This is a genomic window from Burkholderia arboris, assembly GCF_038723655.1.
GTDB lineage: Bacteria > Pseudomonadota > Gammaproteobacteria > Burkholderiales > Burkholderiaceae > Burkholderia > Burkholderia arboris.
Genome location: NZ_CP109822.1, coordinates 454242 through 510367, shown reverse-complemented (window position 1 = coordinate 510367; position 56126 = coordinate 454242). Strand labels below are relative to the sequence as shown.

The following is a 56126-nucleotide window of genomic DNA, read 5'->3' as shown; positions in this document are numbered from 1 at the left end:
CGTCGTGCCCGACATCGTGACCGACCAGACGGCCGCGCACGATCTCGTGTACGGCTACGTGCCGTCGGGCTACACGCTCGACGAAGCGCGCGCGCTGCGCGACAGCGACCGCACGAAGCTGATGGACGCGAGCCGCGCGTCGATCGTGCGGCACGTCGAGGCGATGCTCGGTTTCAAGGATCGCGGCGCGATCGTGTTCGACAACGGCAACCTGATCCGCACGCATGCGAAGGACGGCGGGGTCACGCGCGCGTTCGAGATCCCGGTGTTCACCGAGGCGTTCCTGCGCCCGCTGTTCTGCCGTGCGATCGGCCCGTTCCGCTGGATCGCGCTGTCGAACGACCCGAACGACATCCGCATCATCGACGACTACCTGCTCGAGCACTTCCCGGACAACCGGATCGTCACGAACTGGATTCAACGCGCCCGCGAATGCGTGCCGTTCGAAGGGCTGCCGGCGCGCATCGCGTGGCTCGGCCACGGCGAGCGCACGCGCCTCGCGCTCGCGGTCAACGCGATGGTGCGCGACGGCGTGCTGGCCGGGCCGGTCGCGTTCACGCGCGATCACCTCGACGCCGGCGCGATGGCGCACCCGAACATCATGACCGAGAACCTGCGCGACGGTTCCGACGCGGTAGCCGACTGGCCGCTGCTGAACGCGATGATGAGCTGCTCGTCGATGGCCGATCTCGTCGCGATCCATTCGGGCGGCGGCGGCTACAGCGGCTACATGACCAGCGCAGGCATCACCGTCGTGGCCGACGGCAGCGCGGCGGCGAACCAGCGTCTCACGCTGTCGATGACCAACGACACGGCGCTCGGCGTGATCCGCTATGCGGACGCCGGCTACGAAGAAGCGCTCGACGAAGCGGAACGCAAGCAGATTCCGCACATCCGGCTGTAAGGCCGTCCGCACGACGACAGGAGATCGAAGTGAAGCAAACCGCGGTTCCCCTCGACACGGCCACGGCCGTGTCGCCCCCCGCCTCGAGTGCCGGGCGCGCGATCGCCGCGGCGTCGATCGGCAACGCGCTGGAGTGGTACGACTTTTCCGTCTACGCGTTCTTTGCCGTGTACATCGCGCAGAACTTCTTCCATCGCGGTGACACGGGCACCGAGCTGGTCGAGGCGTTCATGGCGTTCGGGATCGGCTTCATCGCGCGGCCGCTCGGCGCGCTCGCGATCGGTGTGTACGGCGATCGCGCAGGCCGCAAGGCCGCGCTGACGCTGACCATCCTCGTGATGGCGGCCGGCACCGGCATCATCGCGTTCGCGCCGCCGTTCACCGCGATCGGCATCGGCGCGCCGCTGCTGATCCTGTGCGGCCGGCTGCTGCAGGGCTTCTCGGCCGGCGGCGAAGTGGGCGGTGCCGCGGCGTTCCTGATCGAGCACGCGCCGGCGGACCAGAAGGGCCGCTACGCATCGTGGCTGCAGGCGAGCATGGCTGCGTCGAACATCCTCGGCGCGCTGGTCGCCACCGCCGTGACGCTCACGCTGTCGCGCGAACAGATCGGCGACTGGGGCTGGCGGATTCCGTTCATCCTCGGCCTCGCGATCGCGCCGGTCGGCCTGTGGCTGCGCAAGACACTCGACGAAACGCCGCATTTCCGCGCGGAAATGGCACGCGCCGCGCACGCGCCGGCCGAACGCAAGACGCCGCTGCTGCAGGTCGTGCGCGACTATCCGCGTGCGCTCGTGGTCGGTACCGGGTTCTCGGTGTTGTGGGCCGTGTGCGTGTATGCGCTGGTGATCTACATGCCGACGCACGTACAGCGCGCGCTGCATTTCGACGGACGCGACGCGTTCATCGCGTCGCTGATCGGCAACTGCCTGATGGCCGTCACCTGCGTGTGCGCCGGGAGCTGGTCGGATCGCTTCGGGCGGCGCACGGTGCTGACGGTCGGCGCGGTGCTGATGCTCGTGTCGGTGTATCCGCTGCTGCACTGGCTCGCCGACGTGCACACGCTCGCCGCGCTGATCGTCGTCCAGAGCGCGTTCTGCGTGATGGTCGCGATCTTCACCGGTGTCGCGCCCGCCGCGTTGTCGGAGCTGTTCCCGACCCGCGTGCGCGCCACCGGCATGTCGCTGTCCTACAACATCGCCACGACGATCTTCGGCGGCTTTGCCCCGGCGATCCTCGCGTGGCTCACGCAGCGATCGGGCAACCCGTTCGCGCCTGCCTGGTACGTGATGGTCGCAAGCGCCATCGCGCTCGTATCGATCGCCGCCCTGTCTTCCACGTCACGTCACGCCTGAATTCGGAGAACTGCTTCATGCAACGCTTCCTCATGCGGAGCGCGGTCGCGCTCGCGCTTTTCGCCGCCGTCCCGGCCTTCGCGGACGTCACGCTCGACGGCCGGTCCGCCACACCCGAATCGATCGCGCGCATTGCCGACGGCGAAGCCGTGTCGATCGCGCCGTCCGCCCGCCAGCGCGTGGTCGCCGCGCACGACGTGCTGCTGAAGGCCGCCGCGGCCGGCCAGCAGATCTACGGGCTGACGGTCGGCGTCGGCCTCAACAAGGACCGCGAGATGGTCGATGCGCACGGCAAGCTGTCGCAGGAAGTCATCGACGCGTCGACGCGCTTCAACATCGGGCTGATCCATGCGCACTCGGGCAGCGTCGGCCCCGACATGAGCGTGCGCGTGGCCCGCGCCGCGATGGCCGCACGCCTGAACGCGATGCTCGACGGCGGCGCCGGCGTGCAGCCGGCGATCGTCGACGCGTACGCGCAGTTCCTCAATCGCGGCGTCACACCGGCCATGCCGGCGGACGGCTCGATCGGCGAGGCCGACATCACGATCCTGAGCCACGTCGGTCTCGCGATGCTCGGCGAAGGCGACGTGTACTACCAGGGCCGCAAGGTCGCGGCCGCCGACGCGCTGAAGTCGGCCGGCATCGCGACGATCCGCCCGTACGGCAAGGACGCGCTCGCGATCCTCAGTTCCAACGCGTATTCGGTCGGCATGGGCGCGCTGGCGCTCGCCGACATGGCACGGCTCGCGCAGGTGTCGAAGGTCGTGTTCGCGCTGAGCCTGCAGGGGCTGAACGGCAACGTATCGCCGTTCCGCGAGGACACGCTCGCGCTGCGGCCGTTCCCGGCGACGCTGCGCGCGGGCGCCACGCTGCGCACGCTGCTCGCGGGCAGCAGCCTGTGGAACCGCGATCCGGACCGGCCGCTGCAAGATCCGCTCAGCTTCCGCTCCGGCGTCTACCTGCTCGGCGAAGAAGATCGCACTTACGATGAAGCGCGCGCGCTGCTGCAGGTGCAGCTCAATTCGAGCGACGACAACCCGGGCGTCGCGGTCGGCGTCACGCCGAAGTCGAGCCGGGCGCAGGACGCGGCCGGCTATGTCGACGGCGGCGGCGCCGTGCTGCCGAGCGCGAACTTCGAGCCGCTGCCGTGGGTGCTCGCGTTCGAACAGCTCGGGCTCGCGCTCGGCCACAACGCACTCGCATCCGCCCAGCGCATCGTCAAGCTGAACGACCCGCACCTCACCGGCCTCTCGCGCTTCCTCGGCACCGAGGACACCGTGCATGCGTTCGGCGCGATGGAGAAGCCGCCGACCGCGCTCGCGATGACGGTGAAGTCGCTCGCGATGCCCGTGTCGCTCGACTACCTGCCGGTTGCCGGCGGCATCGAGGACATCGCAACGAACGCGCCCGACGTCGTACAGCGCGTGCAGAAGCAGATCGACGCGAGCTACACGCTGCTCGGCCTCGAACTCGTCGAAGCCGGCCAGGCGATCGACCTGCGCCAGCGCAAGCAGCCGTCGTTCACGCTCGCGCCGGCCACGCAGCCGCTGTACCGCGCTCTGCGCACGAAGGTCGCGTTCCTCCAGCGCGACCGCCCGCTCACGCCCGACTTCCGCGCTGCCGATGCGCTGCTGCGCGCGTATCGCAACTGAGCGGCGCGCCGCCCTTCCTTCGTTTCACCCGTCGGTTGTCACACCCGCCGCCGCGATCGCCGTTCGATCGCGGCGCGGGGCCCGAATGTCCGTCCATATCGCACGCCGCTCGCCGTCTTTCAACCACCCCGCACCGGAACATCCTCATGAAAAAAATCCTGTTCGCGCTGCCGCTCGCCGCGGCCGCCACCGCCCACGCGCAAAGCAGCGTCACGCTGTACGGCATCGTCGAAGACGGCGTCGACTACGTGTCGAACGTGCAGGGCAAGCATCTCGTGCAGCTCGCGTCGGGCGTGACGGCCGGCAGCCGCTGGGGCGTGCGCGGCACCGAGGATCTCGGCGGCGGCCTGAGCGCGATCTTCCGGCTCGAAAGCGGCTTCGACCTCAACTCCGGCCGCCTCGGCAGCGGCCTGGCGTTCTCGCGCAACGCGTACGTCGGCCTGAACGACACGAAGCTCGGCACGCTGACGCTCGGCCGCCAGTGGGATTCGATCGTCGACTACGTCGAGCCGTTCACGCTGAACGGCAACATCGGCGGCTACTACTTCGCGCACCCGAACGACATGGACAACACCGACAACGGCTTCCCGATCTCGAACGCGGTCAAGTATCGCAGCCCGACGATCGCGGGCATCACGTTCGGCGGCCTCTATGCGTTCGGCGGGCAGCCGGGCCGCTTCTCCGACAACGCAACGTTCAGCGTCGGCGCGAGCTATGCGGCCGGCCCGGTCGGCTTCGGCGTCGGCTATCTGCGGATCAACAACCCGGGCGTGTCGACACAGGGCTACCAGAACTATCCGGGTTTCACGAACGCGATCTACGGCAACTACCTCGACGCGGCGCGCGCGCAGAAGGTGTTCGGCGTCGGTGCGTCGTACCAGGTCGTACAGTGGCTCAAGCTGCTCGCCGACTTCACGAACACGAACTTCCAGCAGGGCAGCGCGGGGCACGATGCGACGTTCCAGAACTACGAGCTGTCGACGCTCGTCACCCCGACGCCGGCCGTGACGATCGGCGCCGGCTATACGTACACGACGGGCCGCGACCACGCGACGAACGCGGAGCCGAAGTATCGCCAGTTCAACCTGAGCGTCGAATATGCACTGTCCAAGCGCACCAGCGTCTATGTGATGGGTGCGTTCCAGAAGGCCGCCGGCGACGCGCCGGTCGCGCAGATCGCGGGCTTCAATCCGTCGAGTAACCAGAAGCAGGCCGTCGGGCGCGCGGGTATCCGCCACGCGTTCTGACGTTCCGTTCGACGGGTGCCGTCGCGCACCCGTCCGTTCTCTTCCTCTATGTGATTCAATCAGTATGCCTATCCATTCAACCCGGATTGCCGGCCGGCGCCGTCGACTGCTGTCGGCCGTCGGCGCATCGCTGATCGCGTGCTCGATCGCCGACGACGCCACGGCCCAGTCGTCCGTCTCGCTGTACGGGCTGGCCGACGTCTATGCCGGCACGCAAAAGAGCCTCGGCAAGCCGCGCGCGCATGCGATGAACTCGGGTGGCTTCACGACGAGCTTCTGGGGGATCGGCGGCCGCGAGGCGCTCGGCGGCGGCTACGCGCTGCAGTTCGCGCTCGAAGCATTCATGCGCCCGTCGAACGGCGGCGCCGGCCGCTTCGGCGGCGATACGTTCTTCGGGCGCAACGCGTATGTCGGCATCGCGACGCCGTACGGCGTGCTGCGCGCGGGACGCAACACGACGCCGTACTACATCGCCGTCGTGCGCTTCAATCCGTTCTCGACGTCGTTCGGCTTTTCACCTGCATTGAACCAGATGTACAAGGGCGTCGCGGGGCAAGGCCTCGTCGGCGACAACGGGTGGAGCAATTCGGTGCTGGTTTCGACACCCGGCGAGCACGCTCTGCAGGCGAGCCTGATCTATGCGACGGGCAACGCGCCGGGCCATACCGGCGCGAACCAGTGGGGCGGCAGCGTCACCTACGACGCACACCGCGCGTTCAGCGCGACGCTCGCGTTCCAGCAGGCGAAATTCGACCGGACGCCCGGCGACCTGAACGCATCCATCGCCGGCTTCACGCAGCAGGACGCCGTGCTGGCCGGCGTCGGCTACGACCTGAAGGTCGTGAAGTTCACCGCTTTCTATCAGTACGTGCACGACGCGATCGACGGCGGCGGGCTCGGCACGCACAGCGGGCAGGTGGGCGCGGCGGTGCCGATCGGCTTCGGAACGGTGCTCGCATCGGTGATGGCCGCGAAGAGCCACGGCCGCGACCGCCCGTCAAGAACGACGTGGGCGCTCGGCTACGACTACCGGCTGTCGAAACGGACCGATGTTTACGTGGCCTACCTGCGCGACCGCGCGAGCGGCTACGGAAACGGCGATTCGGCCGGGCTCGGGCTGCGCACGGCGTTCTGAACCCGCACGCGGAACGCGGCTACGCGTCGACTTCCGCGTGCAGCAGCAACACCGCGTCGCGCTTCTCCAGCAAGTGCCGCCGCAGGATCGCCGCGAGCGCCTTGCCGTCGCGCGCCTCGAGCGCCTTGATCATCTCCTCGTGATCGTGCACCGCGCGATTCCACTTCTCGACGTGCTGGTTCGAGCGGAACCGCATCGACATGATCCGGCGGTTGATCGCCTGGTACGTGCCGCGCAGCGCCGAATTGCGCGCGGCCTCGTTGATGCGGTCGTGGATTTCCTGGTTGCGGCTGTAGTAGCCGGGCAGGTCGTTCTGCATCCGGCACGCGAGCATCGAGTAATGCAGCGCCTTGATCTCCGCCAGTTCGGCGGGCGTGATGCGCTCGCACGCCAGCTCGCCGGAAAACGCCTCCAGCCCCGACATCAGCTCGAACGTCTCGCGGATCTCCGATTCGGTCATCCGGTACACGCTCGCGCCGCGGTTCGGCGACAGCACCAGCAGCCCCTCGGACGCCAGCACCTTGAACGCCTCGCGCAGCGGCGTGCGCGAGATGCCGAGCGTCTCGCACAGCTCGCGCTCGTTCAGCCGCATGCCCGGTGTCAGCACACCTTCGACGATGAACTTGCGCAGGTGCTCGACGACCGTGTCGTGCAGCCGTTGCCGCTCCAGTTTCGGCAGTGCCGGCGCGCTGCCGGCATGCTCCAGATCATTCAAATCTTGCATGCAAAGTCCTTCCCTCTTGCTTCCCGCGATTCTACTGCAACTCGCCCGACCCGAATATCACCCCGCCAATGTCGGGTAAACACCGGCATTTTCGGTGAAATCAGCGCTTGGTTCTGCCGTGGTCGCTCTGCTAAAGTATTTTGCATGCAAAATTCAAAATGCAACCAAGGAGACAGAACGACCATGCTGCAACTCGACTTTCACCCGTCCGGCCGCCACTTCCTGCAGATTCCGGGGCCGAGCCCGGTGCCCGACCGCATCCTGCGGGCAATGAGCTACCCGACCATCGACCACCGTGGCCCCGAATTCGGCGCGCTCGGCCTCAAGGTGCTGGCCGGCATCAAGAAGATCTTCAAGACCACGCAGCCGGTAGTCATCTATCCGGCGTCCGGCACCGGCGCATGGGAAGCCGCGCTGACCAACACGCTGAGCGCCGGCGACACCGTGCTGATGTTCGAGACCGGCCACTTCGCGACGCTGTGGAAGAAGATGGCCGAGGCGCTCGGCCTGAAGCCCGAATTCCTCGGCCTGCCGGGCATCGAAGGCTGGCGCCGCGGCGTGCAGCCGGACCTGATCGAAGCGCGCCTGCGCGCCGACACCGCGCACGACATCAAGGCCGTGTGCGTGGTGCACAACGAGACCTCCACCGGTGTCACGTCCGACATCGCGGCGGTGCGCCGCGCGATCGACGCGGCCGGCCACCCGGCGCTGCTGATGGTCGACACGATCTCGGGGCTCGCGTCCGCCGACTACCGCCATGACGAATGGGGCGTCGACGTGACGGTGTCGGGCTCGCAGAAGGGGCTGATGCTGCCGCCGGGCATCAGCTTCAACGCGGTGTCGCCGAAGGCACTCGCGGCGAGCGAGCACGCCAAACTGCCGCGCGCATTCTGGGGCTGGCACGAGATCATCGAGGCGAACAAGAACGGCTACTGGCCGTACACGCCGAACACCAACCTGCTGTACGGGCTCGCCGAAGCGCTCGACATGATCCTCGGCGAAGGGCTCGACAACGTGTTCGCGCGCCACCAGCGGCTCGCGGAAGCGACGCGCCGCGCGGTGCGCGCATGGGGCCTCGAGATCCAGTGCGCGGACCCGGCCGTCTACAGCCCCGTGCTGACCGGCGTGATGATGCCGGACGGCGTCGACGCGGACGCCGTGCGCAAGCTGATCTACGAACGCTTCGACATGTCGCTCGGGCAGGCGCTCGGCAAGATGCGCGGCCGGATGTTCCGCATCGGCCATCTCGGCGACTGCAACGACCTCACGCTGATGGCCACGCTCGCCGGCTGCGAGATGGGGCTGAAGCTCGCCGGCGTGCCGGTTGCCGCGAGCGGGGTCGTCGCGGCGATGGACTATCTCGCGTCGAACACCCACACGCCCGCGCTGCGCGCGGCGGCCTGACCGCGTGTGCCTGCGGCGTGCCGCGGGCACATCGCTCGTTCCCCTTTGCGGCCCGCACGACGCGCGGCCGCGCTGCATCGGCACAAAACCGGCCTCAGAGCCGGCGCGGTTGCAGCGGCAAGCCAGACAACATCTAGGAGACGCAACATGAAGCTGTTCCGGGCGACCAGCATCGTGCTGGTGATGCTGTGCGTGATGTACTTCATCACGTACCTCGACCGCGTGAACGTGAGCACGGCTGCCGCCGGGTTCGGCCGGGAGTTCGGGCTGAACAAGACGGAGATCGGCCTGGTGTTCTCCGCATTCGCGTATCCGTACCTCGTATTCCAGATCATCGGCGGCTGGGTCAGCGACCGCTTCGGCGCGCGCCGCACGCTGCTCGCGTGCGGGCTGCTGTGGGCCGTCGCAACGCTGCTCACCGGGATGGCCGGCGGCCTCGCGTCGCTGCTCGCCGCGCGCCTGCTGCTCGGGCTCGGCGAAGGCGCGACGTTCCCGGCGGCCACGTCGGCGATGTCGCGCTGGGTGCCGCGCGAGAAACGCGGCTTCGCACAGGGCATCACGCATGCGTTCTCGCGCGTCGGCAACGCGGTCGCACCGGCCGCCGTCGTCGCGGTGATGGCCGTGTACGGGTGGCGCGAATCGTTCTACATCTGCGGCGTGATCAGCATCGTGTGGGTCGCGGTCTGGGCGCTCGTCTACACCGAACATCCGAAGGACCACCCGCGCATCACACAGGCCGAACTCGATGCGCTGCCGCCGCCGAAACAGAAGCCCGCCACCGTGCCGTGGGGCCCGCTGTTCCGCCGGATGATGCCCGTCACGATCGTCTACTTCTGTTACGGCTGGACGCTGTGGCTGTTCCTGAGCTGGATTCCGCAGTACTTCCTGCACAGCTACGACCTCGACCTGAAGAAATCGGCGGTGTTCGCGTCCGCGGTGTTCTTCGCGGGCGTGATCGGCGACACGCTCGGCGGCATCGTCACCGACCGCGTCTATGCACGCACCGGCAGCCTCAAGCGTGCGCGCAGCTGGATGGTGTCGATCTGCATGCTGTTCACGCTGTTGTCGCTGCTGCCGCTGCTGTTCACGCACCACCTGTACGTGTCGATGGCGTGCCTCGCGGCCGGTTTCTTCTTCGCCGAGATGACGATCGGCCCGATGTGGGCCGTGCCGATGGACATCGCACCGGAATACTCGGGCACCGCGAGCGGGATGATGAATTCCGGCTCCGCGCTCGCGGCGATCCTGTCGCCGGTGATCTCCGGCTTCGTGATCGACCGCTTCGGCAGCTGGGAGCTGCCGTTCATCGGCAGCATGGTGCTGATGGGCGTGGGCGTGCTGCTCGCGTTCCGCATGCAGCCGGACAGCCGCTTCGCCGATGCACCCGCCGAACAGCCCGCCGCCAACCGCTCGCCGGCCTGATGCCAACCGGGGCGCTGCCGCCGGCGGCGCCCGCCTTCTTCTTCAAGACGCACGATGACCCAAGCTACCCAGGATCTCGCCGCCCGGCTCGCCGCCGGCTGGCAACACGGCATCGCGTTCGCCGCGCTGCCGCCCGAACTCGTCCCCGTCAGCGCCGATGCTGCCTATGCCGTGCAGGCGCAGGTGCTCGCCGAACGCAGCGCCGCGATCGGCGCGTGGAAGGTCGGCGCGAAACAGCCCGACGGCCCGATCCAGGGCGCGCCGCTGCCCGACGACTGCCGGCATGCGAGCGGCGTCACGCTGCCGCGCGGCGCGTTCCGGCCTCTCGGCCTCGAACTGGAAATCGCGTTCCGCTTCGGCCGCGACTTCGCGCCGCGCGCCACCGCGTATGCCGACGAAGAAGTGTTCGAAGGCATCGCACAGATGGGCGCGTCGATCGAGATCGTCGCGAGCCGCTTCCGCGAATGGCCGGACGTCGCGCCCGTTGCGCAGCTCGCCGACCTGCAGAACCACGGCGCACTCGTGCTCGGCGAAATGACCGGCTATCGCGAGGATTTTCCGTTCCTCACGCCCAACCCGGCCTTCACGTTCGACGGGAAGGACATCGCCGGCGCCGCACCCGGCACGAATCCCGCAGGCGACCCGCGCCGCCTGCTGCCGTGGCTCGTGAATCATGCGTCGCAGCGCGGCATCGTGCTGCCGGCCGGCACCGTCGTCACGACCGGCTCGTACACGGGGATGTTTTTCCCGAACGCGGCAGGCACGGCCGTCGGCCGCATCGCCGGGCTGCCGCCCGTCAGCGTCACGCTCGCCTGATCCACGCCTGATCCGTTTTCACCCGATACCGACCGCCGCCATGAAATCCGCCGTCACGCCTTCGCTGGTTCGCCCTGTCCATCTCGTGCCGTCGCAAGGCGCCGCGCTGTCGCCGCTGTTCGAGCGGCTGCGCGCGGAAATGCGCGGCGACGTCCACGCCGATCGCGCGAGCCGCGGCCGCTACGCAACCGACGCGTCGATCTACCAGATCATGCCGCTCGGCGTGGTCGTGCCGCGCGACCAGGACGACCTGCGCATCGCGCTCGACGTCGCGCGCGACCGCAAGATCCCCGTGCTCGCGCGCGGCGCCGGCACGAGCCAGTGCGGGCAGACGGTCGGCGAGGCGCTCGTCGTCGACAACAGCAAGTGGCTGAACCGGATCGTCGAATTCGATGCGCAGGCGCGCACCGTCACCGTCGAGCCGGGCATCGTGCTCGATCACCTGAACGCGTGGCTGAAGCCGCACGGGCTGTGGTTTCCGGTCGACGTGTCGACCGGCGCGCAATGCACGATCGGCGGGATGGCCGGCAACAACTCGTGCGGGTCGCGCTCGATCGAGTACGGCAACATGGTGCACAACGTGCTCGCGATCGACGCGATCCTCGCGGACGGCAGCGAGTGCCGGTTCGGCTCGCTCGCGCAGCCCGTCACCGATCGTCGCACGCTCGCGCTGCTGCACGGCGTCGAACGGATCGCACGGCGCGAGCGCGACGAAATTGTCGAGCGCGTGCCGAAGGTGCTGCGCCGCGTGGCCGGCTACAACCTCGACCTGTTCGACTGCCAGAACCCGCGCGCGTACACCGACGACGGCCACGCGAATCTCGCGCACCTGCTCGTCGGCTCCGAAGGCACGCTCGCGTACAGCCGGCAGATCACGCTGAAGCTCGCGCCGCTGCCCGCGCACAAGACGCTCGGCGTCGTGAACTTCCCGACCTTCTACCAGGCGATGGATACCGCGCAGCACATCGTGAAGCTGAAGCCGGTGGCCGTCGAACTGGTCGATCGCACGATGATCGACCTGTCGATGGAGAACCCGGCGTTCCGGCCCGTGATCGAACAGGCGCTGGCCGGGCAGCCGCAGGCGATCCTGCTCGTCGAGTTCGCGGGCGAATCGCGCGATGCGCAGCTGACGCAGCTCGACCGGCTCGCCGAACTGATGGCCGATCTCGGGCTGCCCGGCAGCGTCGTGAAGATGACCGATGCCGGCGCGCAGAAGGCGCTGTGGGACGTGCGCAAGGCCGGGCTCAACATCATGATGAGCATGAAGGGCGACGGCAAGCCGGTGTCGTTCATCGAGGATTGCGCGGTGCCGCTCGAACATCTCGCCGAATATACGCGCCGCCTGACCGACGTGTTCCACAAGCATGAGACCGAAGGCACGTGGTACGCGCATGCGAGCGTCGGCACGCTGCATGTGCGGCCGATTCTCGACATGCGGCGCGACGGTGCGACGCGCATGCGCGAGATCGCCGGCGAAGCGGCGGCGCTCGTGCGCGAGTACAAGGGTGCGTATTCGGGTGAGCACGGCGACGGGTTGTGCCGCGGCGAATGGGTCGCGTGGCAGTATGGCCCACGCCTGAACGCGGCGTTCACGGAAATCAAGGCGCTGTTCGATCCCGACAACCGCTTCAACCCGGACAAGATCGTCAATCCGCCGCGCATGGACGTGCGGGAGAACTTCCGCTTCGCGCCGGGCTATGCGGCGCTGCCGTCGCAGCCCGCGCTCGACTGGTCTGCGTGGAACGTCACGCGCAACCCGCTGACCGGCGACGAAACCGCACCCGGCACGGGCACCGACATCACGCACGGGCTCGCATCGGCCGTCGAGATGTGCAACAACAACGGCCACTGCCGCAAGTTCGACGCGGGCACGATGTGCCCGAGCTACCGCGTGACACGCGACGAACAGCACGTGACGCGCGGCCGTGCGAACACGCTGCGGCTCGCGGTGACGGGGCAGCTCGGCGACGACGGGCTCGCCGGCGACGACGTGAAGGCCGCGCTCGACCTGTGCGTATCGTGCAAGGGCTGCAAGCGCGACTGCCCGACGGGCGTCGACATGGCGCGCTTCAAGATCGAGGCGCGGCATGCGTGGAACCGCAAGCACGGCACGACGCTGCGCGAACGGCTCGTCGCGTATCTGCCGCGTTACGCGCCGTGGGCGTCCAGGTTGCGCGGGGCGATCGCGTTTGCAAACGGCGTGCCGGTCGTCGCGGCGGCGATGAAGCAATGGATCGGCCTCGCGCCGCAGCGTGCGCTGCCCGCGTTTGCGCGGCCGTTTCTGGCGGATGTCGGTGCAGGTGCAGGTGCAGGCACAGCTGCGCCTACGTCTTCGCAGGAGACCGGTTCCGCAACCCGCGAAGTGCTGCTCTTCGTCGATACGTTCAGCAACTACCAGGAACCGGACAACGCGCGCGCCGCGCAGGCCGTGCTCGAAGCGGCCGGCTACACCGTGCATTTCAACGTGCGCGAAGGCGAACGGCCGCTGTGCTGCGGCCGCACGTTCCTCGCGGCGGGGCTCGTCGACGAAGCGAAGGCCGAGGCGAAGCGCACGCTCGATACGTTGCGGCCCTACCTCGAACGCGGCGTCGCAATCGTCGGGCTGGAGCCTTCGTGCCTGCTGTCGATGCGCGACGAGTTTCTTGCCTATGGCTATGGCGATGAAGCCGCACGACTCGCCAGTCACGCGTTCCTGTTCGAAGAGTTTCTCGTGCGCGAGCAGGAAGCCGGCCGGCTGTCACTACGGCTACGCGAAATCGACGGAACCGCCGAGGCACTGGTGCACGGCCATTGCCACCAAAAGGCATTCGGCGCATTCACACCGGTGCAGACCGTGCTGCGCTGGATCCCGGGGCTCAAGGTGTCGCCGGTCGAATCGTCGTGCTGCGGGATGGCCGGCAGTTTCGGCTATGAAGCCGAGCACTACGACGCATCGCAGGCGATGGCCGAGTTGTCGCTGCTGCCGGCCGTGCGGGCGCGGGCCGAAGGCGCGATCGTCGTCGCGGACGGCACGAGCTGCCGGCATCAGATTCACGATGGTGCGCAGACGCAGGCGGTGCATGTGGCGAAGGTACTGGCGCTGGCACTCGGCGACACGCCGTTACGTTAGCCGCACACCGGCCGCCCGGTGTGCGTGCCGGGTTCGCCCGGCCGCAACCGATCGCAGGATGAACGGGCCGCGTCCGATCGTTCCGCATCGGAGCCGCCCGCGCCGGTCACGGCATCTGTTCGCCCAGACGAAGCTGGTTCGTCACCTGCGTCACGCCGTCGACTTGCCGTGCCGCTGCCACGGCCATCGCGGCCTGCTGACCGTCGCTCACGCCGCCGCGCAGCGTCACGACGCCGCTCCGGGCGCGCACCACGATGCGCGTCGCGTTCAGCCCGCGGGTGCGGGCGAGTGCGGTGCTGACACGACGCGTCAGACGCCGGTCGTCAGCCCGTCTCGCCTTGTCCGCCGATGCCCCACTGGCAGCGGTTGTCGACACCGGTTCCGATGCGGCTCGCGCGGTGCCGGCTGCGACCACGACACCGAGTGTCACGACGGTCGCGATCAATCCACGTTGCAGTGCTTTCATTCGGTTCCCCTTCACACACGGAATATGACGTCGGTCAACGCTCAGAACTTCGTCATCAGGCCGATCGATACCCCCGTCACGCCGCTGCCGCCGGGCCGCAAGCCGATGGCCGCGATATTGGTCGGATCGGTGCGGTACGCGCCGGAGAAGCCGTTGCGATCGAACTCCGCGTAGAGCTCGGTGCGCTTCGACAGGAAGTATTCGACGACCGCGTACGTCGTGAGCTTGTGCCCGTCCGCGCCGTGCTGGTTGCCGAGATTGCTGCCGATGTCGTCGTACATGCCGGCCGTGAACTGCAGGAACGGCGTTGCCTGATACACGACACCCAGCGCGGGAATCTTGTCGCGGCGATGCGGCCGGTTCGCGTTCGCGCTCGACACGTCGAGCGCCGAGTAACTCGCATAGAGCCGGCCGGCGCCGATCTGCCAGGTCCCGCCCGCCATCCACGTCTGTGCGGACTGCGTCGCATCCGCACTGTAGGTTTTCGAGTAGGAGGCGCCGCCGAGCACCGTCTGATACTGATACATCGCGGCCGCCGAGAAATTGGTTCCGGCGCGTGTATTGCCCGCGACGCCGCCGGGCGAATAGCTCGCCGCGACGCGCAGGCCGCCCAGTTCGCCGATATATTTAATCGTGTTGTTGAAGCGGGAATCGAGCGTGAACGGATTGCCGCTCCACAGCACGCCCGGCTCGATGGCAAGCGACTGGCCGCGCCCGCCCGCCGGGTCCACGACGATCCCGAAGTCGGTCGCCGCGTTGAACTGGCGCCCGAGCGTCAGGCGCCCGAAGCCGCCCGTCACGCCCACGTAGGCCGCCTGGGAAAACAGCGTGCCGGACGATTTCAGTGCGCCGGTTCCGCTGTTGAACGAGCCATCGAGCACGAACAGCGCCTTGAACCCGCCGCCCAGGTCTTCCCGTCCCCGGATGCCGAAATCGTTGCCCGAGATCAGGTTGTTGTTGAACCCGACGGCGCTTCCACCTTGCATACCGTTGGTCCATCGGATCCCGCCGCCGATCTGCCCGTAGAGGGTCACGCTCGACTGCGCGACGCTGATGCCCGGCAACGCGCCGAGCAACGCCATCCATGCGAATCTCCTCATCAGTCTCCTCCTGCCAGTTCCTGGCTTTATGTGTTCGTCACGGCCTCACTTCATGATTCGCACACCAAAACAATGGTTCAATGCCGGCATCGAGTGTGTGCCCATCGATGCCGGTTGTTGCCGGAATCGACGCTCCGCGTCCGCGTTCGCCGATCCCCTTCCGCCGCGATTACCCGGCCGAACGCCCGACGTTCTGCACGAGCGAGCTGACGTAGCCCGGCTCGCCGGCGCCGTTGTGCTCGACCTCGACGTACCACGCGAGGTTGTGCCCCGCCGGGTGCGTCAACTCGGCGTGCCATTCGCCGTCGCGCGCCGCCATCGGCGTCGATTGCCACGTTGCGCTGCGCCAGTCCTGCGAGACCGGGTGAAACGCGTGGAACAGCCTGACACCCGTCACGTGCTCCGGCTCGACGCGCGCGGCCACGGCCAGCCGGTCGCCGGCCGTCTCGTGCCGAACCGCCGGCATGCGCGGCACGCGGCGGTCGGCAAAGGTGCGGGCGAGCCACATCCGCCAAGCCGCCAGATGCTTCGCGGAGACCCAGGAATGACGCACGTTGTCGATGGCGAGATAGGCCTTGTCGCCCGGCATGTCGGTCATCATGCTGTTGGGCGCGCCGAGCGCGAAGAACTCGTCGTTGGTGCCGAGCGCGACGAGATAGGCGGCCTTGATCCGGTCGCGCCACAGATACGGATCGAAGTGCATCAGTATCCGAAAGCCGACCGGATTGTTGATCGCGCGCAGCATCGTCTCCGCGCCCTGAAACCCGGGGCCGGCGTGCGACTCCGCCGGCCCGGCGACGTGCGGCCCGAACTCGGCGAATTTCGTCGCCAGGTGATACAGGTTGTTCCCGCCGTGGTAGCCGCACACCATCACGCCCGCCACCCGCTCCGGGTCCGCGCCCGCCGCGATGGCCACGCCGACTCCACGCTTCGAATGGCCGAGCAGGACGGCCCGCTTCGTGCCGATGCCCGTGAGCGAATGCAGCAGCGTGATGGCGCGCAGATACGCCTTCGCGATCGGGTAGTACCCGTTCCAGGTCAGGTCGCCGGTTTCCAGCGTCTTCTTCAGCGCATAGCCGGTGAAATCCGATTCGTCGAGGCCGAACGGGCAATCGGCCGGGTTCGCGAAGATCATGACCGGCATCCCGAGGTCGAGCGCGGTACCTTCCGCGTATTCGCCTTCGGTATCGAGCGTCGTGCCCGGAATGACGCGCCGGGCCCATTCGCCGGGCTCGAAGGCCTGCCGCTCCGTGCCGATGATGCCGGCCGCGCCGTCGCCGTCATAGCCGTCGGGCACGTAGATGCGGGCGGGATGCCGCCAGACGAGCCCGTGCCATCGCTGGCTGGTGAAGGTCAGCTCGACGACGCGCACGCGGCGCCCCGCACGATGGCGACTCTCGCGCACGCAATCGGAGACGATCTCCGGCGCCAGCGTCGACTCGTCGAGCAGTTCCGCCATGTCGAAGAAGGGTGCCGGGCCCAGCACCGGCTGCGTGTCCGTGAACGGGTGATTCATGAGCGGTGTTCCTTGTTGACGAGTGCCGCGTCGGCGGCCTTCAGACGATTGACGCACGCGAACAGCAGCACCACGGCGACGAGCACGAGCGCGACGAGATAGAGCGCCGGGTCGAGGCTGCCCGTCCGTACGCGAATCGCACCGAACAGCGCGGAGCTCACGCCGGCCGCCGCACCCATGCTCGAGATCAGCGCGATGCCGGCGGCGGCCGCGTCGCGCGGCAACAGGCGTGTCGCGATCGCCCACAGCACCGGGTAGGCGGACGCGATGCCGCAGGTCGCGACGATGGCGCCGGCCATGACGCCGGGCAACGCGCCGTGCGAAACGGCCATCGTGCACAGTCCGGCAATACCCGCGCCGACCGCAACGATGAAATGCATGTGACGCTCGCGGCGCCGGTCCGACCGGCGGCCGTACCAGACCATCGCGATCGTGCCGATCAGGTTCGGAATCACGACATACAGGCCGACGTGTTGCAGGTTCGTGACACCGGTCGCCTCGATGATGGACGGCAGCCAGAAAATCAGCAGGTTGGTCGCGCAGCCGAGCGAGAACGTCGTCAAGCCCAGCAGATAGACACACGGTTCCCGCAGCGCCGCGCGCAACGGATGACGGGTGGTCTGCCGCTCGTCGTGCGCGCCAAGCGCCAGCTGCACGATGCGTTGCTCGTCGGGCGACAGCCAGCGTGCGTGCCCGGGCGCTTCTGGCAGCACGCGGAACGCGATCACGCCGAGCACGATGCTCGGCACGCCTTCCAGCAGCATCAACCATTGCCAGCCGCCGAGCCCCGCCACGCCACCCATCGAGTTCAGTACCCAGCCCGACACCGGCCCGGTGACGAGGCCGGCTGCCGCGGCGGCGGTCATGAACAGCGCAATGACCTTCGCGCGGCGCTCGGGCGGAAACCAGAACGTGAGATACACGACGACGGCAGGAAAGAACCCCGCCTCGAATGTGCCGAGCAGGAAGCGCAGCGTGTAGAACTGGCCCGGCGTCCTGACGAACATCGTCGCGGCCGCGACCATGCCCCACAACACCATGATCCGCAGCAGCGTGCGGCGCACGCCGACCCGCCGCAGCATCAGGTTGCTCGGCAGTTCGAACAGGAGGATCCCGACGAAGAACGCCGAGGCCGCCACGCCGTACACCGCGTCGGTGAATCCGAGCGCGCTCTGCATCTGCAGCTTCGCGAGGCCGATGTTGTTGCGATTGACGAACGCGGCCAGGTAACACAGGAACAGCAGCGGCACGAGCCGTCTCGTGATGCGCGCGAACACCCGGTCCGCTTCGACACGCGTGGTCAGATCGCCGCTGTCCGTCGCGTATTGCATGCCCGTGTTCATGTCTGCGTTCCTCCCTCGGCACGCGACGCGCGCACGCGATAGCCCAGGCCCGGCGACAGTACGCTGCAGTCGCCGTCGGTCAGCATGACGGATTCGAGCGCGTCGTGGTTCATCGCGTCGTCCACGAACTCGACGATCGTGCGCACCTTCGCGCAGGCCACGCCGGCGCCGGCGCACGCATCCTCGAGGTCAGCCGCGCGCCATTCGCGAATCGCATCGGCCAGCGCGGCGCGCAACGCCGCCGGGTCGCCGGCGCGCAGGAACGCGGCCGGCCCGCCGGCATCGAGCGGGGGATCGAAATAGCGGGGATCGCGCGCGATGTCCGCGCGCCCGAGTACGCCGAGCACGGCCGCCAGTTGCCTCGGCGTGTTGGCTCCGAGCGCGACCCAGCCGTCCTGCGTGGCGAACAGGTCCGCCGCCGGACTGCCCGAGTATCCCTGGTTGCCGACCCGTGGCGGCGCCACGCGGGCCGTGAGCGCCTGGCATGCGAACGGGTACATCAGCTGCAACGCGGCGCCGGTCATCGACACGTCGAGATATCGCCCCGTACCGGATGCATCGCGCTCGCGCAGCGCGGCCAGGATCGCCATCGCGGCGACGAGCCCGGTGCCGGCATCGACCACCGGGAAGCCCGTCTTGACCGGCGGCTCGCCTTCACGGCCGGCCATCAGCGTCATCCCCGTCGCCGCCTGGACCACGTGATCGTAGGCCGGCCGGTCCTGCCACGCCCCGGCATTGCCCCAGCCGCTGATCGAGCAGTAGACGAGCCCCGGATTCAGCGCCCGCAGCGGGCCGTCGCCGAGCCCGAACCGGTCGAGCACGCCTGGCCGCAGGCTGTCGACCAGCACGTCGGCTTCGCGGGCCAGTTCGAGTGCCTGGCCGAGATCATCGGCGTCGGACAGGTCGAGTTCGATGCAGCGCTTGCCGGCGTTCAGCGAAACGAAGCCCATTCGGCCGTTGCCGCGGCGCATCACGTCGCCGCCGTTGCGGTTCTCGATCTTGACGACCTCGGCGCCGAGTTGCGCCAGATGAAACGTTGCCAGCGGACCCGCGATGACGTGCGTGAAATCCAACACGCGAATCCCGGCGAGCGGTTTGAATGCCGTCATGCCCGCGCTCCTTTCGCTGCCGCCCGACACCGCGGCGACCCGGCCAGCTGCCGGTGCCGGTCCCCCGCTTGTCTCCACCAGTCGTACATGTCTCTCTCCATTAGGTCGAGTCGCTATTGTGGGCAGGTTGCGCTTTCATGAAAATTGAAGATTCATGAACCAGCCTTCCGAAAATATGAATCCCGACCTGATTTCCGGGCGCCGCAATGCGGGCAATTTTCTGCGGCTGCGGCACTTGCGTATGCTCGAACTGGTCGCGGACGGCGGCTCGCTCGCCGCGGCCGCCCGCACGCTGCACTTGTCGCAGCCGGCGATCACGAAGATGCTGCAGGAAATGGAAGCGGTGTTCGGCATGATGCTCGTGACGCGCGGCGCGCGCGGCGGGCGGCTGACCGCCGACGGCGAAGCCGTCCTACAGCGCCTGCGGATCGCACTCGCGCAATTCGACGTCGCACTGGCCGGCGACGGCAACGACGAAGGCCGGCCGCTGCTGCGCATCGGCATGCTGCCCGTGGTCAGCGTCGCGCTGTTGCCGCAGATCATGCGGCACCTGACACGCGACGCGCCCGCGCCGCGGCTCACGGTGATGGAATCGAACGTCTCCGGGCTGCTGGACGCGCTGTCGACCGGACGGATCGACTGCATCATCAGCCGCCCCGACGCGGAAGCGCTATCGAAGCTCGACGGGCTCGACGTGACGATCCTGCCCGTGTACGAAGAACCGCTGGCAATCGCGTGCCCGCTCGCGCATCCGTTCGCCGATGCGCGACGCATCTCGACGGAACAGTTGCAGCGCGAAGACTGGATCATCCCGCATGCCGGCACCGACACCCGCCGCGCGTTCGACGCGCTGTTCGTCGATAACGGCCTGATGCCGCCGCGCCCGCTCGTCGAATCGATGTCGTTTCACACGAACCTGCAGATGGCCGATGCGCTCGGCGCGCTGACCGTCGCGCCGCAGTCGGCCGTACTGCACTATGCGCGCATGGGCGTGATCCGTAGGGTCGGGGGGGTTCCGGTGATGCCGGTGGGCGAAATCGCACTGATCCACCTCGCGACGATGGCCGGCCTGCCTGCGCTGAAGCGGTTTCGCGATGCGGTCGAAGCGGTCGCGCATGCGCGTCGTTGATGCGCGGCCGTCGCGGGGGCGGCCGGCATTCGCTTCATCACGACATCCCCACCCGGCGTGCAGTGCAGCTCACGTCGCCGTAGCCGACGGCCGCCGCGTGCGCGTCACGCCGCCTCGCCGATCCCGCCCATCAGCGTCATCAGTTGCTCGCGCAACCATCGACTGCCCTGATCCTGATCGGCGCTGCGATGCCAGTAGCAGAAGTAGTCGAGCCCCGGCATCTCGAACGGCAGTTCGAGAATCCGCGCCGGATAGCGCTGCAGCAGCCGCAGCGGCGCCGTCAGCGCGAGATCGCCGCGCATTGCGATCAGCGGCGCGACCATGTAATGCTGCACGCGCATCTGGATATTGCGGCGCAGCCCGAGCCGCGTCAGCTCGGCGTCGACGTGCCCGCTGCCCTTGCGGCGGCTCGACACGTGGATGTGCCCCATCGACAGGTAGTCGTCCATGGTGAGCGTGTTGCCCTTGAACGGGTGATCGTCGCGGATCATGCACGCGTAGCGGTCCCGCACGAGCAAGGCCTGGTGCAGATGCGGATCGCCGATCAGCGGCGCGTCGATCGCGATGTCGACCGAGCCGTTCGCGAGCGCGGTCGCGACTTCGCGGCGGTCCATCGTGTAGCTGCGCACGTGCATGCCGGGCGCATGCGTCTGCAGCAGTTCGCCGAGCGCCGGCAGCAGCAGCGCTTCGGTCAGGTCGCTCATGCTGAGCCGGAACACGCGCTCGGACGACGCCGGATCGAACACGTCGCCTTCGTGCGCGCTCGAATCGAGCAGTTGCAGCGCCTCGCGCACGCGGCCGACGATGTTCTCGGCCATCGGGGTCGGCATCATCCCGGCCGGCGTGCTGACGAACAGCGGATCGTTCAGCGACTTGCGCAGCCGCGCCAGCGCGTTGCTGACGGCCGGCTGCGTGAGGTTCAGCACCTCGGCCGCGCGCGTCAGGTTGCGCTTGTTGTAGATCGCCTCGAATACGACGAACAGGTTCAGATCAATCTTCGCAAGGCGCATCGCCGGATCTCCTTGCCGGCATCTTACGGCGCGCGCCTCCCGTTCGTCCATGTTCGCCAGGCGAAGACCGGCCGGTCAGCCGCGCAGCGGCGGCGTCAGGTACGGCGCGGTCGAACCGGGCTCGCCGTCCTTGATCTCCATCCGCGCGATCGCCTGCAGGTGCACCTCGTCCGGACCGTCGGCGAAGCGCAGCGCGCGGCCCCACGTCCACAGGTCGGCGAGCGGCGTATCGGGGCTCAACCCCGCCGCGCCGAACACCTGCATCGCGCGGTCGCACACATCGGTATAGACGGTCGGCACGAGCGCCTTGATCATCGAGATTTCCTTGCGCGCGGCCTTCGCGCCGACCTTGTCGATCATCCACGCGGCCTTCAGCACCAGCAGGCGCGCCTGGTCGATCTCGATGCGCGAACGCGCGATCCATTCGCCGACGGTGCCGTGACGGTTCAGCGGCTTGCCGAACGCGACGCGCGACTGCGCGCGGTCGACCATCAACTCCAGCGCCAGCTCGGCCGCACCGATCGAACGCATGCAGTGGTGGATGCGGCCCGGCCCGAGGCGCGCCTGCGCGAGCGCGAAACCGCTGCCTTCCTCGCCGAGCAGGTTGCGCGCCGGCACGCGCACGTTGTCGAACGTGATCTCGCAGTGCCCTTCCGGCGCGTAGTGATTGACGACCGTGATGTTGCGCACGACCGTCACGCCCGGCGTATCGCGCGGCACGAGGATCATGCTCTGCTGCTGGTGCGACTCGGCATCGGGATCGGTCTTGCCCATCACGATGAAGATCTTGCAGTTCGGATGCGCGGCGTTCGTGATGAACCACTTGCGGCCGTTGATCACGTATTCGTCGCCCATGCGCTCGATGCGCGTCGTGATGTTCGTCGCATCCGACGACGCGACGTCGGGCTCCGTCATCGCGAACGCCGAGCGGATCTCGCCGCGCAGCAGCGGCAGCAGCCACTGTTCACGCTGCTCGGGCGTGGCGAACATGTGCAGCAGCTCCATGTTGCCGGTGTCCGGCGCGTTGCAGTTGAACACTTCCGACGCCCAGCCCACGCGCCCCATGATCTCGGCGAGCGGCGCGTATTCGAGGTTCGTCAGGCCCGTGCCGGGCTCGTCGTCCTTCAGGTGCGGCAGGAACAGGTTCCACAGCCCTTCCGCCTTCGCGCGCGCCTTCAGTTCCTCCATGAACGACACCGGGTACTGGCCCGCATGCACTTCCTCGTTCCACTGGCGGATGCGCGGCACGATGTGCGCGTCCATGAATGCGCGCACGCGTTCGCGCAATGCTTCCACTTTCGGGGTGTAGCCAAATTCCATGATCGACTCCTCGAGATTCCGTCTTCCGTTCGGTCAGAAGGCCGAGACACCGCCGTCGACGGCGACGGCCTGCCCGGTCAGATAAGTGTTTTCCTTCGCGCACAGCGTCAGCATCGTCGCGACGATTTCGTCGGGGCGGCCGAGCCGCTTCATCGGCGAGCCCTGCGCGAGAAAGTCCTGGCGGTCGCCGATATCGCTGTCGGTGACCATCGGCGTCGTGCTGTAGAACGGGCACACCGCGTTCACGCGGATGCCGTGGCGCGCGTATTCCAGCGCGGCCGTCTTCGTGAGCCCGACCACCGCATGTTTCGACGCCGCATACGCGGCGAGCTTCGGCGCGCCGCCGAGCCCGGCCATCGACGCGACGTTCAGGATCACGCCTTCGCGTTGCGCGAGCATCTGGCGGATCTGGTGCTTCATCCCGAAGAACACGCCCTTCGCGTTCACCGCGAAGCTCAGGTCGAGATCCGCTTCGTCGGTATCGATCAGCGCCTTCATCGGCGGCGCGATGCCCGCGTTGTTGATGCCGACGTCGAGCCGTCCGAAGCGCTCGGCCGCCGCGTGCACCAGCGCCGCCACCTCAGCCTCGACGCGCACGTCGCAGCGCTGCGCGATCACGTCGGCGCCGGCCGCGCGCAGCGGCGCGGCCACGCGTTCGAGCGCTTCGCCGTTCAGGTCGCCGAGCGCGAGCCGTGCGCCCATCGCGGCCAGTTCGCTCGCGAGCAGCGCGCCGAAGCCGCTGGCGGCGCCGGTGATCATCACGGCCTGCCCGGCGTAGCTGTCGATTTTCATCGCGCGCTCAGATCGTCAGGCCGCCGTCGACGACGATGCATTCGCCGTTCGTATAGCTCGCCGCGTCCGACACGAGATACAGCACGGTGCCGGCCATTTCGCGCGGCTCCGCATGGCGCTTCAGCGGGATCTTCGCCTTCCATGTCTCGTAGATGTCCTTGTCGGCGAACAGCGCGCCCGCGAACTTCGTTTTCGTGAGCCCCGGCAGCAGCGCGTTCACGCGAATGCCGAGCGGCCCGCACTCCTTCGCGAACGCCTTCGTCATGTTGACGACGGCCGCCTTCGTGATCGAGTAGATGCCCTGCCGGTCGCCCGGTTGCAGCGCGTTCACCGACGCCGTGTTGACGATCGCGCCGCCGCCGTGTTCCTTCATCAGCTTGCCGGCCTCGACCGACATGAAGAAGTAGCCGCGGATGTTCACGTCGACGGTCTTGTCGTACGCGGCGAGATCGGTATCGAGGATGTGCCCGAAATACGGGTTCGCGGCCGCGTTGTTCACGAGGATGTCGAGGCGGCCGTGCTTGCCGCGGATATGCTCGAACGTCGCGGCGATGTCCTCCAGACGCCCGACGTGGCACGCCAGCGCCTCGGCGCGGCCGCCCGCCGCGACGATCGCATCGGCCACCGCCTGGCAGTCGTCGAGCTTGCGGCTCGATACGATCACGTGCGCGCCCTGCTCCGCGAGCAGCTTCGCGATTTCCTCGCCGATGCCGCGGCTCGCGCCCGTCACCAGGGCAATCTTGCCCGTCAGGTCGAACAGATTCGTTGCCATGTTGCTGTGCTCCTCCATTGATTGGATTGTCGAGTCGCCGCCCGGCGACCCAGGCGATATCAGCGATGCGCGTCGATCACGCCGACGGCCAGTTCGGCCAGCCGGCCGGCCATCTCGCCGACGCGCAGCGCCTGCTCGCTCGATGCGTTGCCCTGCAGCGCGCGCGCTTTCACGCCCTGCGCGATCGCGGCGAGCCGGAAGAAACTGAATGCAAGGTAGAAGTGCCAGTCGCGGATCGGCTCGATGCCGCGCAGTTCGCAATAGCGCGCGACGATCGCCGCTTCGTCCGGGATGCCGAGCGCCGCGCGATCCTGGCCCGCGAGCCCGCGCACCTGCCCGCCGGACGGCAGCCGCAGGCACATGCAGAAGTACGCGAGATCGGCGAGCGGGTTGCCGAGCGTCGACAGTTCCCAGTCGAGCACGGCCTGCACGCGATAGCCGTCGCGCGCGAACATCAGGTTGTCGATCCGGAAATCGCCGTGCACCAGCGCCGGCCGGCCCGTATCCTCGGGGCAGGCTTTCGGCAGCCAGTCGATCAGCGTCTCCATCGCGTCGAGGCGTCCGGTTTCCGCCGCGCGATACTGCTTCGTCCACACGCCGATCTGGCGCTCGAAGTAGTTGCCGGGGCGGCCGTAGTCGGCGAGTCCCACCGCATCGACATCGACGTCGTGCAGCGCGGCCATCGTCTGCAGCAGCGCGTCGTAGCACGTCGCGCGATCGGCCTTCGGCAGTTCCGGCAGCGCGGGATCCCAGAAGATCCGGCCGTCCTCGAAGCTCATCACGTAGAACAGGCTGCCGATCACGTCGCGGTCTTCGCACAGGTGATACGGGCGCGCGACCGGCACCGCGGTGCCGGACAGCGCGCTCAGCACGCGGAATTCGCGGTCGACCGCGTGCGCGGATTTCAGCAGTTCGCCCGGCGGCTGGCGGCGCAGCACGTAGCGGCCGCTCTTCGCGTTCAGCAGGAAAGTCGGATTCGACTGGCCGCCGGCAAACTTCTCCGTGTCGACCGGGCCTTCGAAGCCCGGCACGTGCGTTTCCAGATAGTGCGTGAGGCGGGCTACGTCGAGTTGCTGGGAAGGGTTCGTCATCGTCGCGATCGTTCGTGGGTCAGCCGTAGGTTCGCAGCGCGTGCCGTTCGGGATCCTCCAGATGCGGGATGCCGTTGAACGACGCGAGGTGGAACGCATCGGCGTTGAAGAAAAACTGCGAAAGACTGCTGTTGCGGATCTGCAGGTTCAGCGCGATCGCGCTCGACGGCGGCGCCGCGAGCACCTGCTGAACGGTGACCGCGATCGGGCCGCCGGAACTCACCGCGAGCACGCGCTGGCCGCCGCCGTGGCGGATCGCGGCGCGGGCGTCGCCCACGCGCTGCTGGAAATGCGACCAGGTTTCGGGGGCGGCGTCGAGCTTGTCCTCGGTCCACAGCTGCAGCACCTGCCGGAGCGCACGGAAGTGCTCCTTCATCGAGCCGGCGGCAAGCCGTGCGATCTCCGGATAGTCGTGGGCGGCCGCCGCGAACAACCCGTGGAAGTCGTATTCGTTCAGGCCGGGGTGACGGTCGACCGGCACGCCTTCGCGGCCCATTCCGCGCAGAATCGCGTCGACCGTCTGCGCATGGCGGTTCATCGTGCCGCAGATCACGCGGTCGAATTCAAGGCGCTGCCACGCGAAGTATTCGCCGAGCCAGACACCCTGCTGCTCGCCGCCCGGGGAAATCCGGTCGTAGTCGTCGGTGCCGAATGATGCCTGCCCGTGCCGTACCAGAAAGAGTTCAGCCATCGCATGCCCGCCTGAGTGAAGGATTCAGCATAGCCAGCAGGGAAGCATTTTTGAAATTTATTTTCTGAATCATCAGGTATTCACCACATGAATTCACGCCCGCTCCGCGCCATTCCCAGCCGGGCCCAATGCCCGCGGGCACGCGGATTGCGGCATCACGCACCGTCACGTCAACCCATTCCGGGAGGGTGCAATGCTCGGTACGATCCTCATCGTCATCCTGATTTTGCTGCTGATCGGCGCATTTCCTTCATGGCCGCACAGCCGAAGCTGGGGCTACTGGCCATCGGGCTCGGTCGGGCTGATCGTCGTCATCGTCGTCGTGCTGGTGCTGCTGGGGCACCTCTGACGCACGACGACGCGATCGTGCCCCCGGGCCCCGGGTCGTCATGGTGCCGCCATCGTTGCCAGGGGGCGGCACACGCAACCCGTTACTGGCCGCCCTCCAGCCGCAGCTGGAGTTTGCTCTTCACCGACGTCACGCCCGGCACCTGACGGGCCGCGTCCACCGCGCCCCGGTCCTGCGATTCGTCGGTGATCGGCCCGGCCAGCGTCACGTCGCCCGTCTTCACCTTCGCGAACACGGTGGGCTGCGCATTGCCGATGCCGGGCGCCTTCACGATCGCCTGGCGCACCTTCTTCGCGACCGCGCGGTCGGCCGCGCGGTCGGCTTTCTTCGCCGCACGCGGCGACGCGGCCGACGACGCGGCGGCCTGCTCGGCGGGCGCGGCGACCGTGGCGGGCGAGATACGCCGGCGCTGCGACGAGCACGCTGAACGACGTGCTCGACCAGATCTCGGCGCCGATTCGCCGTATATCGCCGTGTTCATTCCCGGCGGCCACGGTGTCCTTGCCGGCATTCCGCACTGCAAGGAAGTCGGGCACTGACGGTGCGTGCCGCGCCCCGGGCGGCGTTCTGCCGGGGCGCGACCGCAGGGCGCCCGGTGCCGCTTACTCGCGCGCCCACCCGTTCTGATAAAGCTGCCCGGCCAGCACGCCGAGGCGCGACGTGAGAATGGTGTTCTCGCCATCCTCGATCAACGCCGAGCGCACGTCGCGGAACAGCTTCTCGATCGGGAATTCGCGCGTGGTGCCATTGCCGCCGAACAGCTGGAACGCCTCGTGCGTGATCTTCATCGCTTCCTCGGTCACGCTCACCTTCGCCTGCGCGGTCGCATACGGATGGCTCTGCGGCGACATCCGCGAGAACGCGAGGCTGCGGCGCGCGATCGCACGCGCCATCTCGAGCCGGCGCAGCATCTCGCCGATGCGCAGGTGCGTCATCTGGTGATCCATCAGCAGCGCGCCGCCCTGTTTGCGCTCGTGGCAGTAGGCGAGCGCCAGTTCGAACGCGGCGCGTGCGGCACCGACGAACACCTGGCACATGTGCGTGCCCGCATACGACCATGTCGATGCGAGGTTGCCGAGATAGTCGTCCTTCAGCGCGACCGCGAAGCGCTTCGGCACCTTCACGTTGTCGAAATAGATCTCGCCCTGCGGCAGCGAACGCTGGCCGATCTTGTCGAGCGGCTTGCCGCGCGACACGCCCGGCAGGTCGAGCGGCAGGATCATCGCGATGCCGTTCGTGAACGCGCTGCGCCCGCCTTCGTTCGATGGAACGGGTCGTACGGTAGTATGGCGATTCGATGGAACCCCGATGGATCTGAACGAGTGGCCATGCCCGAATTTTCTTCATCTCCCGGCGCCGGCCAGGGCGCGCAAGCGCTCGTCCTCATCGCCGAGGACGAACCCGAGATCGCCGAGATCCTGATCGCGTACTTCGCGCGCAACGGCCTGCGCACCGTGCACGCGGCCGACGGCCGCCGCGCGCTCGAACTCCACCTGTCGCTGAAGCCGGACCTCGTACTGCTCGACGTGCAGATGCCGCACGTCGACGGCTGGAAAGTGCTCGCCGAAATCCGCCATCGCGGCGACACGCCGGTCATCATGCTGACCGCGCTCGACCAGGACATCGACAAGCTGACCGGGTTGCGCATCGGCGCCGACGACTACGTGGTCAAGCCGTTCAACCCGGCCGAAGTCGTCGCGCGCGCACAGGCCGTGCTGCGCCGGTCGATGGCCGGCTCGCGCCAGGAAGAACAGCGCGTGCTGCGTGCTGCGCCGTTCGAGATCGATCTCGAGCACCACGAAGCGACGGTCGAAGTCGGCAGCGAACGCCACACGCTCGTGCTGACGCTCACCGAATTCAAGCTGCTCGCGCAGCTTGCGCGTGCGCCGCGCCGCGTGTTCAGCCGCGCCGAGCTGATGGCCACCTGCCTGCCGGAAGGCGACGCGCTGGAGCGCACCGTGGACAGCCACGTCAGCAAGCTGCGCAAGAAACTGGACGACCTCGGCGTGCAAGGCGTGCCCGCCAGCGTGCGCGGCGTCGGCTACAAACTGTGGAGCGGCGATTGAAACTCGACGGCCTGAGCCGCCAGATCGCGCTGACGATGGGCGCGATCGCCTTCGGCATCACGGTGCTGATCGTCGTGACGGCCTACGCGTTCTACTACCTGCTGTACAAGTACTCGCCCGAGTACTTCAAGCCGCAGAGCTGGCTCCCGAGCGGGCCGGAGTGGGTGTGGATCATCTCGACCACGCTGGTCGGCCTGCTGATCGCGATCATCGTCGCGGTCAACCTGTCGCGCCGCATCCTCGTGCCGCTGAACTCGGTGACGGACAGCATCCGCCGCGTCGCGCGCGGCGATCTCGCCGCACGCGCCGTCGCCGGCGACCGTTCGCTGCACGAAGCGGCGCTGCTCGCCGACAACTTCAACGCGCTCGCGAGCGAACTGCAGCGCGTGACCGACGAACAGACGTTCTGGAACGCGGCGATCGCCCATGAACTGCGCACGCCCGTCACCGTCTTGCGCGGGCGGCTGCAGGGGCTCGCCGAGGGCGTGTTCACGCCGAGCGAAGCGCTGTACCGCAGCCTGCTCACGCAGGTCGAAGGCTTGACGCGGCTGATCGAAGATCTGCGCGTGGTCAGCCTCGCCGACAGCGGCCACCTCAGCATCGAGATCCGCGACACCGATCTCGCTGCCGACGTGCGCGCCGTGGTCGACGTGTTCACGCACGCGCTGCAGGCCGCCGGCCAGCATCCGGAACTCGATCTCGACCCGCGGCGCATGCGCTGCGACCCGGTCCGCATCCGCCAGGCTTTACTGGCGCTGCTGGAGAATGCGCGCCGCCATGCGGTGCCCGGCGCGATCCGGATCCAGACGCGCATCGAAAACGGCATGTGCCGGCTGCGCGTCGAGGACGACGGCCCCGGCATCCCGGCCGATTTCGCACCGCACGTGTTTCAGGCGTTCCGGCGCGTCGACGATACGCAACCCGGCGGCACCGGCCTCGGGCTCGCCGTCGTCGCGGCGATCGCGCACGCGCATCACGGCGAAGCCCTCTGCGCACCGACCGGCGCGGGCGGCACGCGGTTCGAGGTGCAGTGGCCCGACAACCTCGCGCCGGCGCCCGACAGCGAACGGTTCCCGGCGTAACGCGCACCCTTACACCTTTAAACCTTTACACCTTCACGCGCGCGGTTCACGCCCGACCTGTTCGAGCGGCGGGCTGAACCCGAGCACCGTGTACTCCATCACGGATACCGTCCCTTTTCCGGCCGCGCCCTGCACGACCACCGCGCGCACGGCGCCGGCCCGGTCGAATTTCAGCCGCGTGCCGACGGTCGCGTGACGCAGCGCCTCCAGTTCCTCGATCCGCGCGATCGCCAGCTTGCGCACCGCACCGGATACGTACACCGGCAGGAACACCAGCGCGATGAAGATCGACACGGCATCCTTCGACACGCTGTCCAGCACCGGCTGGCCCGACATCACGAGCGACAGCGACGTCGCGGCAACGAAGATGGCGAGCACGGTCGCGCCGACGCCGAGCGACGAGAACCGCTCGGCCGCCTTCTTCATGCGCGCCTTCACGAGCGCGCGCGCGGTCACGGACGTCATCAGCCATTCGCGCTGCGCGCCGTAGAACCCGGCAAAGCCGAGGAACAGCGTCGCGACCGCGCTGACGGCGATGCTGGTGTACAGCGCTTCGAACATCATGCAGACGAATTCGAGCACGCACACGAGCACGAGCGGGTGCAGCAGCAGACGGAACGAATAGCCGTCGCTGCCGTGCCCGCGGATCCACCATCTCACCGGCGCGAGCTGCCAGAAGCGGCTCTCCCGGCGGAGCGAAAGTTCGTCGTTGTCGGTCAATTCTTCACCCGTGGTGTTGCGTTGCGTCTGTGGTTCCGGCGTGGCTGAAACAGGAATGAATACCTGCGGTTATCGATTGATCCCAAAGATTCATTAGACAGTGTCTCCGCCGCCGCGCGATGCTGGCTTCGCCCGTGAACGCCGCGTCATTGCAACGCCGCGCACGAAAATGGAGTGAGACACATGCATAACGATCACCGTCAACGGCGCCACACGCTGTGGCTGCTGTGTGCGCTTTCGTTCATTCTCTACGTCGACCGCGTCAACCTCGCGACCGCGGCCGGTGCGATCAAGGCCGAACTCGGCCTGTCGAATACCGAACTTGGCGTCGCATTCTCCGCGTTCGCGTATTCGTATGCAATCTGCCAGATCGGCGGCGGCTGGATCGCCGACCGGTTCGGCGCCCGCATCACGCTGATCGGCTGCGGGTTGATCTGGATCGTCTCCACCTTCACGACCGGGCTCGTGCACAGCCTCGGGCTGCTGTTTGCCGCACGCCTGCTGCTCGGCATCGGCGAAGGCGCGACGCTGCCGGCCCAGGCCCGCGCGATCACGCACTGGTTTCCGCGCGAGCGGCGCGGCGTCGTGCAGGGCTTCACGCATTCGTTCTCGCGGCTCGGCAACGCGGTCACGCCGCCGATCGTCGCCGCGCTGATGACGTGGCTGTCGTGGCGCGCGGCGTTCTTCGTGATCGGGGCGGTCACGGTGGTATGGCTCGCATGGTGGATCGTCGGTTTCCGCGAGCACCCGCTCGGCGACGACGACGGCCGCGCGCGCACCGCCCGCCCTGCCGCCCCGTCCGGCCCGACGCCGTGGGGGCCGCTGTTCCGCCGGATGGCGCCGACCATCTTCGTCTACTTCTGCTACGGCTGGACCGCGTGGCTGTTCTTCACGTGGCTGCCGACGTTCTTCCTCAACGGCCAGGGCCTGAACCTGAAATCGACCGCGCTGTTCGCGTCCGGCGTGTTCTTCGCGGGCGTCGTCGGCGACACACTCGGCGGCTGGCTCTGCGACCGCATCTACCGGAAGACCGGCAACCTCGCGCTGTCGCGCCAGAGCGTGATCGTCACGAGCTTCGCCGGTGCGCTGATCTGCCTGCTGCCGCTCGCGTTCGTCCACTCGACGGCCGGCGTCGCACTGTGCCTGTCCGGGTCGTTCCTGTGCCTCGAACTGACGATCGGGCCGATCTGGGCCGTGCCGAGCGACATCGCGCCGACCCACGCCGGCATCGCGAGCGGGATGATGAACGCCGGCTCCGCGATCTCGGGGATCCTGTCGCCGATCCTGTTCGGCTATCTCGTCGACCGCACCGGCAGCTGGACGGTGCCGTTCATCGGCTCGGTCGCGATGCTGCTGATCGGTATCGTCGCCGCGCTGCGGATTCGCCCCGATCGCACGCTGTCCGAATCGATGCCGTCGCTCGCCGACGCGCCCGCCGCGCCGTCGGCGCGCTGAAGCCTTTCGCTTCGGGTTCGCCTGCCTCCCCCGTCTCGCCGGCGGCGCCATCACGCGGCGCCATCACGTTTCATCGCGTTCCGCGATGCGGGCGTATTACCGGCTCGGCTGGTTCGGCTGGTTCGGCTGGTTCGGCTGGTTCGGCTGGTTCGGCTGGTTCGGTTGACTCGGTTGACTCGGTTGACTCGGTTGACTCGGTTGGCTCGGTTGGTTCGGTTGGCTCGGTTGGCTCGGTTGGCTCGGTTGGCTCGGTTGGCTCGGTTGGCTCGGTTGGCTCGGTTGGCTCGGTTGGCTCGGCTGGCTCGGCTGGCTCGGCTGGCTCGGCTGGCTCGGCTGGCTCGGCTGGCTCGGCTGGCTCGGCTGGCTCGGCTGGCTCGGCTGGCTCGGCTGGCTCGGCTGGCTCGGCTGGCTCGGCTGGCTCGGCTGGCTCGGCTGGCTCGGCCTGCTCGGCTGATTCGGCCTGGTCGGCCGATTCGGCCAGCGCGGCTGGTTCGGCCAGCGCGGCCGACGCGGCTGGCTCGGCCGCCTCGGCTGGCAAACCGCGCCATTACGCGTCGCCGTCATCCTCGGCTCCGTCGTGATGAAACAGCGCGAGAAACTGCTGCGCGGGCGCGCTCAGCGGCCGGTCGCGCCGCACGATGCTGCCGTACGACGGCAGTTTCAGCTCGAGCGTGTAATCGACGATCGCGACGAGCCCGTGCTCCGCGTTGCGCTGCGCAACCGTCAGCGGAATCACGCCGAGCATCGACGAGCGGTCGACGAGGTTCATCGTCGTCAGGATCGACCCCGTTTCGACGAGCCCGCGCGGCATCGGCCGGTGGTGCGCGCGAAATTCGCGTTCGACGACTTCACGCGCCGGGCTGCCGGCCGGCTGCACGATCCACGCGTAATCGAGCAGCGCATCGAACGCCACCGGCCCCGCGCTTGCCAGCGGATGGTCGCGGCCCGCGATGATCGCGAGCGCCTCGTCGTCGACCACGCGGAAATCGCAATCCGTGCCGACATTGCGCCCGATCACCACTTCGAGCACGCCTTCGCGCAGTTGCGGCATCAGCCGGTCGCTCGTATCGACCGCGATGTCGATCGCGAGCAGCGGATAACGCGCCTTCAACTGCACCAGCGCCTCGGTGAGCCGCCCCGGCGACGCGGCCATGATGCTGCCGATCGCGAGCCGCCCGGCACTGCCGAGCTGCAGCTCGCCGAGCTCGCGATTCAACGCTTCCACGCTGCCGCGAATCCCGCGGAAATAGCCGAGCACGCGCTCGCCGGCCGGGTTCAGCACAAGCCCGCGCCCGACGCGATCGAACAGCCGCTGGCCGAGCGCGCTCTCCAGTTCCGCCAGCATCTTCGTCGCGGCCGGCTGGGTGAGGCCCATCTGCTCGGCGGCCGCGCGCAGCGTCGAGCATTCGTCGACGGCCAGCAGCAACGCGATCTGGCGCATGCGCAGCCGGTTCAGCAACTGCGGGGTCGAGTCTCGTCGGTCGATCGAGCCCATCTTTGATTACTCCAGGTTATCGATTCATCAAGAGTTTTCAATTTACCGACTCATTCCGTCTACCTAGCATGAACCCCATACACGAACGGCCACGCGCCGCCACCGGAGACACCGCATGAACACCTCCTCGACCGCCGCCACCCTGCCCGTCGTCGCGCTGACGCTCGGCGACCCCGCCGGCATCGGCGCCGAACTGATCGCGAAACTGCTCGCCCGCCCCGACGCCACCGCCCGCGCGAATCTCGTGCTGATCGGCGATCGCTGGCTGTGGGAAGCCGGCCAGCGCGTCGCGGGCGTCACCGTCGACGTCGAGCCCGTGGCGTCGCTGGCCGCCGTGCGCGGCCGGCCGTCGGCCGCGCGCGCCGCGTTCGTCGAAGTCGACACGATCGATCCCGCGCAGGTCACGGCCGGCCAGCCCGGCGCGGCCGGCGGCCGCTCGACGCTCGCCGTGCTCGACCAGTGCCTCGACGCGGCGCTGGCCGGCGACATCGACGCGATCTGCTTCGCGCCGCTGAACAAGTACGCGATGAAGCTCGGCGGGCTGCGCCACGACGACGAGCTGCACCACTTCGCCAAAGCGCTCGGCGTGACCGGCTACTTCTGCGAATTCAACACGCTCGGCGAACTGTGGACGGCGCGTATCTCGTCGCACATCCCGCTGAAGGACGCGGCCGGCTGCCTGAGCATCGAGCGGATCGAACAGGCATCGGAACTCATCTACCGGTCGCTGCTCGCGAACGGCGTCGCGGCGCCGAAGGTGGCGATCGCCGCGTTCAACCCGCACGGCGGCGACGGCGGCAGCTGCGGCCGCGAGGAAGTCGACATCATCGAGCCGGCGGTGCGCAAGCTGCAGGCGCGCGACTGGCCGACCGACGCGCCGTTCCACGGCCCGTTCCCCGCCGACACGATCTTCCTGAAGGCGCAGGCCGGCGACTACCAGGCGATCGTCACGATGTACCACGACCAGGGGCAGATCGCGATCAAGCTGCTCGGCTTCTCGCGCGGCGTGACCGTGCAGGGCGGGCTGCCCGTGCCGATCACGACGCCCGCGCACGGCACCGCGTACGACATCGCGGGCCGCGGCACCGCCGACGTCGGCGCGACCTGGCAGGCGCTGCAGATCGCCTGCCGGATGGGCGCCGCGCGCCGCACCCCCGCTGTTTCGGCGTGACGGCCAGCCCGGCCGCCCGCCTTTCACACACGACAACACCGACTCTCGGAGACACCGCCATGAAAATCCGGTCCGTACGCGCACGCGTATTCCAGTGGAAAGGCAAGACCGTCCCGCCGCAGGGCAACTTCTGTTCGAACGCGATGGATCTGCTGTACGCGCCGCAGGAGACGATGAGCACGTTCCGTTTCCATGCGTGGACGGTCGTCGAGGTCGAGACCGACGACGGCATCGTCGGCCTCGGCAACGTCGCGCTCGCGCCGCACGTCGCGAAGGTCATCATCGACCAGTACCTCGCGCCGCTCGTGATCGGCCAGGACCCGTGGGACTACGAATACCTGAACCAGCGGATGTACCGCGCGACCCACGCGTGGGGCCGCAAGGGCATCGGCATGGCGGCGATCTCGGCGGTCGACATCGCGATCTGGGACATCCTCGGCAAGAGTGTCGGCAAGCCGGTGTTCAAGCTGCTCGGCGGCCGCACCAAGGAAAAGATCCCCTGCTACTACTCGAAGCTCTACCGCACCGACCTGAAGGCGATGCAGGACGAGGCGCAGCAGTACCTGAAGGAGGGCTTCCGCGCGTTCAAGATGCGCTTCGGCTACGGGCCCGCGCACGGCCAGCAGGGCGTGGTCGAGAACCTGAAGTCGGTCGCGGCGATCCGCGAGGTGATCGGCTACGACAACGACCTGATGCTCGAGTGCTACATGGGCTGGAACCTCGAATACGCGAAGCGGATCCTGCCGAAGCTCGAGAAATACCAGCCGCGCTGGCTGGAAGAACCGGTGATCGCCGACGACATCGACGGCTATGCGGAGCTGAACCAGCTGACGCGCATCCCGATCTCCGGCGGCGAACACGAATTCTCGCTGTACGGCTTCAAGCAGCTGCTCGACCGCAAGGCCGTGTCGGTCGTGCAGTACGACACGAACCGTGTCGGCGGGATCACGATGGCGCACAAGATCAACGCGCTGTGCGAGGCGTACAGCGTGCCGGTGATTCCGCATGCGGGCCAGATGCACAACTATCACCTGACGATGAGCACGCTCGCGTCGCCGATGAGCGAGTACTTCCCGATGTTCGACGTCGAGGTCGGCAACGAGCTGTTCTATTACATCTTCGACGGCGAGCCGGTGGCCGAGAACGGTTTCCTGCAGCTGCGCGACGACGTACCGGGCCTCGGCCTCACGCTGAAGACCGAATTCCTCGACCAGTTCGACATCGTCGAGTGAGGCCGGCCATGAAAACACGCTACCAGGGCGTTTTTCCGGTCGTACCGACGATCTTCGACGCGCACGGCGCGCTCGATCTCGACGGCCAGCGCCGCTGCCTCGACTTCATGATCGATGCCGGCTCGCACGGCCTCTGCATCCACGCGAACTACTCCGAGCAGTTCGCGCTCGGCGACGACGAACGTGACCTGATCACGCGCACCACGCTCGAGCACGTCGCGGGCCGCGTGCCGGTGATCGTCACGACATCGCACTTCAGCGCGCGGATCTGCGCGGCACGCAACCGGCAGGCGCAGGCGCTCGGCGCGGCGATGGTGATGGTGATGCCGCCGTACCACGGCGCCACGTTCCGCGTGCCCGAAACGCAGGTGCGTGCGTTCTTCCGCGAAGTCGCCGACAACCTCGACATTCCGCTGATGATCCAGGACGCACCGGCGAGCGGCGTCGCGCTGCCGGCGTCGCTGCTCGCGTCGCTCGCACGCGAGCTCGATGCCGTGTCGTACTTCAAGATCGAGACGGCGGGCGCCGCGTCGAAGCTGCGCGAGCTGATCGCGCTCGGCGGCGACGCGATCGAGGGGCCGTGGGACGGCGAGGAAGGCATCACGCTGCTCGCCGATCTCGATGCCGGCGCAACCGGTGCGATGACGGGCGGCGGCTATCCGGACGGGATTCGCCGGATCACCGACGCGTATTTCGCCGGCCGCCGCGACGAAGCCTGCGAGCAGTACGCGCGCTGGCTGCCGCTGATCAACTACGAGAACCGCCAGGCGGGTTTCCTCACCGCGAAGGCGCTGATGAAGGAAGGCGGCGTGATCGCGTGCGACCAGCCGCGCGCGCCGTGGCCCGAGCTGCATCCGCAGGTGCGGGCGGGCCTGCTCGACGCGGCGCGGCGGCTCGACCCGCTCGTGCTGCGCTGGGGGCGCTAATACCGGAAGTACGTGCGGCGCGCGGGCGCCGCGCATCGGCGGCCGGCACCGGCCGGCCCGCCACGGCAAGACAGCGGCCCGTCAGATGGCCGCCGCGGCCGACGACCCAAACTGGATGGAGACGCCATGACCCTGTTGACCCCCGCCACCCCGGCATACGAAGCCGGCGAAGCCATTCCGCGCCGCCGCTGGCTGCGCGTGATTCCGCCGCTGCTGCTCGCCTGCATCATTTCCTACATGGACCGCGTGAACATCGCGTTCGCGATGCCCGGCGGGATGAACGCCGATCTCGGCATGGACGCGACGATGGCCGGGCTCGCCGGCGGCATCTTCTTCTTCGGCTACCTGTTCCTGCAGATTCCCGGCGGCCGGCGCGCGGCGCTCGGCAGCGGCAAGACCTTCATCGCGTGGTCGCTCGTGAGCTGGGCCGTGCTGTCGGTGCTGACCGGTCTCGTCACGCACACCTGGCAACTGCTGGCGCTGCGCTTCATGCTCGGCGTGGCCGAAGGCGGGATGCTGCCCGTCGTGCTGACGATGGTCAGCCACTGGTTCCCCGATCGCGAGCGTGGCCGTGCGAACGCAATGGTCATCATGTTCGTGCCGCTCGCGGGCATGATCACCGCGCCGCTGTCCGGCTTCATCCTCGCCGCGTACGACTGGCGTCACCTGTTCTTCAGCGCGGGCGCACTGTCGCTGCTGTGCCTGGTCGCGTGGATGATGTTCGCCGACGACGGCCCGGAGACCGCGCGCTGGGTGTCGCCCCGCGAGAAGGCATACATCCTCGACGCGCTGCGCGACGAGCAGGAGCGCAAGCGCGCGGCCGGCACGCCGGCGGCCGCGTCGTTCGGCGAGATGCTGCGCAACCCGACGATCTGGCTGCTCATCGCGATCAACTTCTGCTATCAGGTCGGCATCTACGGCTATACGATGTGGTTGCCGACCCTGCTGAAAAACCTCACGCACAGCGGGATGGGCAAGATCGGCCTGCTCGCGATGCTGCCGTATGTCGCGATGGTGATCGGGATGTTCGTCACGTCGTATTGGTCTGACCGGACCGGCAAGCGCCGCCTGTTCGTGCTGCTGCCGCTCGTCGGCTTCGCCGCGTGCCTCGCGCTGTCGGTGCTCACGCACGGGTCGATGGCCGTGTCGTTCACGTTCCTGATCGGCTGCGGCTTCTTCCTGCAGGCGGCCGCCGGCGTGTTCTGGGCGATTCCGCCGAAGCTCTGCAGCGTCGAGACGGCCGGCAGTGCGCGCGGCCTGATCAACGCGCTCGGCAATCTCGGCGGCTTCTGCGGCCCGTATGCGGTGGGCGTGCTGACCCAGCACGTGAGCGCGGCGGCCGGCGTCTACAGCCTCGCGGTCACGCTCGCGGTGGCCGGCCTGCTCGCGATGACGCTGCCGAAGCGCTGCGAGGACTGACCCCGGATACGCGGGACTGCGAACGACATGACGGAGACTCACCATGAACGACATCCTGTTGCTGGTGCAGAAATGCGCCCACACCTTCAGCTTCTACGACCTCGACACGAAAGCGCCGCTCAAGCACATCGTGCTGCCCAACTTCCCGCACGAATTCACCGTGGATGTGAACGAGCGTCACGCGTACGTCGGCATCTTCGGGATCGAAACCGCGTGGTCGCGCGGCCATGAAGGCGATCACCGGATCGCCGAGATCGACCTCGTCGAGCGCACGCACACGCGCATGCTCGACCTGTGGCCGTACTACCGGCCGCACGGGATGGCGGCCGACCGCGACGGCCGGCTGTACGCGATGAGCGAGGCACACGACATGCTGCTCGTATTCGACGAGCCGACGCGGCAGCCGGTGCCGAACATGGCCGTGCCGTCCGGCGGCGTGAAGACGCACCTCGTGACGCTCACGCGCGACGCGAGCCGCGCCTACGGCGTGCACCTGCTGTCGAACACGGTCACGCAGTTCCATCCGCGCGACGCGACGGTCGCGCCGCGCGCGGTGATGCCCGGCCCGCGCCCCGAGGGCAATGCGCTGTCGGGCGACGAGCGCACGCTGTTCGTCGCGAATCGCGGCGACGACACGCTGGTCGAGATCGACACGGAAACGATGACCTGCGGCCGCCGCGTGAAAACACGCAGCGATCCGAACCGCATCTACCGGACGAGCGCGCCGGACGGCCGCGACCTGCTGCTGCTGACCAATTCGGGCGAACGGTCGATCTCGGTGTTCGATGCGCGGCAGCTCGAGGAGATCGAGCGCATCGCGCTGCCCGCGAACCCGACCGCACTGTCGTTCCATCCGTCGCGGCGCGTCGCGTACGTGTCGTTCCAGGACGACTACGTGCGCGAACTCGATCTCGATACGTGGCGCTTCGTCGGTGCGCTGGCGACGCTACGCGAGCCCGATGCGTCGTACGTGCTCGCCGGCGCGCGCTGACATGCACGACGGTTCGTCGCCCGACGACATCGACGGCCTGCCCGATGCGCTCGTCGATGCGCATCACCACCTGTGGCAGCTCGATGCGGGTGCGCACTACCCGTGGCTGCAGGCGCAATACGATCCGGCGCGCTTCATGTTCGGCGACTACGCGGCGCTGTGCCGCAACTTCGGCGTCGACGAATTCCGGCACGCGGCGCAACACGCGCCGATCGTCGCCAGCGTGCACGTCGAGGCCGAGCGCGCGCACGACGAGGCGCTGGCCGAAACGCGCTGGCTGCACGACGTCGCCGCCGCGCACGGGCTGCCGTCGGCCGTCGTCGCGTGGGTCGACGTGCTGGCCGGCGACGTAGACGAACGGCTCGCCGAACAGGCCGCGTGGCCGCGCGTGCGCGGCGTGCGCTTCAAGCCGCGCACCGCGGCCACGCCGGATGCGTCGATCGACGGGCCCGGCACGCTGCATGACCCGCGCTGGCCGGCCGCACTCGAGCACCTCGCCGCGCACGGCCTGAGCTGGGACCTGCGCGTGCCGTTCTGGCATCTCGGCGAAGCGGCCGCGCTGCTTGCCGGCGCCCCCGACGTCGACGTCGTGCTCGAACACGCGGGCCTGCCGTGGGACCGCTCGGCAGCCGGGCTCGCGCGCTGGCGCAGCGGCATGGAAGCGCTCGCCGCGTTGCCACGCGTCACCGTGAAGATCTCCGAACTCGGCCTGCGCGACGCGGCGTGGAACGACGCCGACAACGCGCGGATCGTCCGCGACACGATCGCGATCTTCGGCTGGCAGCGCTGCCTGTTCGCGAGCAATTTCCCGGTGGCCGGGCTGCGCGTGACCTATCCCGTGCTGCTGCGCACGTTCGCCCGCGCGATTGCGCGTCTCGACGACACCGCGCGCCGTGCGATCTGGCACGACAACGCGCTGCGCGTCTACCGGATCGCGCCCGACGCGCCGCACCGGCCGGCGCGCGGCTAGCGCCCCGCCTTCCCCTCCCTTCCCCTCCCCTCCTGTCGGTCGGGCGGCGCACCACGCCACGCGCCCGACCGACACATTTTGTGCATCGCACGACCGACCCTGAGCAAAAAGTATCGGTTCGCGTTTTCTTTTGATGTGGTGCCCGCATCGCCGCCGTCACACCATGAGTCCTGCCGTCATCGACGGTATTCGAACAAGCAGAATCAAGGAGACACGGGTGAACAAGATGCGAATCGTCGCAGCCGGCTTGCTGCTCGGCGCCTGTCTGCCGGGCGTCGCGGCCGCGCAAACCTGCAAGGTGCCGACCCTTCGGGTGCTCGCGCAGAAGAGTCTCGGCCTGTCGGTGATGGAGAAGTCGCTGGCCGACTACGAGAAGAAAAGCGGGACCAAGGTCGAGATCAGCTATTTCGGTGAGAACGACCGCCGCGCGAAATCGCGGCTCGACGCGTCGACCGGCGCGGGTTCCTACCAGATCTACTACGTCGACGAAGCGAACGTCGCCGAATTCGCGTCGGCCAACTGGATCGTGCCGCTTCTCAAGTACTACCCGAAGGATTACGACTACGACGACTTCCTGCCCGGCCGCCGTGCGGTCGCGAGCTACAACGGCGTCGCGTACTTCGCGCCGCTGATCGGCGGCGGCGACTTCCTGTTCTACCGCCGCGACCTGCTCGACGCCGCGCACATCCCGGTGCCGAAGACGCTCGACCAGCTCGTCGCCGCGATCAAGAAGCTCAACGCGCCGCCGAAGCTGTACGGCTGGGTCGCGCGCGGCCAGCGCGGCTCGGGGATGAACGTGTGGCGCTGGTCGCCGTTCATGCTCGGGATGGGCGGCGCCTGGACCGACAAGGGCGGCCAGCCTGCGTTCAACTCGCCGGCCGCCGTGAAGGCCACGCAGCTCTACAGCGACCTGTTCAAGTACGCGCCGCCGGGCGCCGCGACCTACGACTGGAGCAACGCGCTCGAAGCGTTCCGCTCGGGCAAGGTCGCGTTCATGATCGAATCGACGCCGTTCGCGGACTGGATGGAGGATGCGAGCAAGTCGAGCGTGGCCGGCAAGGTCGGCTACACGCGGCCGCCCGCGCCGCTGCCGTCGGCCGCGTACGGCCACGGCTTCGCGATCTCGGCGGTCGGCGCGAAGGACGACTGCACGCGGATGGCCGCCGGCCGCTTCATCGCCTGGGCGACCAGCAAGGACCAGGAGCAGGCGCGGCTGCGCAGCGGCGTGTTCAGCGACTACAACCGCACGAGCACGATCAACAGCCCGTACTTCAAGCAGCACGTCGCGCCGCAGATCCAGGCCGGGCTGAACGACACCAACCCCGTCACGCAGGTGACGATCTGGCGCACGCCGCAGTGGCCGGATATCGGCGACAACCTCGGCATCGCGCTCGAACAGGTGTTCACCGGCACGCAGGCGGACCCGCGCGGCACGCTCGACGACGCGACCCAGTACGCGAAGGATGCGCTCGAACATGGCGCTCGCAAATGACGGCGCCGGCGGACGCGCGCTCGGCGTCCGCCCGGCCCCATCCACACCGTCGGCCCGGCGCGGCCGCGCGCGCCGCGACCGCACGAGCCTGCCGTGGGTATTCCTCGCGCCGACGCTCGCGCTGCTCGCGGTCCTGAGCCTCGTCCCGACCGTCGCCGCGATCAACCTCGCATTGCGCAACCGCGTGCTGCGCTACCCGGACAGCGAATACGTCGGCCTGCGCAACTTCATCCGGCTCGCGTCGGACCGCCGCTTCCTGAACGCGATCGAGGTGTCGGTGCTGTGGGAAGTCGTCACGGTCGCCGGCGCGGTGCTGGTCGGCATCGCGCTCGCCGTGTTCCTGTTCGAGCGCGTGCACGGCCGCTGGCGCCGCTTCGCGTCGCTGGTGCTGATCATGCCGGTGCTGCTGCCGCGCGTGTCGGCCGCGTTCATCTGGAAGTTCATGTACGCGCCGCTCACCGGGATCCTGAGCTGGCTGCTCGGCACGCTCGGTGTCGGGAACACCGCCTTCCTCGCCGATCCGCATCTCGCGCTGTACGCGGTCGCGCTCGTCGACGTGTGGCAATGGGGGCTGTTCTTCGCGGTCGTGATCCTGAAGCTGCTGGAGACGCTGCCGCCCGAGCCGCTCGAAGCCGCGCGGCTCGACTACGCGACGACGTGGCAGGTGCATGCGTACATCGCGCTGCCGATGCTGAAGGCGCCGCTCGTGAGCCTCGTGTTCATCAAGATGGTCGAGTCGCTGCGTTCGTTCGACCTGATCTACGTGATGACCAAGGGCGGCCCCGGCATCGCGACCGAGACACTCGATCTCTATGCGTACCAGCAGGGCATCGGCCTCGCCGGCAAGGTGTCATATGCGTCCGGCATGGCCGTGCTGATGATGGTCGCGACCACGCTCGTCTTCACGCTCATCTGGAAGAGGGTCAACAAATGGGACGACTGATGGCCCGCCGCGGCCCCGCCGCCGTTTCCACCGTCGCGATCGCCGGCGCGATCCTGCTGGTCGCCGCGTTTCCGCTGTTCTGGGCCGTGCTCAATTCGCTCAAGCACCTGCTCGACATCGTCACGCCGACCCCGCGCTTCTTCTTCACGCCGACGCTCGCGAACTACGAGCAGGTGCTGTCGAGCCCCGAGGTGCTGATCGGGCTCGGCAACAGCATCGCGATCGTCGGCGCGGCCGTGCTGATCGGCGCGGTGCTCGGCGTGCCGGCCGCGTATGCGATCGCGCGCTACCCGGTGCGCGGCAAGCGCGACATCCAGTTCTTCCTGCTGTCGCTGCGCTTCCTGCCGCCCGTCGCGGTCGCGCTGCCGCTGATCGCGATCTGGGTCGACCTCGGGCTGTACGACACCAAGCTGTCGATGATCGTCACGTACCTGCTCGTCACGCTGTCGACCATCACGTGGCTGTCGATCCCCGTGTTCCGCCGGCTGCCGCGCGAGATCGAGGAAGCCGCCGCGCTCGACGGCTACGGCCCGTATGCGGTGTTCTGGCATATCGCGCTGCCGGTGTGCGCGAGCACGCTGCTCGGCGGCATCGTGTTCAGCTTCGTGCTGGTCTGGAACGAACTGATGATCGCGCTCGCGCTGACGTCGTCGCGCAGCGCGACGCTGCCGGTGGTCGCATCCGCGTTCACGTCGCTCGGCCAGGAAGTGCCGTGGGGCGTGATCAACGCGTCGACGGTGCTGCTCGCGCTCCCGCCGCTCGTGTTCGTCGGCATGCTGAGCCGCCTGCTCAATTCGATGGTCAAGGGAAAATAAGGAGGATGTGTTGAAAGCGCTCGTACTCGAACGCACGCGCGAGCTCGCGCTGCGCGACATCGACCTGCCGCAGGAGGTCGGCCCCGGCGACGTCCGGATCAAGGTCCATACGGTTGGCGTCTGCGGCAGCGACGTGCATTACTACGTTCATGGCGGCATCGGCCCGTTCCGTGTCGATGCGCCGATGGTGCTCGGCCACGAAGCCTCCGGCACCGTCGTCGAGACCGGCGCCGGCGTCACGCACCTGCGCGTCGGCGATCGCGTGTGCATGGAGCCCGGCGTGCCGCGCTTCGATTCGCCCGCGACACTGCGCGGGCTCTACAACCTCGATCCCGACGTGCGCTTCTGGGCAACGCCTCCCATCCACGGCTGCCTGACGCCGTTCGTCGTGCATCCGGCCGCGTTCACGTACCGTCTGCCCGACAACGTGTCGTTCGCCGAAGGCGCGATCGTCGAGCCGCTGTCGATCGGCCTGCAGGCCGCAAAGAAGGCGGCGATGAAGCCAGGCGACCTCGCGGTCGTGATCGGCGCCGGCACGATCGGCGCGATGACGGCGCTCGCCGCGCTCGCCGGCGGCGCCGCGCGCGTGATCCTCGCCGACGTCGTGCCCGACAAGCTCGCGCTGTTTGGCGACAACCCGGCCGTCACGACCGTCGACGTGCGCACGCGGCCGCTCGCCGATGCGGTAGCCGACGCCTCCGGTGGCTGGGGCGCGGACGTCGTGTTCGAGGCGAGCGGCAGCGCGAACGCGTATGCGGGCCTCGTCGACCTGATGTGCCCGGGCGGCTGCGCGGTGCTGATCGGCATGCCGGTCGAGCCCGTACCGCTCGATGTGGTCGCGCTGCAGGCGAAGGAAGGCCGCATCGAATCGGTGTTCCGCTACGCGAACATTTTCCCGCGCGCGCTTGCGCTGATCGCGTCCGGCGCGATCGACGTGAAGCCGTTCATCTCGCGCACGTTCCCGTTCTCCGAAGGCGTGCGCGCGTTCGAGGAAGCGGCGAGCGGCCAGCCGCGCGACGTCAAGATTCAGATCGAAATGGATTGAGCCATGGCCCAGATCACCTGCAAGGCTTTGTCGAAGCACTACGACGGCGGCCCCGCCGTGCTGCACCCGCTCGACCTCGAGATCGCCGACGGCGAATTCATCGTGCTGCTCGGCCCGTCCGGCTGCGGCAAGTCGACGATGCTGCGGATGATCGCGGGCCTCGAGGCGATCACCGGCGGCGAGCTCGTGATCGGCGATGCCGTCGTCAACGACCTGCCGTCGCGCGAGCGCAATGTCGCGATGGTGTTCCAGAACTACGCGCTGTACCCGCACATGACGGTGTACGACAACATCGCGTTCGGCCTGCGGCGCCTGAAGGTGCCGGCCGGCGAGATCGACCGCCGCGTGCGCGACGTCGCGCGCATCCTGAGCCTCGACGCGCTGCTCGACCGCCGTCCGCGCGCGATGTCGGGCGGCCAGCAGCAGCGCGCGGCGATCGCCCGCGCGATGATCAAGACGCCGGCCGTGTTCCTGTTCGACGAGCCGTTGTCGAATCTCGACGCGAAGCTGCGCACGCAGCTGCGCGGCGACATCAAGCGGCTGCACCGGCAGTTGAAGACGACCACGCTGTACGTCACGCACGACCAGCTCGAAGCGATGACACTCGCGGACCGCGTCGTGCTGATGCGCGGCGGCCACATCGAGCAGATCGGTACGCCGGCCGAACTGTATGGCCGGCCGCATACCGTGTTCGCCGCCGGGTTCGTCGGCACGCCCGCGATGAACTTCGCCGACGGCACGATCGAGCGCCTCGGCGCGAACCTGCTGCTCGACTGCAACGGCGCGCGCTGGCCGCTCGCGTCGTCGCGCTTCGCGGGGCTGCAGGACGGCCAGCACGTGAAGGCCGCGATCCGGCCGAACCACCTGCGGCTCGTCGCCGAAGGCGATCCGGCCCCCGGCACGCTCGCGCTGACCGGCACCGTGGAGCTCGTCGAGCTGCTCGGCGCCGAGGCGCTCGTCACGCTGGACTGGCGCGGCCAGCCGTGCGCGGCCCTCGTGCCGGCCCCGATGGCCCCCACGCCGGGCGCCGTGGTAGCGTTGCGCTTCGACGAAGAAGCCCTGCATCTGTTCGACGCCGGCACCGAGCGCAACGTCACGCTGCCGGACGCGAACCCGATCGCGCAGGCGGCGCCGCCGGCGGCCGCAACGCGCGCCACGCCGCCGGCCGCGACGGGCTGGTCGATGTCCCGTTCGTAGCACGCCGGCACGCCCCGACGGAGCACACGATGAACCCGGATCTCGAGATCGTTCCCACCCACCGCGACGAGTCGTTCCGCGCGTGGGTCCACGACTACCCGCATTCGGTCGCGAAGTGGCACTTTCATCCCGAGTACGAGATTCATCTGATCCAGGCGTCGCACGGCAAGGTGTTCGTCGGCGACCACATCGGCGATTTCGGCCCCGGCAACCTGATCGTCACGGGGCCGAACCTGCCGCACAACTGGGTCAGCGAGCTTGCCGACGGCGAACGCGTGTCGTCGCGCGACGTCGTGCTGCAGTTCTCGCGCGATGCGATCGAGAAGATGGTCGGCGCGTTCAGCGAGCTGCAGCCGGTGATCGACCTGATCGACGACGCGGCGCGCGGCGTGCAGTTTCCGGACCGCGTCGGCGCAGAGGTCGCGCCGCTGATGCTCGAACTCGCGAACGCGCACGGCTGCCGGCGCGTCGAGATCCTGATGTCGCTGTTCGACCGGCTGTCGTCGTGCCGCGAGCGGCGCGTGCTCGCGGGCCCCGGCTACCGCAGCGACGCGCAGCACTACATGTCGTCGACCATCAACCAGGTGCTGTCGTACCTGCAGCAGAACCTGCCCGGCATGCTGCGCGAGACCGACGTCGCCGCGTTCGCCGGCATGAGCGTCAGCACCTTCACGCGGTTCTTCCGCCGCCACACCGGCTCGTCGTTCGTGCGCTACCTGAACCGCCTGCGCATCAACGAGGCGTGCGAGCTGCTGATGTTTTCCGACCTGACGGTGACCGACATCTGCTACCGGGTTGGCTTCAACAACCTGTCGAACTTCAACCGTCAGTTTCTCGCGATGAAGCAGGTGCCGCCGTCGCGGTTCCGCGCGCTGCACCGGCTCAACGAACCCCATGGCCGCGACGACGCGCCGCCCCCGCGACGCGCGCCGCCGCGCGCCCCAGACAGGACGCTTCATACGTGACATTTCTCGGCATCGATCTCGGCACGTCCGAGGTCAAGGTACTCCTCACCGATTCCCGTTCGGTGCCTCTCGCGACCGGCTCGGCCACGCTGTCGATCAGCCGCCCGCATCCGCACTGGTCCGAACAAAGCCCGCAGGCGTGGTGGCACGCGATGCTCGACGCGATCGCATCGGTGCGCGCCGCGCACCCGGCCGGCTTTGCCGCGCTGCAAGGCATCGCGCTGTCCGGGCAGATGCACGGCGCGACGCTGATCGATCGCGCGGACCAGGTGTTGCGCCCCGCGATCCTGTGGAACGACACGCGCGCGGGCACCGAATGCGTCGAGCTCGAGGCGCTGGTGCCGGAATCGCGCGCGATCACCGGCAACATGGCGATGCCCGGCTTCACCGCGCCGAAGCTGCTGTGGCTCGCGAAATACGAGCCGGCCGTGTTCCGCGCGGTGCACAAGGTGCTGCTGCCGAAGGATTACCTGATCTGGCGCCTGTCCGGCGAATTCGTGTCCGACCTGTCCGACGCGTCGGGCACGCTGTGGCTCGACTGCGCGCGCCGCGACTGGTCCGACCGGATGCTCGCCGCGACCGAGCTGTCGCGCGCGCAGATGCCGCGCCTCGTCGAAGGCAATGCGCCCGCCGCACAGCTGCGCGACACGCTGCGGCGCGAATGGGGCATCGCGGGGCCCGTGACGATCGCCGGCGGGGCCGGCGACAACGCGGCCTCCGCGATCGGCATGGGCGTGACGGGCGCCGGCAGCGGCTTCCTGTCGCTCGGCACGTCCGGCGTGCTGTTCGCCGGCAACGACCGTTTCGCGCCGAACCCGGACGCCGCCGTGCACGCGTTCTGCCACTGCATCGAAGGGCGCTGGCACCAGATGAGCGTGATCCTGTCGGCCGCCGCGAGCCTCGACTGGCTCGCGCGGGCACACGGCACGACCGCCGCTGTGCTGGCCGCGCGCGCCGAACGCGCGGAGCCGGCCCGCGCGCCGCTGTTCCTGCCGTATCTCGGCGGCGAGCGCACGCCGCACAACGACGCGCATGCGCGCGGCGTGTTCTTCGGGCTGTCCAACGAACACGATGCGTACGACCTCGCGTATGCGGTGATGGAAGGCGTCGCGTTCGCGATGGCCGACGGCTACGACGCGCTGCGCGCGGCCGGCACGACGCTCGACGCGGTGTCGTTCATCGGCGGCGGATCGAAAAGCGCGTTCTGGGCGCGGCTGTGCGCGAATGCGACCGGGCTCACGATGCAGCGCCACGCGGACGGCGCGGTCGGTGCAGCACTCGGCGCCGCGCGTCTGGCGCGACTCGCTGCGACGGACGACTCGCTCGCGGACGTCTGTGTCGCGCCGCCGGTGACGGAGACGGTCGCGCCCGATGCGGCGTCGGTCGATCTGCTGGCCGGCCGGCTCGCGCGGTACCGGCGGTTGTATCACGCGCTGCGGGACGAGTTCGCGGCCGCCGACTGAGCAGCGGGGCGTGGTGCGTCGCCGTCATGCCCGCATCGCGGCCGGCCGAAACATGCGGAAACCCGCTTGACCCGGCCCCTGGGATCGCCTTTATGCTGACCGCAACGAATCGACGACCCGGGGGCGACCCATGAGCAACGTCACGCGCGGCCTGAGCGCATCGGAAGCCGCGACACGGCTCGGCGTATCGATCAAGGCGCTGCGGCTGTACGAGCGGCAAGGGCTGGTCACGCCCGGGCGCACGGTGTCCGGATACCGGGCCTACGGCCCCGACGATCTGGCGCGTGCCGCCGAAATCGCGGCGTTGCGCGCGCTCGGCCTGAGCCTTGCCCAGGTCGCGAGCGTGCTGGATGGCGACGCCGGCAGCCTGAACGACGCGTTGGCGACGCATGAAGCGGCGCTCGAGCGCGGCATCCGGGATCTGGTCGGCAAGGTCGGCAAGGTTCGCGCCATCCGTGCCGATCTCGCACGCGGCCGAATGCCCAACGACGGCGAATTGACCCGCCTGCTCGACCCCGCGGCCGCCGGCGTTGCGTTCAGCCTCCCCTGGCCGTGGAACGGCGAATGGTTCGAGTGTCGCGATATCCGTCCGTTGAACTACATCATCGGTTCGCTGGGGAGCGGCAAGACGCGGCTCGCGCTTCGGCTGGCCGACGCGCTGCCCGGCGCCGCGTTCATCGGGCTGGACCGGCTGGAGGACGACGGCGCGGCGGCATTCGCCGCGTTGCAGGCCGATCCGGTGCTGAAGGCGCGCGTCGGGCGCACGTCGGCCTGGCTCGCGGGCGAAGGCGCCACGCCGTCTCCGGCGCTGACCGCGCTGCTCGCCGGCCTCGAGGCGGACGGCGCCGGCGCCCGGGTCGTGGACATGATCGAACAGGATCTCGACCAGTCGACGCAGGCGGCGCTGATCGCATGCCTTCGCCAGCGCGCCAGGGCCGGCGGCATGCGGCCGCTGTTCCTGCTGACCCGCTCGTCGGCCATGCTGGATCTGTCGGCCGTCGGCCCCGACGAAGCGATCATTCTGTGTCCCGCCAACCATAGCCCACCGGCTCGCGTCGCACCGTACCCCGGCGCCCCCGGCTACGAAGCCGTGGCCACCTGTCTTGCATCGCCCGCGACCCGCGCACGGATCGCACGGCGGCCGGAGGCCGGGTAACGGCATCGCTCCGGCCCGGCATCACGGTGGGCGATGACCCGCATGCGCGGCCCGGGCGGCCGGCACGTTGCCGGCCACGCGCGGTTCACGCGCGAATGAGCCGGTGCAGGCGTCGAACCAGGGTCAAGGCCTGCTGCGCCGAGGCCAGGTTCGTGAAGCCGAGCAGCATGCCGGACGGCGTCCGGCCGCCCGGGCTCCAGCCGCTCAGCGGCTGGATGGACAAACCGTGCAGGTCGGCCATGCGTGCGACGGCGCAATCGTCGACTGCCGCGCGCCAGTACGCCACGACATGCAGGCCGCCCGCGCGGGGCGGAATGTGCAGCGCGTCGCCGAAGACCTTGACCAGTGCATCGATCAGCCACGTGCGGCGGGTTGCGTACAGCGCACGCATTTTCTTCAGGTGGCGCGCGAAGTGCCCGTGTTCCATGAAGTCGGCGACGACGGACTGCATCAGCATCTGGCCGCTGCCGCCGAGCCAGCCGGCGGTTTCGCGAAAGGCATCGACCTGCTCCTCGGGCACGACGAGATAGCCCAGTCGCAAGCCCGGATACAGCACCTTGCTGAACGAGCCGGTGTAAAGCACGCGGCGATGGCGATCCAGGCTTTTGAGCGCGGGCAGCGGGCGACCGTCGTACCGGAACTCGCTGTCGTAGTCGTCCTCGACGATCCAGGCCCGCTGCCGGCGGGCCCAGTCGAGCAATGCCAGGCGTCTCGGCAGCGACAGCGCGATACCGAGCGGGCTTTGATGGGTCGGGGTCACCACGGCGAAACGCGCATCGGCCGCACGGCGTCGCCCCGCTTCCACGCACAAGCCGTCGTCGTCGACCGGAACGGACACGAGCCGCATGCCCGCGTGCTCGAGCAGGCGGCGTGCGTGGATGTAACCGGGATCCTCGAACCAACCGGTATCGCCAGGGCGCAGCAGGGTCCGGCAGATCAGGTCCAGTGCGCCGCGATACCCCGCGGTGACGAAGATCTGCCCGGCGGAGCAGTCGATGCCGCGCGACACACCGAGATAGGCGGACAGCGCGCGCCTCAGCGCGTCGTGACCTTGGGGCGGCGCGTAGTCCAGCGACGGTGTCGCCATCGCCCGCACATGACGCCCGGTCAGCCGAATCCAGGGCATGCGCGGAAATGCATCGAGCGCGGGAATGCCCATCTGAAACGGCTTCGGCCCGCTCGCCGCCGGATCGCCGTGCGGCGCTTCGTCCGGCCGGGGCGCGGCGGCGCGCGGCTGCCGGCCATCCGGCAGCTGCGGTGAAACGACGGTACCGGCCGGCCCGCGTGCGACCAGGTACCCTTCGCCGATGAGGATCTGATAGGCCGCTTCGACCGTGCCGCGTGCCAGATTCAGTTCGCCGGCCAGGCCCCGTACCGACGGCACGCGATTGCCCGGCGCAAGCCTGCCCGTCTCGATTGCATCGCGGATGCGCCCGTACAGCTGCCGGTAGACCGGCATGTCGAGATGGCGGTCCGGGATCAGGTCGTCGAAGTTCATGTCCCAGTCGAATAGTCACTTTTTGCCCCTTCAGGATAAGCCATCCGGTTTGTAAAGTAACGGCGTTACCGTGGAGCCATCGTGATGCAAGAAATTCATTTGAAACGAGCCGTGACGGATGAGGATTACCGGTCGGCACTCGACGTGATGCGCGAGCTGCGCCCCCACCTGACCGATGCCGATGCGTTCGTGCGGCAGATGCGCCGCCAGGCCGAACAAGGTTATGTGCTGCTGACCGCGCGGCACGCCACCCCGGACGGTGCGGTCGTCGCGCTGGCGGGATACCGTCACCTCGAAAACACGCTGTACGGCCGCTTCGTCTACGTCGACGACCTGGTCGCGACCGGGCACGCGCGCGGCCAGCGGCTGGGCGAGCGGCTGCTCGATGCGGTGCGCGACGACGCGCGGCAACACGGCTGCATGCACCTGGTACTCGATACCGGGCTGTCCAATGCGCTCGCGCAGCGTTTCTATTTCCGCCAGGGGCTGCTGTCCCGCGGCATGCATTTCAGCCAGTCTCTGCAGGCGCTCGGATGAACCACCTTCTTTTTGTCGATGCCAGCCCGCATGGAAGCGATTCGCTGGGCGCGCGCCTCGCATGCGAAGCCATCGCGCAATGGCAGACGGCCCGCCCCCATGCACGTGTCGTGTCGCGCAGCCTCGGTGAACCCGGGTTGCCTTCGCTGTCGACCGCCTATGCGCACGCACTGGTCGCGAGACAACCGGATTCCGATCCCGCGCTGGCGTGCTCCGAACAACTGATCGCGGAAGTGGAACACAGCGGCGGCGTGTTGATCAGCACGCCGATGCACAATTTCACGGTACCCGCCGCGCTGAAGTTGTGGATCGATTACGTGCTGCGCATCGGCCGCACGTTCAGGGCCACGCCGGAAGGCAAGTTCGGCCTGCTCGCCGATCGGCCCGTGCTCGTGCTGGTGCGCTCCGGCGGCATCTGCACGGGGCCGGCGGCACGGCAGCCCGATTTCCTGACGCCGTACCTGAAGCAGGTGCTGGCCGTCATCGGCCTGTCGACGGTCGATTTCATCTACCTTGAAGGCATTGCGCCGGACGACGCAGCGATCGACGCGGTACGCGGCCAGCTGGCCGCATCGGCGCTGCTGGCTCGACGCGCGACGGCAACGGCATGAATGCGCCCCGGCGCTCGCATGCATGAGCCGATGCGTACCGGGGGCGGCGGATGTCGGGCGTCCCGGGCCGGGCGCTTCGGCGTCCCGAGCCGGGCGCTTCGGCGTCACGGTTCCAGCCGCCCCATCCTGCGCGCCATCGCCTGGCTCACCGCATGCACGGGATCGAACCCGAAGAATTCGAGCACGTGCCGCGCGACGTCGTCGCGATCGTTGTCCGCGCAGATCATGTGATAGCTGTTCTCCAGCACGATCCCGCGCGCATCGGGCATCTTCTCCAGCAGGAAATCGGCCGAGCGCAGGCTCGTCAGTTCATCCTCGCGTGCATGCAGCACGAGCGTCGGGCACGGCGTGCCGGCCGCGGCGTCGAGCGCCCAGTCGCGCATCCGGTCGACCTGCCGCACGCAGGCAAGCGGCACCCACGCATAGTGGAAACTGTCCTGCCGCTCGAACTTCTTCTTCACGATCGCGCGGATCGTCGCGTTCTTGATGCCGAACGGATCGCCTTCCTCGACGCGCATTCGCTCCGCCACTCCGGGCACGCGGTACAGCACGTGCCGCAGCGACCGGTACCACGGTGTCGACCAGCCGTCGATGAACATCGGCGTGGCCAGCAACGCGAGCCGGCCGCGCGCATGCTGCACGCGATGGCACAGCAGCAGCGCGACCAGCGAGCCCATGCACATGCCCGCGACATGCAGCGTGTCGTACTCGCGCTCCAGCGCGCGATATTGTTCGGTCACCGCGTCGAGCCACGCCTCCGCGCGCACGCCGGCCAGATCCTCGGGGCGCGTGCCGTGCCCGGGCAGCGTGATCATGTGCGTGTCGGCGCCCGCGCGCCGCATCGCCTTGTGCAGCGAACCGAGATCGTATTGCGTGCCGCCGAGCCCGTGGATCAGCAGGACGCCCGTGCGGCCTGTCATGACGCGTGCCCGCTCATTCGTCCGCCGGCCATACGCGTTCGATCTGCCAGACGCCCGCGACCACCGTCACGTCGACGTTCGAATCGAGCAGCGGTGCGCCGTGGTCGGTGATCGTCTGCGTGCCGCCGTCGCGCAGCACGATGCGCAGCGACAGCGATGCGCGATCCTCGCCCGCGATCTCCGCGTTCCAGTAGTCGCTCAGCGCCTCGCGGTCGCCCGGCTGCACGCGTTCGAGCACGAGCGGCACGCTCGCGATCTGCGAAGCATCGACGCCGACGCCGAACACGCGCTCGACGTCGCCGCTCCAGTCGATCCGGCCCGACTCCGGATCGAGCACGTACGCGATCTGGCCGGCGCTCGCGAGTGCGAGCTCCATGTTGTTCTGCAGGACCGCCGCATGCTCGTGCACGCGTTCGCGCGTCGTCTTCAGCGTGCTGACCGTCAGCACCAGCAGCGACGCGACCGCCAGATAGAGCTGCGCTTCGAGCAGCGCGCTGCCATAGTGCTCGTGGAACGACGAGAACGGGCCGTCGCCCTGCGCGGTCTGCTCGATCACGATCAGCGCGAGCACCAGCACCGACGACGAGCCCACGCGGCCGCCGAGCAGCAGCGTGACCGCGACGGTCAGGAACAGCGGGATATACGTGAGCGCGAAGCCGGCGCCCGTGCCGAATTTCCGCGACGTGTCGCCGTCGAAGATCACCAGCGCGACGACCGCGAGCAGCACGAACGCGACGATGCCGAGCACCAGGTCGAAGCGTTCGTGGTCGCCCGAGCGGTGCGCACGGAAGCGCGACCACGATGCGAGCACCGGCGTGACCAGCAGCACGCCGACGAAATCGGACGCCGCCCACACCGACCACACGTCGAAGAACGGCGCGCCCTTGACCGTCGTGTACCACGCCGCGCCGCCGACCGCGCCGACGACGCCCGCGATCATCCCGGCGAGGATCACCGAGCGCAGGAAGTACAGCCCTTCGAGCGAGAAGCGCACGCGCTGCACGAGCCAGACCGCGAGCGCAGCCGCGCCGACCTCGTCGACCGTGAACAGCACCGCGTTGACGAGGCTGCCGTGTTCGATCGTGGTCAGCGCGAGCTGGCCGACGAGGAACGCGCCGGCCAGCGTCAGCCAGTCGCGCACCGGCCGCAGCATGAACGCGCCGACCGTCACGCCGGCCGGCAGCCAGATGTAGCCCGTCAGCCGGACGGGGCCGTTGAACTCGTGCGAGATGTAACCGGTCGCGAGATACAGCGCCGCCCAGAGCAGCGCGGCGACGAGCCCCGGCCGCGATCGTTTGGTGTCCATCGAGAATCCCTGTGTGCCGCGCCTGCGGCCTGCAGGTGCGCGATGTGCGAATGATATGCGGACGCGGCGGGCGGGGGAATACCGGCGGGCGCAACGCCGGCCGCGCTCGCGGCCGTTTGCGGCTGGCTTCGGATCTCCGTCCGTCTCAATCGACTCGCCGCCACACCGAAATCGGTATGTCTCCGTTGGGCCGCGGTGGAACGCGATAGCTCAATTCGCCCTCTTTCAATTGATAGCTGCGCGTTTGCGTCTGCCCGACCCAGTTCGGATAGGACGCGTTGACGATGTGAAACGCCAGCGTGTGCTCCGCGGGATCGACGGTCAGGGTGCCGTAATGGGTGCTGGACCCGAGCACGGCTGTACGGAATTCATCCGGCGTGCCGGTCGCCTTGTCGTTCGAAGCGAAACGCAGGCGTTCGGACTTGAAGATCTGCAGCGAGTAGTTCCCGTGCGGGTCGATCAGCAGCAGGCCTTTCGGATCCGCACCGTAGTCGCGGCCGATCGTGCCGTCGGGATGCTGAACGTCCGCCGCGACCAAGGTCCAGGTCCCCGCGAGCGACGGTGCGGCCGATGCGCCGCCGGGAACCATCGATGCGGCCAGCAACATGCCGGGGAAGCCTTGACGGAATATCGAGCCGATTTTCATTCGCAGTCCTTGTCGGAAAGAAGGGAAGAAACGTCACGGGAATCCGCAGTGGCGTAGGCGCGCATCCCCGTCAACCGCAATGAACGGTTCGCTTGATCGTAGCGGGGAGAATGTGCAATAAATACGATAATTTGAAACTGACTTATAAGAAAAACCGAATCATGACGCTCCCGAATCTCGACATGGATGCGCTGCGCACGCTGATCGCCGCGGACCGGCTCGGCAGCCTCAACCGCGCCGCCGACCGGATCGGCCGTTCGCAGTCGGCGGTCAGTCAGCAGATGCGCAAGCTCGAAACACAGATCGGCCAGCCGCTGTTTCGCCGGCAGGGGCGCGGCCTCGTGCCGACCGACGCCGGCGAACTGATGCTGTCCTATGCCCGCCGTATCCTCGAACTGAACGACGAAGCGGTGAGTGCCATCCGTGGCTCGGCAATCGAAGGCGCCGTGCGATTCGGGTTGCCCGGCGACTTCGCCGAATCGTGGCTGCCGGTCGCGCTCGGCCAGTTCAAGCGCACCCACCCAGGCGTGCGGGTCGACATCGTCGTCGACGGCAACGGCGCACTGCTGGAGCGGCTCGACGGCGGCGAACTCGACCTCGTTCTCGCAATGGGCCGGGGCCATCGCGCCGACGCCGAACGCCTGGTCACGCTGCCGATGGTGTGGATCGGGCCGTCCGGTGTCGACGTGCGCCCGCGCGCCGGCGCCTCGCTCGATCTCGCGTTGTACAAGCCGCCGTGCCTGTTCCGCAAGGCCGGGACCGAAGCGCTCGACAAGGCCGGCATCCCGTGGCGGCTCGCTTACACGACCGGCAGCCTGCAAAGCCTGTGGGCCGGCGTCGCGGGCGGACTGGGCATTACGCCGAGAACGATGGTCGGTGTGCCGTCGGCGCTGCGACGGCTTGGCGAGCGCGACGGCCTCCCGCCGTTGCCGCCCGTCGACGTGTGCCTCCACGGCGCGAGCGGCAATGCCCCCTCCGCACTCGCCAGCCTGAAACGCGTCGTGATCGACAACCTGACTGCCAATCTTGGCGACGCATGATCGACATCCGGCACGCCCATCGGGCAGGACGATCGGGTATGTGCCGCACATTCCGTTGCCCTGCCTTTGACCGGCTTCCCGCAATCGGGAATCATGCGCGGCGGGGAGCCACTTACCGCTCCCCATCCCGAATGCACGAGTCCGCACCATGACACACGCGATCAGCCTGCGCACCGCCTCCGACACCGACCTCCCCTTCCTGCTGACGCTCCGTCGACTGACGATGACCGAGCACCTGCAGCGCGTCGGCGCGCCGACCGACGACGCAGCGCACGACCAGCGCATCCGCGCGCACTTCGACGATGCGATGATCGTCTGCGAAGGCGCTGCCGCCATCGGCCTGCTGAAGGTGACGCGTGCCGCCGGCGAATGGCACGTCCATCAGATCCAGATCCTCCCCGCGCACCAGGGCCGCGGCATCGGCGAGGCCGTGCTGAACGCGTTGCTGGCCGACGCCGCGCGCGAGCACGTGCCGGTATCGCTCAGCGTGCTGCACGGCAACCCGGCGCGCC

At 68.4% G+C, this 56126-nt stretch carries 52 protein-coding genes and 1 pseudogene (2 of these 53 cut by a window edge); 32 read left to right on the top strand and 21 right to left on the bottom strand.

Annotated elements, in window-relative coordinates:
• From OHZ10_RS19500 to OHZ10_RS19480, 5 genes are all read left to right on the top strand, one after another.
• Window positions 1-904: the 3' portion of a urocanate hydratase gene (locus tag OHZ10_RS19500; RefSeq protein ID WP_059240853.1), read on the top strand. 737 nt of this gene lie to the left of the window's left edge; only the last 904 of its 1641 coding nucleotides appear in the window; its start codon lies off the left edge, out of view; the stop codon is at window positions 902-904.
• Window positions 905-933: 29 nt separating this feature from the next.
• Window positions 934-2256 (top strand): MFS transporter, encoded by a 1323-nt coding sequence (locus tag OHZ10_RS19495; RefSeq protein ID WP_059237986.1) that lies wholly within the window; start codon window positions 934-936, stop codon window positions 2254-2256.
• Window positions 2257-2273: 17 nt separating this feature from the next.
• The gene (locus OHZ10_RS19490; RefSeq protein ID WP_342705580.1) at window positions 2274-3908 is read left to right on the top strand and encodes an aromatic amino acid ammonia-lyase; all 1635 of its coding nucleotides are present in this window, start codon (window positions 2274-2276) and stop codon (window positions 3906-3908) included.
• 146 nt (window positions 3909-4054) lie between these two features.
• Window positions 4055-5155, top strand: coding sequence for a porin (locus OHZ10_RS19485; protein WP_256086953.1), 1101 nt, complete (start codon window positions 4055-4057; stop codon window positions 5153-5155).
• 64 nt (window positions 5156-5219) lie between these two features.
• Window positions 5220-6290, top strand: coding sequence for a porin (locus tag OHZ10_RS19480; protein ID WP_342705579.1), 1071 nt, complete (start codon window positions 5220-5222; stop codon window positions 6288-6290).
• Between the two features lie 19 nt (window positions 6291-6309).
• Here OHZ10_RS19480 and OHZ10_RS19475 read toward each other — a convergent pair whose 3' ends face one another.
• Window positions 6310-7014, bottom strand: coding sequence for a GntR family transcriptional regulator (locus OHZ10_RS19475; protein WP_342705578.1), 705 nt, complete (start codon window positions 7012-7014; stop codon window positions 6310-6312).
• 183 nt (window positions 7015-7197) lie between these two features.
• Here OHZ10_RS19475 and OHZ10_RS19470 point away from each other — a divergent pair, with 183 nt between their 5' ends.
• From OHZ10_RS19470 to OHZ10_RS19455, 4 genes are all read left to right on the top strand, one after another.
• Window positions 7198-8418, top strand: coding sequence for a pyridoxal-phosphate-dependent aminotransferase family protein (locus OHZ10_RS19470; protein WP_342705577.1), 1221 nt, complete (start codon window positions 7198-7200; stop codon window positions 8416-8418).
• A 147-nt stretch (window positions 8419-8565) separates the two neighbouring features.
• On the top strand, window positions 8566-9840 hold the full coding sequence (locus OHZ10_RS19465) for an MFS transporter (protein WP_174992563.1): 1275 nt from the start codon (window positions 8566-8568) through the stop codon (window positions 9838-9840).
• A 54-nt stretch (window positions 9841-9894) separates the two neighbouring features.
• On the top strand, window positions 9895-10656 hold the full coding sequence (locus OHZ10_RS19460; protein WP_342705576.1) for a 2-keto-4-pentenoate hydratase: 762 nt from the start codon (window positions 9895-9897) through the stop codon (window positions 10654-10656).
• A 40-nt stretch (window positions 10657-10696) separates the two neighbouring features.
• Window positions 10697-13765, top strand: coding sequence for an FAD-binding and (Fe-S)-binding domain-containing protein (locus OHZ10_RS19455; RefSeq protein WP_342705575.1), 3069 nt, complete (start codon window positions 10697-10699; stop codon window positions 13763-13765).
• A 106-nt stretch (window positions 13766-13871) separates the two neighbouring features.
• On the opposite strand, the gene OHZ10_RS19450 is transcribed toward OHZ10_RS19455, so the two are convergent.
• The 5 genes from OHZ10_RS19450 to OHZ10_RS19430 all read right to left on the bottom strand — a co-directional run bounded on the left by OHZ10_RS19450 (window position 13872) and on the right by OHZ10_RS19430 (window position 19299).
• Window positions 13872-14231: a BON domain-containing protein gene (locus tag OHZ10_RS19450; RefSeq protein ID WP_174992560.1), complete on the bottom strand. Its 360-nt coding sequence runs from the start codon at window positions 14229-14231 to the stop codon at window positions 13872-13874.
• A 41-nt stretch (window positions 14232-14272) separates the two neighbouring features.
• The gene (locus OHZ10_RS19445) at window positions 14273-15331 is read right to left on the bottom strand and encodes a porin (RefSeq protein ID WP_174992559.1); all 1059 of its coding nucleotides are present in this window, start codon (window positions 15329-15331) and stop codon (window positions 14273-14275) included.
• Between the two features lie 169 nt (window positions 15332-15500).
• Window positions 15501-16847, bottom strand: coding sequence for a PhoPQ-activated protein PqaA family protein (locus OHZ10_RS19440; protein WP_342705574.1), 1347 nt, complete (start codon window positions 16845-16847; stop codon window positions 15501-15503).
• On the bottom strand, window positions 16844-18190 hold the full coding sequence (locus OHZ10_RS19435) for an MFS transporter (RefSeq protein ID WP_256086960.1): 1347 nt from the start codon (window positions 18188-18190) through the stop codon (window positions 16844-16846). Before OHZ10_RS19435 ends, OHZ10_RS19440 begins: the two co-directional genes overlap by 4 nt.
• Complete coding sequence (locus OHZ10_RS19430) at window positions 18187-19299, bottom strand: CaiB/BaiF CoA transferase family protein (protein ID WP_174992556.1); 1113 nt, start codon at window positions 19297-19299, stop codon at window positions 18187-18189. The genes OHZ10_RS19435 and OHZ10_RS19430 overlap by 4 nt, the downstream gene beginning before the upstream one ends.
• Before the next feature lie 154 nt (window positions 19300-19453).
• Between OHZ10_RS19430 and OHZ10_RS19425 the strand changes: the two genes are divergently transcribed.
• Window positions 19454-20428: a LysR substrate-binding domain-containing protein gene (locus tag OHZ10_RS19425; protein WP_340625493.1), complete on the top strand. Its 975-nt coding sequence runs from the start codon at window positions 19454-19456 to the stop codon at window positions 20426-20428.
• A 104-nt stretch (window positions 20429-20532) separates the two neighbouring features.
• Here the strand turns inward: OHZ10_RS19425 and OHZ10_RS19420 are convergent, their stop codons facing one another.
• The 6 genes from OHZ10_RS19420 to OHZ10_RS19395 form a co-directional block, all read right to left on the bottom strand.
• Window positions 20533-21438, bottom strand: a complete 906-nt coding sequence (locus OHZ10_RS19420) for a LysR family transcriptional regulator (protein ID WP_342705573.1) — start codon at window positions 21436-21438, stop codon at window positions 20533-20535.
• Between the two features lie 75 nt (window positions 21439-21513).
• Window positions 21514-22758 carry an acyl-CoA dehydrogenase family protein gene (locus tag OHZ10_RS19415; protein ID WP_342705572.1) on the bottom strand — a complete coding sequence of 415 codons (1245 nt, stop codon included), beginning with the start codon at window positions 22756-22758 and terminating at the stop codon, window positions 21514-21516.
• Between the two features lie 33 nt (window positions 22759-22791).
• Window positions 22792-23550 (bottom strand): SDR family NAD(P)-dependent oxidoreductase, encoded by a 759-nt coding sequence (locus tag OHZ10_RS19410; protein WP_059238008.1) that lies wholly within the window; start codon window positions 23548-23550, stop codon window positions 22792-22794.
• Between the two features lie 7 nt (window positions 23551-23557).
• Complete coding sequence (locus OHZ10_RS19405; RefSeq protein ID WP_059240854.1) at window positions 23558-24322, bottom strand: SDR family oxidoreductase; 765 nt, start codon at window positions 24320-24322, stop codon at window positions 23558-23560.
• A gap of 59 nt (window positions 24323-24381) precedes the next feature.
• Entirely contained in the window at window positions 24382-25413 is a 1032-nt protein-coding gene (locus OHZ10_RS19400) for a phosphotransferase (protein ID WP_174992553.1), read from the bottom strand.
• Between the two features lie 19 nt (window positions 25414-25432).
• The gene (locus tag OHZ10_RS19395) at window positions 25433-26104 is read right to left on the bottom strand and encodes a histidine phosphatase family protein (protein ID WP_342705570.1); all 672 of its coding nucleotides are present in this window, start codon (window positions 26102-26104) and stop codon (window positions 25433-25435) included.
• 193 nt (window positions 26105-26297) lie between these two features.
• On the opposite strand from OHZ10_RS19395, the gene OHZ10_RS19390 reads away from it, so the two are divergent.
• Window positions 26298-26453, top strand: a complete 156-nt coding sequence (locus tag OHZ10_RS19390; protein ID WP_081051964.1) for a DUF3309 family protein — start codon at window positions 26298-26300, stop codon at window positions 26451-26453.
• Window positions 26454-26535: 82 nt separating this feature from the next.
• Here the strand turns inward: OHZ10_RS19390 and OHZ10_RS19385 are convergent, their stop codons facing one another.
• Both OHZ10_RS19385 and OHZ10_RS19380 read right to left on the bottom strand, forming a co-directional pair.
• Window positions 26536-26934: a BON domain-containing protein gene (locus tag OHZ10_RS19385; protein ID WP_342705569.1), complete on the bottom strand. Its 399-nt coding sequence runs from the start codon at window positions 26932-26934 to the stop codon at window positions 26536-26538.
• A 121-nt stretch (window positions 26935-27055) separates the two neighbouring features.
• Window positions 27056-27712: pseudogene (locus OHZ10_RS19380) on the bottom strand (acyl-CoA dehydrogenase family protein); the annotation flags it as partial.
• A 69-nt stretch (window positions 27713-27781) separates the two neighbouring features.
• Between OHZ10_RS19380 and OHZ10_RS19375 the strand changes: the two are divergent.
• Window positions 27782-28519 carry a response regulator gene (locus OHZ10_RS19375; protein ID WP_059238052.1) on the top strand — a complete coding sequence of 246 codons (738 nt, stop codon included), beginning with the start codon at window positions 27782-27784 and terminating at the stop codon, window positions 28517-28519.
• Entirely contained in the window at window positions 28516-29601 is a 1086-nt protein-coding gene (locus OHZ10_RS19370; protein ID WP_059238053.1) for an ATP-binding protein, read from the top strand. The genes OHZ10_RS19375 and OHZ10_RS19370 overlap by 4 nt, the downstream gene beginning before the upstream one ends.
• Window positions 29602-29634: 33 nt before the next feature.
• Here the strand turns inward: OHZ10_RS19370 and OHZ10_RS19365 are convergent, their stop codons facing one another.
• A complete protein-coding gene (locus OHZ10_RS19365; protein ID WP_174994010.1) occupies window positions 29635-30321 on the bottom strand; it encodes a hypothetical protein in 687 nt (228 codons plus the stop codon).
• 183 nt (window positions 30322-30504) lie between these two features.
• Between OHZ10_RS19365 and OHZ10_RS19360 the strand changes: the two genes are divergently transcribed.
• Window positions 30505-31776, top strand: coding sequence for an MFS transporter (locus tag OHZ10_RS19360; protein ID WP_174994009.1), 1272 nt, complete (start codon window positions 30505-30507; stop codon window positions 31774-31776).
• Between the two features lie 96 nt (window positions 31777-31872).
• On the opposite strand, the gene OHZ10_RS19355 is transcribed toward OHZ10_RS19360, so the two are convergent.
• Both OHZ10_RS19355 and OHZ10_RS19350 read right to left on the bottom strand, forming a co-directional pair.
• Complete coding sequence (locus OHZ10_RS19355; protein WP_342705568.1) at window positions 31873-32340, bottom strand: hypothetical protein; 468 nt, start codon at window positions 32338-32340, stop codon at window positions 31873-31875.
• Window positions 32324-33271 carry a LysR family transcriptional regulator gene (locus tag OHZ10_RS19350; RefSeq protein WP_059238061.1) on the bottom strand — a complete coding sequence of 316 codons (948 nt, stop codon included), beginning with the start codon at window positions 33269-33271 and terminating at the stop codon, window positions 32324-32326. The genes OHZ10_RS19355 and OHZ10_RS19350 overlap by 17 nt, the downstream gene beginning before the upstream one ends.
• 115 nt (window positions 33272-33386) lie before the next feature.
• On the opposite strand from OHZ10_RS19350, the gene OHZ10_RS19345 reads away from it, so the two are divergent.
• The 14 genes from OHZ10_RS19345 to OHZ10_RS19280 all read left to right on the top strand — a co-directional run bounded on the left by OHZ10_RS19345 (window position 33387) and on the right by OHZ10_RS19280 (window position 49056).
• Window positions 33387-34442, top strand: coding sequence for a 4-hydroxythreonine-4-phosphate dehydrogenase PdxA (locus OHZ10_RS19345; RefSeq protein WP_059238063.1), 1056 nt, complete (start codon window positions 33387-33389; stop codon window positions 34440-34442).
• A 59-nt stretch (window positions 34443-34501) separates the two neighbouring features.
• Window positions 34502-35674, top strand: a complete 1173-nt coding sequence (locus OHZ10_RS19340; RefSeq protein ID WP_059238065.1) for an L-rhamnonate dehydratase — start codon at window positions 34502-34504, stop codon at window positions 35672-35674.
• An 8-nt stretch (window positions 35675-35682) separates the two neighbouring features.
• Entirely contained in the window at window positions 35683-36600 is a 918-nt protein-coding gene (locus OHZ10_RS19335) for a dihydrodipicolinate synthase family protein (protein WP_340625509.1), read from the top strand.
• A 126-nt stretch (window positions 36601-36726) separates the two neighbouring features.
• A complete protein-coding gene (locus OHZ10_RS19330; protein ID WP_174994006.1) occupies window positions 36727-38019 on the top strand; it encodes an MFS transporter in 1293 nt (430 codons plus the stop codon).
• 43 nt (window positions 38020-38062) lie between these two features.
• Complete coding sequence (locus OHZ10_RS19325) at window positions 38063-39010, top strand: YncE family protein (RefSeq protein WP_256086975.1); 948 nt, start codon at window positions 38063-38065, stop codon at window positions 39008-39010.
• A gap of 1 nt (window position 39011) precedes the next feature.
• Entirely contained in the window at window positions 39012-39980 is a 969-nt protein-coding gene (locus OHZ10_RS19320) for an amidohydrolase family protein (RefSeq protein ID WP_342705567.1), read from the top strand.
• Between the two features lie 226 nt (window positions 39981-40206).
• On the top strand, window positions 40207-41472 hold the full coding sequence (locus OHZ10_RS19315; RefSeq protein WP_264168222.1) for an ABC transporter substrate-binding protein: 1266 nt from the start codon (window positions 40207-40209) through the stop codon (window positions 41470-41472).
• Window positions 41456-42415 (top strand): sugar ABC transporter permease, encoded by a 960-nt coding sequence (locus OHZ10_RS19310; protein ID WP_340625512.1) that lies wholly within the window; start codon window positions 41456-41458, stop codon window positions 42413-42415. The genes OHZ10_RS19315 and OHZ10_RS19310 overlap by 17 nt, the downstream gene beginning before the upstream one ends.
• Window positions 42403-43230 (top strand): carbohydrate ABC transporter permease, encoded by an 828-nt coding sequence (locus OHZ10_RS19305; RefSeq protein WP_006482351.1) that lies wholly within the window; start codon window positions 42403-42405, stop codon window positions 43228-43230. Before OHZ10_RS19310 ends, OHZ10_RS19305 begins: the two co-directional genes overlap by 13 nt.
• A 10-nt stretch (window positions 43231-43240) precedes the next feature.
• Window positions 43241-44275 carry an NAD(P)-dependent alcohol dehydrogenase gene (locus tag OHZ10_RS19300; RefSeq protein ID WP_174994004.1) on the top strand — a complete coding sequence of 345 codons (1035 nt, stop codon included), beginning with the start codon at window positions 43241-43243 and terminating at the stop codon, window positions 44273-44275.
• 3 nt (window positions 44276-44278) lie between these two features.
• Window positions 44279-45472: an ABC transporter ATP-binding protein gene (locus OHZ10_RS19295; protein WP_059238077.1), complete on the top strand. Its 1194-nt coding sequence runs from the start codon at window positions 44279-44281 to the stop codon at window positions 45470-45472.
• 29 nt (window positions 45473-45501) lie between these two features.
• The gene (locus OHZ10_RS19290; protein ID WP_059238079.1) at window positions 45502-46437 is read left to right on the top strand and encodes an AraC family transcriptional regulator; all 936 of its coding nucleotides are present in this window, start codon (window positions 45502-45504) and stop codon (window positions 46435-46437) included.
• Window positions 46434-47900 carry a xylulokinase gene (gene xylB, locus OHZ10_RS19285; RefSeq protein ID WP_174994002.1) on the top strand — a complete coding sequence of 489 codons (1467 nt, stop codon included), beginning with the start codon at window positions 46434-46436 and terminating at the stop codon, window positions 47898-47900. The genes OHZ10_RS19290 and xylB overlap by 4 nt, the downstream gene beginning before the upstream one ends.
• Window positions 47901-48030: 130 nt before the next feature.
• Window positions 48031-49056 (top strand): MerR family transcriptional regulator, encoded by a 1026-nt coding sequence (locus tag OHZ10_RS19280; RefSeq protein ID WP_342705566.1) that lies wholly within the window; start codon window positions 48031-48033, stop codon window positions 49054-49056.
• 85 nt (window positions 49057-49141) lie between these two features.
• Here the strand turns inward: OHZ10_RS19280 and OHZ10_RS19275 are convergent, their stop codons facing one another.
• A complete protein-coding gene (locus OHZ10_RS19275) occupies window positions 49142-50554 on the bottom strand; it encodes a PLP-dependent aminotransferase family protein (RefSeq protein ID WP_342705565.1) in 1413 nt (470 codons plus the stop codon).
• A gap of 84 nt (window positions 50555-50638) precedes the next feature.
• Here OHZ10_RS19275 and OHZ10_RS19270 point away from each other — a divergent pair, with 84 nt between their 5' ends.
• On the top strand, window positions 50639-51091 hold the full coding sequence (locus tag OHZ10_RS19270; protein ID WP_342705564.1) for a GNAT family N-acetyltransferase: 453 nt from the start codon (window positions 50639-50641) through the stop codon (window positions 51089-51091).
• Entirely contained in the window at window positions 51088-51702 is a 615-nt protein-coding gene (locus tag OHZ10_RS19265) for an FMN-dependent NADH-azoreductase (protein WP_059238089.1), read from the top strand. Before OHZ10_RS19270 ends, OHZ10_RS19265 begins: the two co-directional genes overlap by 4 nt.
• Window positions 51703-51806: 104 nt before the next feature.
• Here the strand turns inward: OHZ10_RS19265 and OHZ10_RS19260 are convergent, their stop codons facing one another.
• The 3 genes from OHZ10_RS19260 to OHZ10_RS19250 all read right to left on the bottom strand — a co-directional run bounded on the left by OHZ10_RS19260 (window position 51807) and on the right by OHZ10_RS19250 (window position 54574).
• Complete coding sequence (locus tag OHZ10_RS19260; RefSeq protein WP_059238090.1) at window positions 51807-52622, bottom strand: alpha/beta hydrolase; 816 nt, start codon at window positions 52620-52622, stop codon at window positions 51807-51809.
• A gap of 13 nt (window positions 52623-52635) precedes the next feature.
• Window positions 52636-53928: an MASE1 domain-containing protein gene (locus tag OHZ10_RS19255; protein WP_174993999.1), complete on the bottom strand. Its 1293-nt coding sequence runs from the start codon at window positions 53926-53928 to the stop codon at window positions 52636-52638.
• 145 nt (window positions 53929-54073) lie between these two features.
• Complete coding sequence (locus OHZ10_RS19250) at window positions 54074-54574, bottom strand: lipocalin-like domain-containing protein (protein WP_059238094.1); 501 nt, start codon at window positions 54572-54574, stop codon at window positions 54074-54076.
• Window positions 54575-54735: 161 nt separating this feature from the next.
• Here OHZ10_RS19250 and OHZ10_RS19245 point away from each other — a divergent pair, with 161 nt between their 5' ends.
• Together OHZ10_RS19245 and OHZ10_RS19240 are read left to right on the top strand one after the other, a co-directional pair.
• Window positions 54736-55614, top strand: coding sequence for a LysR substrate-binding domain-containing protein (locus OHZ10_RS19245; RefSeq protein ID WP_174993998.1), 879 nt, complete (start codon window positions 54736-54738; stop codon window positions 55612-55614).
• Between the two features lie 148 nt (window positions 55615-55762).
• Window positions 55763-56126, top strand: the 5' portion of a protein-coding gene (locus tag OHZ10_RS19240) for a GNAT family N-acetyltransferase (RefSeq protein ID WP_342705563.1). 74 nt of this gene lie beyond the right edge of the window; 364 of the gene's 438 nt are visible here — the first part of the coding sequence; it begins with the start codon at window positions 55763-55765; the stop codon falls past the right edge of the window.

What these genes read in the sequence shown, in the direction of transcription:
- OHZ10_RS19490 (WP_342705580.1), top strand. Translation starts at nt 2,274, where the DNA reads ATGCAACGCTTCCTCATGCGGAGCGCGGTCGCGCTCGCGCTTTTCGCC.
- OHZ10_RS19485 (WP_256086953.1), top strand. Translation starts at nt 4,055, where the DNA reads ATGAAAAAAATCCTGTTCGCGCTGCCGCTCGCCGCGGCCGCCACCGCC.
- OHZ10_RS19480 (WP_342705579.1), top strand. Translation starts at nt 5,220, where the DNA reads ATGCCTATCCATTCAACCCGGATTGCCGGCCGGCGCCGTCGACTGCTG.
- OHZ10_RS19475 (WP_342705578.1), bottom strand. Translation starts at nt 7,014, where the DNA reads ATGCAAGATTTGAATGATCTGGAGCATGCCGGCAGCGCGCCGGCACTG.
- OHZ10_RS19470 (WP_342705577.1), top strand. Translation starts at nt 7,198, where the DNA reads ATGCTGCAACTCGACTTTCACCCGTCCGGCCGCCACTTCCTGCAGATT.
- OHZ10_RS19465 (WP_174992563.1), top strand. Translation starts at nt 8,566, where the DNA reads ATGAAGCTGTTCCGGGCGACCAGCATCGTGCTGGTGATGCTGTGCGTG.
- OHZ10_RS19460 (WP_342705576.1), top strand. Translation starts at nt 9,895, where the DNA reads ATGACCCAAGCTACCCAGGATCTCGCCGCCCGGCTCGCCGCCGGCTGG.
- OHZ10_RS19455 (WP_342705575.1), top strand. Translation starts at nt 10,697, where the DNA reads ATGAAATCCGCCGTCACGCCTTCGCTGGTTCGCCCTGTCCATCTCGTG.
- OHZ10_RS19450 (WP_174992560.1), bottom strand. Translation starts at nt 14,231, where the DNA reads ATGAAAGCACTGCAACGTGGATTGATCGCGACCGTCGTGACACTCGGT.
- OHZ10_RS19445 (WP_174992559.1), bottom strand. Translation starts at nt 15,331, where the DNA reads ATGAGGAGATTCGCATGGATGGCGTTGCTCGGCGCGTTGCCGGGCATC.
- OHZ10_RS19440 (WP_342705574.1), bottom strand. Translation starts at nt 16,847, where the DNA reads ATGAATCACCCGTTCACGGACACGCAGCCGGTGCTGGGCCCGGCACCC.
- OHZ10_RS19435 (WP_256086960.1), bottom strand. Translation starts at nt 18,190, where the DNA reads ATGAACACGGGCATGCAATACGCGACGGACAGCGGCGATCTGACCACG.
- OHZ10_RS19430 (WP_174992556.1), bottom strand. Translation starts at nt 19,299, where the DNA reads ATGACGGCATTCAAACCGCTCGCCGGGATTCGCGTGTTGGATTTCACG.
- OHZ10_RS19425 (WP_340625493.1), top strand. Translation starts at nt 19,454, where the DNA reads ATGAACCAGCCTTCCGAAAATATGAATCCCGACCTGATTTCCGGGCGC.
- OHZ10_RS19420 (WP_342705573.1), bottom strand. Translation starts at nt 21,438, where the DNA reads ATGCGCCTTGCGAAGATTGATCTGAACCTGTTCGTCGTATTCGAGGCG.
- OHZ10_RS19415 (WP_342705572.1), bottom strand. Translation starts at nt 22,758, where the DNA reads ATGGAATTTGGCTACACCCCGAAAGTGGAAGCATTGCGCGAACGCGTG.
- OHZ10_RS19410 (WP_059238008.1), bottom strand. Translation starts at nt 23,550, where the DNA reads ATGAAAATCGACAGCTACGCCGGGCAGGCCGTGATGATCACCGGCGCC.
- OHZ10_RS19405 (WP_059240854.1), bottom strand. Translation starts at nt 24,322, where the DNA reads ATGGCAACGAATCTGTTCGACCTGACGGGCAAGATTGCCCTGGTGACG.
- OHZ10_RS19400 (WP_174992553.1), bottom strand. Translation starts at nt 25,413, where the DNA reads ATGACGAACCCTTCCCAGCAACTCGACGTAGCCCGCCTCACGCACTAT.
- OHZ10_RS19395 (WP_342705570.1), bottom strand. Translation starts at nt 26,104, where the DNA reads ATGGCTGAACTCTTTCTGGTACGGCACGGGCAGGCATCATTCGGCACC.
- OHZ10_RS19390 (WP_081051964.1), top strand. Translation starts at nt 26,298, where the DNA reads ATGCTCGGTACGATCCTCATCGTCATCCTGATTTTGCTGCTGATCGGC.
- OHZ10_RS19385 (WP_342705569.1), bottom strand. Translation starts at nt 26,934, where the DNA reads ATGAACACGGCGATATACGGCGAATCGGCGCCGAGATCTGGTCGAGCA.
- OHZ10_RS19375 (WP_059238052.1), top strand. Translation starts at nt 27,782, where the DNA reads ATGCCCGAATTTTCTTCATCTCCCGGCGCCGGCCAGGGCGCGCAAGCG.
- OHZ10_RS19360 (WP_174994009.1), top strand. Translation starts at nt 30,505, where the DNA reads ATGCATAACGATCACCGTCAACGGCGCCACACGCTGTGGCTGCTGTGT.
- OHZ10_RS19355 (WP_342705568.1), bottom strand. Translation starts at nt 32,340, where the DNA reads ATGACGGCGACGCGTAATGGCGCGGTTTGCCAGCCGAGGCGGCCGAGC.
- OHZ10_RS19350 (WP_059238061.1), bottom strand. Translation starts at nt 33,271, where the DNA reads ATGGGCTCGATCGACCGACGAGACTCGACCCCGCAGTTGCTGAACCGG.
- OHZ10_RS19345 (WP_059238063.1), top strand. Translation starts at nt 33,387, where the DNA reads ATGAACACCTCCTCGACCGCCGCCACCCTGCCCGTCGTCGCGCTGACG.
- OHZ10_RS19340 (WP_059238065.1), top strand. Translation starts at nt 34,502, where the DNA reads ATGAAAATCCGGTCCGTACGCGCACGCGTATTCCAGTGGAAAGGCAAG.
- OHZ10_RS19335 (WP_340625509.1), top strand. Translation starts at nt 35,683, where the DNA reads ATGAAAACACGCTACCAGGGCGTTTTTCCGGTCGTACCGACGATCTTC.
- OHZ10_RS19330 (WP_174994006.1), top strand. Translation starts at nt 36,727, where the DNA reads ATGACCCTGTTGACCCCCGCCACCCCGGCATACGAAGCCGGCGAAGCC.
- OHZ10_RS19325 (WP_256086975.1), top strand. Translation starts at nt 38,063, where the DNA reads ATGAACGACATCCTGTTGCTGGTGCAGAAATGCGCCCACACCTTCAGC.
- OHZ10_RS19320 (WP_342705567.1), top strand. Translation starts at nt 39,012, where the DNA reads ATGCACGACGGTTCGTCGCCCGACGACATCGACGGCCTGCCCGATGCG.
- OHZ10_RS19315 (WP_264168222.1), top strand. Translation starts at nt 40,207, where the DNA reads ATGCGAATCGTCGCAGCCGGCTTGCTGCTCGGCGCCTGTCTGCCGGGC.
- OHZ10_RS19310 (WP_340625512.1), top strand. Translation starts at nt 41,456, where the DNA reads ATGGCGCTCGCAAATGACGGCGCCGGCGGACGCGCGCTCGGCGTCCGC.
- OHZ10_RS19305 (WP_006482351.1), top strand. Translation starts at nt 42,403, where the DNA reads ATGGGACGACTGATGGCCCGCCGCGGCCCCGCCGCCGTTTCCACCGTC.
- OHZ10_RS19295 (WP_059238077.1), top strand. Translation starts at nt 44,279, where the DNA reads ATGGCCCAGATCACCTGCAAGGCTTTGTCGAAGCACTACGACGGCGGC.
- OHZ10_RS19290 (WP_059238079.1), top strand. Translation starts at nt 45,502, where the DNA reads ATGAACCCGGATCTCGAGATCGTTCCCACCCACCGCGACGAGTCGTTC.
- OHZ10_RS19280 (WP_342705566.1), top strand. Translation starts at nt 48,031, where the DNA reads ATGAGCAACGTCACGCGCGGCCTGAGCGCATCGGAAGCCGCGACACGG.
- OHZ10_RS19275 (WP_342705565.1), bottom strand. Translation starts at nt 50,554, where the DNA reads ATGAACTTCGACGACCTGATCCCGGACCGCCATCTCGACATGCCGGTC.
- OHZ10_RS19270 (WP_342705564.1), top strand. Translation starts at nt 50,639, where the DNA reads ATGCAAGAAATTCATTTGAAACGAGCCGTGACGGATGAGGATTACCGG.
- OHZ10_RS19265 (WP_059238089.1), top strand. Translation starts at nt 51,088, where the DNA reads ATGAACCACCTTCTTTTTGTCGATGCCAGCCCGCATGGAAGCGATTCG.
- OHZ10_RS19260 (WP_059238090.1), bottom strand. Translation starts at nt 52,622, where the DNA reads ATGACAGGCCGCACGGGCGTCCTGCTGATCCACGGGCTCGGCGGCACG.
- OHZ10_RS19255 (WP_174993999.1), bottom strand. Translation starts at nt 53,928, where the DNA reads ATGGACACCAAACGATCGCGGCCGGGGCTCGTCGCCGCGCTGCTCTGG.
- OHZ10_RS19250 (WP_059238094.1), bottom strand. Translation starts at nt 54,574, where the DNA reads ATGAAAATCGGCTCGATATTCCGTCAAGGCTTCCCCGGCATGTTGCTG.
- OHZ10_RS19245 (WP_174993998.1), top strand. Translation starts at nt 54,736, where the DNA reads ATGACGCTCCCGAATCTCGACATGGATGCGCTGCGCACGCTGATCGCC.